At 72.3% G+C, this 55337-nt stretch carries 53 protein-coding genes, 2 tRNA genes and 1 riboswitch (1 of these 56 cut by a window edge); of the genes, 31 read left to right on the top strand and 24 right to left on the bottom strand.

Translation table 11 applies throughout. The features are described from left to right. Positions 1-55 precede the first annotated feature (55 nt). Together FHS22_RS09480 and FHS22_RS09475 are read left to right on the top strand one after the other, a co-directional pair. The gene (locus FHS22_RS09480) at positions 56-565 is read left to right on the top strand and encodes an ATP-binding protein (protein ID WP_260407773.1); all 510 of its coding nucleotides are present in this window, start codon (positions 56-58) and stop codon (positions 563-565) included. Between the two features lie 9 nt (positions 566-574). Continuing rightward, positions 575-1912, top strand: coding sequence for a serine hydroxymethyltransferase (locus FHS22_RS09475; RefSeq protein WP_184940193.1), 1338 nt, complete (start codon positions 575-577; stop codon positions 1910-1912). A gap of 106 nt (positions 1913-2018) precedes the next feature. Here FHS22_RS09475 and FHS22_RS09470 read toward each other — a convergent pair. After that, positions 2019-2092: transfer RNA gene (locus FHS22_RS09470), tRNA-Pro, on the bottom strand. Between the two features lie 89 nt (positions 2093-2181). Between FHS22_RS09470 and FHS22_RS09465 the strand changes: the two genes are divergently transcribed. The 3 genes from FHS22_RS09465 to FHS22_RS09455 all read left to right on the top strand — a co-directional run bounded on the left by FHS22_RS09465 (position 2182) and on the right by FHS22_RS09455 (position 6230). Beyond that, a tRNA-Gly gene (locus FHS22_RS09465) sits at positions 2182-2252 on the top strand. Positions 2253-2925: 673 nt separating this feature from the next. Then, entirely contained in the window at positions 2926-4512 is a 1587-nt protein-coding gene (locus FHS22_RS09460) for an FAD-dependent oxidoreductase (protein ID WP_184940191.1), read from the top strand. Next, positions 4509-6230 carry an ATP-binding SpoIIE family protein phosphatase gene (locus FHS22_RS09455; protein WP_184940190.1) on the top strand — a complete coding sequence of 574 codons (1722 nt, stop codon included), beginning with the start codon at positions 4509-4511 and terminating at the stop codon, positions 6228-6230. Before FHS22_RS09460 ends, FHS22_RS09455 begins: the two co-directional genes overlap by 4 nt. Before the next feature lie 47 nt (positions 6231-6277). On the opposite strand, the gene FHS22_RS09450 is transcribed toward FHS22_RS09455, so the two are convergent. Then, positions 6278-7834, bottom strand: coding sequence for a choice-of-anchor I family protein (locus tag FHS22_RS09450; protein ID WP_184940188.1), 1557 nt, complete (start codon positions 7832-7834; stop codon positions 6278-6280). Positions 7835-7999: 165 nt separating this feature from the next. On the opposite strand from FHS22_RS09450, the gene FHS22_RS09445 reads away from it, so the two are divergent. Further along, on the top strand, positions 8000-8569 hold the full coding sequence (locus tag FHS22_RS09445) for a TIGR03086 family metal-binding protein (protein ID WP_184940186.1): 570 nt from the start codon (positions 8000-8002) through the stop codon (positions 8567-8569). A gap of 28 nt (positions 8570-8597) precedes the next feature. Here the strand turns inward: FHS22_RS09445 and FHS22_RS39570 are convergent, their stop codons facing one another. Next, positions 8598-8675: a 50S ribosomal protein bL37 gene (locus tag FHS22_RS39570; RefSeq protein ID WP_373293985.1), complete on the bottom strand. Its 78-nt coding sequence runs from the start codon at positions 8673-8675 to the stop codon at positions 8598-8600. Between the two features lie 114 nt (positions 8676-8789). On the opposite strand from FHS22_RS39570, the gene FHS22_RS09440 reads away from it, so the two are divergent. The 5 genes from FHS22_RS09440 to FHS22_RS09420 all read left to right on the top strand — a co-directional run bounded on the left by FHS22_RS09440 (position 8790) and on the right by FHS22_RS09420 (position 13454). After that, positions 8790-9380 carry an HD domain-containing protein gene (locus tag FHS22_RS09440; RefSeq protein WP_260407817.1) on the top strand — a complete coding sequence of 197 codons (591 nt, stop codon included), beginning with the start codon at positions 8790-8792 and terminating at the stop codon, positions 9378-9380. 81 nt (positions 9381-9461) lie between these two features. Next, positions 9462-10262: a DeoR/GlpR family DNA-binding transcription regulator gene (locus FHS22_RS09435; protein ID WP_184940184.1), complete on the top strand. Its 801-nt coding sequence runs from the start codon at positions 9462-9464 to the stop codon at positions 10260-10262. Next, positions 10259-11338 carry a galactose-1-phosphate uridylyltransferase gene (galT, locus tag FHS22_RS09430; protein WP_184940182.1) on the top strand — a complete coding sequence of 360 codons (1080 nt, stop codon included), beginning with the start codon at positions 10259-10261 and terminating at the stop codon, positions 11336-11338. The genes FHS22_RS09435 and galT overlap by 4 nt, the downstream gene beginning before the upstream one ends. A gap of 72 nt (positions 11339-11410) precedes the next feature. Beyond that, a riboswitch (cyclic di-AMP (ydaO/yuaA leader) is annotated at positions 11411-11545 on the top strand. A gap of 3 nt (positions 11546-11548) precedes the next feature. Then, positions 11549-12526, top strand: coding sequence for a coiled-coil domain-containing protein (locus tag FHS22_RS09425; protein WP_184940180.1), 978 nt, complete (start codon positions 11549-11551; stop codon positions 12524-12526). Positions 12527-12713: 187 nt separating this feature from the next. Next, the gene (locus FHS22_RS09420; RefSeq protein ID WP_184940178.1) at positions 12714-13454 is read left to right on the top strand and encodes a CHAP domain-containing protein; all 741 of its coding nucleotides are present in this window, start codon (positions 12714-12716) and stop codon (positions 13452-13454) included. A 55-nt stretch (positions 13455-13509) separates the two neighbouring features. Here the strand turns inward: FHS22_RS09420 and FHS22_RS09415 are convergent, their stop codons facing one another. After that, positions 13510-14178 (bottom strand): hypothetical protein, encoded by a 669-nt coding sequence (locus FHS22_RS09415; protein ID WP_184940176.1) that lies wholly within the window; start codon positions 14176-14178, stop codon positions 13510-13512. Positions 14179-14265: 87 nt separating this feature from the next. Then, positions 14266-14622 carry an MmcQ/YjbR family DNA-binding protein gene (locus tag FHS22_RS09410; RefSeq protein ID WP_184940174.1) on the bottom strand — a complete coding sequence of 119 codons (357 nt, stop codon included), beginning with the start codon at positions 14620-14622 and terminating at the stop codon, positions 14266-14268. 48 nt (positions 14623-14670) lie between these two features. Here FHS22_RS09410 and FHS22_RS09405 point away from each other — a divergent pair, with 48 nt between their 5' ends. Continuing rightward, positions 14671-15177 carry a DinB family protein gene (locus FHS22_RS09405; RefSeq protein WP_184940172.1) on the top strand — a complete coding sequence of 169 codons (507 nt, stop codon included), beginning with the start codon at positions 14671-14673 and terminating at the stop codon, positions 15175-15177. Positions 15178-15251: 74 nt separating this feature from the next. On the opposite strand, the gene FHS22_RS09400 is transcribed toward FHS22_RS09405, so the two are convergent. Together FHS22_RS09400 and FHS22_RS09395 are read right to left on the bottom strand one after the other, a co-directional pair. Further along, entirely contained in the window at positions 15252-15815 is a 564-nt protein-coding gene (locus tag FHS22_RS09400; protein WP_338047680.1) for a MarR family winged helix-turn-helix transcriptional regulator, read from the bottom strand. A 50-nt stretch (positions 15816-15865) separates the two neighbouring features. Next, complete coding sequence (locus tag FHS22_RS09395) at positions 15866-17155, bottom strand: M50 family metallopeptidase (RefSeq protein WP_338047679.1); 1290 nt, start codon at positions 17153-17155, stop codon at positions 15866-15868. Positions 17156-17510: 355 nt separating this feature from the next. Here FHS22_RS09395 and FHS22_RS09390 point away from each other — a divergent pair, with 355 nt between their 5' ends. Then, on the top strand, positions 17511-18116 hold the full coding sequence (locus FHS22_RS09390) for a response regulator transcription factor (RefSeq protein WP_184940169.1): 606 nt from the start codon (positions 17511-17513) through the stop codon (positions 18114-18116). Between the two features lie 295 nt (positions 18117-18411). On the opposite strand, the gene FHS22_RS09385 is transcribed toward FHS22_RS09390, so the two are convergent. Both FHS22_RS09385 and FHS22_RS09380 read right to left on the bottom strand, forming a co-directional pair. Then, positions 18412-18597, bottom strand: coding sequence for a hypothetical protein (locus FHS22_RS09385; protein WP_184940167.1), 186 nt, complete (start codon positions 18595-18597; stop codon positions 18412-18414). A gap of 210 nt (positions 18598-18807) precedes the next feature. Further along, positions 18808-19923 carry a PP2C family protein-serine/threonine phosphatase gene (locus FHS22_RS09380; RefSeq protein WP_184940166.1) on the bottom strand — a complete coding sequence of 372 codons (1116 nt, stop codon included), beginning with the start codon at positions 19921-19923 and terminating at the stop codon, positions 18808-18810. Positions 19924-20040: 117 nt separating this feature from the next. On the opposite strand from FHS22_RS09380, the gene FHS22_RS09375 reads away from it, so the two are divergent. Next, positions 20041-21270 (top strand): GNAT family N-acetyltransferase, encoded by a 1230-nt coding sequence (locus FHS22_RS09375; RefSeq protein WP_184940164.1) that lies wholly within the window; start codon positions 20041-20043, stop codon positions 21268-21270. A 69-nt stretch (positions 21271-21339) separates the two neighbouring features. Beyond that, positions 21340-21495 carry a hypothetical protein gene (locus tag FHS22_RS09370; RefSeq protein WP_184940162.1) on the top strand — a complete coding sequence of 52 codons (156 nt, stop codon included), beginning with the start codon at positions 21340-21342 and terminating at the stop codon, positions 21493-21495. A 51-nt stretch (positions 21496-21546) separates the two neighbouring features. Here FHS22_RS09370 and FHS22_RS09365 read toward each other — a convergent pair whose 3' ends face one another. Continuing rightward, entirely contained in the window at positions 21547-22014 is a 468-nt protein-coding gene (locus FHS22_RS09365; protein WP_184940160.1) for a ribose-5-phosphate isomerase, read from the bottom strand. Between the two features lie 109 nt (positions 22015-22123). Between FHS22_RS09365 and def the strand changes: the two genes are divergently transcribed. After that, positions 22124-22612, top strand: a complete 489-nt coding sequence (def, locus tag FHS22_RS09360) for a peptide deformylase (protein ID WP_184940158.1) — start codon at positions 22124-22126, stop codon at positions 22610-22612. Between the two features lie 51 nt (positions 22613-22663). Here def and FHS22_RS09355 read toward each other — a convergent pair whose 3' ends face one another. Next, positions 22664-24073: an aldehyde dehydrogenase family protein gene (locus FHS22_RS09355; RefSeq protein WP_184940156.1), complete on the bottom strand. Its 1410-nt coding sequence runs from the start codon at positions 24071-24073 to the stop codon at positions 22664-22666. A gap of 238 nt (positions 24074-24311) precedes the next feature. Continuing rightward, positions 24312-24932, bottom strand: a complete 621-nt coding sequence (locus FHS22_RS09350) for a mycothiol-dependent nitroreductase Rv2466c family protein (protein WP_184940155.1) — start codon at positions 24930-24932, stop codon at positions 24312-24314. 232 nt (positions 24933-25164) lie between these two features. Here FHS22_RS09350 and pepN point away from each other — a divergent pair, with 232 nt between their 5' ends. Both pepN and FHS22_RS09340 read left to right on the top strand, forming a co-directional pair. Next, complete coding sequence (gene pepN / locus FHS22_RS09345; protein WP_184940153.1) at positions 25165-27747, top strand: aminopeptidase N; 2583 nt, start codon at positions 25165-25167, stop codon at positions 27745-27747. A gap of 132 nt (positions 27748-27879) precedes the next feature. Next, complete coding sequence (locus FHS22_RS09340; RefSeq protein WP_184940152.1) at positions 27880-28836, top strand: hypothetical protein; 957 nt, start codon at positions 27880-27882, stop codon at positions 28834-28836. 79 nt (positions 28837-28915) lie between these two features. On the opposite strand, the gene FHS22_RS09335 is transcribed toward FHS22_RS09340, so the two are convergent. Further along, positions 28916-30337 carry an amidase family protein gene (locus FHS22_RS09335; RefSeq protein WP_184940150.1) on the bottom strand — a complete coding sequence of 474 codons (1422 nt, stop codon included), beginning with the start codon at positions 30335-30337 and terminating at the stop codon, positions 28916-28918. 248 nt (positions 30338-30585) lie between these two features. On the opposite strand from FHS22_RS09335, the gene FHS22_RS09330 reads away from it, so the two are divergent. From FHS22_RS09330 to FHS22_RS09320, 3 genes are all read left to right on the top strand, one after another. Continuing rightward, the gene (locus tag FHS22_RS09330; RefSeq protein ID WP_338047678.1) at positions 30586-31383 is read left to right on the top strand and encodes a nuclease-related domain-containing protein; all 798 of its coding nucleotides are present in this window, start codon (positions 30586-30588) and stop codon (positions 31381-31383) included. 170 nt (positions 31384-31553) lie between these two features. Next, positions 31554-33392: a dihydroxy-acid dehydratase gene (gene ilvD / locus FHS22_RS09325; RefSeq protein WP_184940147.1), complete on the top strand. Its 1839-nt coding sequence runs from the start codon at positions 31554-31556 to the stop codon at positions 33390-33392. Positions 33393-33644: 252 nt separating this feature from the next. Beyond that, positions 33645-34130, top strand: coding sequence for a helix-turn-helix transcriptional regulator (locus tag FHS22_RS09320; protein WP_184940145.1), 486 nt, complete (start codon positions 33645-33647; stop codon positions 34128-34130). Positions 34131-34169: 39 nt separating this feature from the next. Here FHS22_RS09320 and FHS22_RS09315 read toward each other — a convergent pair whose 3' ends face one another. Both FHS22_RS09315 and FHS22_RS09310 read right to left on the bottom strand, forming a co-directional pair. Beyond that, the gene (locus tag FHS22_RS09315; RefSeq protein ID WP_184940143.1) at positions 34170-34376 is read right to left on the bottom strand and encodes an FmdB family zinc ribbon protein; all 207 of its coding nucleotides are present in this window, start codon (positions 34374-34376) and stop codon (positions 34170-34172) included. Between the two features lie 105 nt (positions 34377-34481). Further along, entirely contained in the window at positions 34482-34991 is a 510-nt protein-coding gene (locus tag FHS22_RS09310; protein ID WP_184940141.1) for an HNH endonuclease, read from the bottom strand. A gap of 319 nt (positions 34992-35310) precedes the next feature. On the opposite strand from FHS22_RS09310, the gene FHS22_RS09305 reads away from it, so the two are divergent. From FHS22_RS09305 to FHS22_RS09295, 3 genes are all read left to right on the top strand, one after another. Continuing rightward, positions 35311-37383, top strand: a complete 2073-nt coding sequence (locus tag FHS22_RS09305; RefSeq protein WP_184940140.1) for a prolyl oligopeptidase family serine peptidase — start codon at positions 35311-35313, stop codon at positions 37381-37383. Between the two features lie 152 nt (positions 37384-37535). Beyond that, positions 37536-38357, top strand: coding sequence for a helix-turn-helix domain-containing protein (locus FHS22_RS39200; RefSeq protein WP_184940138.1), 822 nt, complete (start codon positions 37536-37538; stop codon positions 38355-38357). A 133-nt stretch (positions 38358-38490) separates the two neighbouring features. Next, on the top strand, positions 38491-39849 hold the full coding sequence (locus FHS22_RS09295) for a methyltransferase (protein WP_184940137.1): 1359 nt from the start codon (positions 38491-38493) through the stop codon (positions 39847-39849). Between the two features lie 8 nt (positions 39850-39857). Here the strand turns inward: FHS22_RS09295 and FHS22_RS09290 are convergent, their stop codons facing one another. The 3 genes from FHS22_RS09290 to purU all read right to left on the bottom strand — a co-directional run bounded on the left by FHS22_RS09290 (position 39858) and on the right by purU (position 42468). Next, complete coding sequence (locus FHS22_RS09290) at positions 39858-40832, bottom strand: maleylpyruvate isomerase family mycothiol-dependent enzyme (RefSeq protein WP_184940135.1); 975 nt, start codon at positions 40830-40832, stop codon at positions 39858-39860. Further along, complete coding sequence (locus FHS22_RS09285) at positions 40829-41383, bottom strand: sigma-70 family RNA polymerase sigma factor (RefSeq protein ID WP_221473410.1); 555 nt, start codon at positions 41381-41383, stop codon at positions 40829-40831. The genes FHS22_RS09290 and FHS22_RS09285 overlap by 4 nt, the downstream gene beginning before the upstream one ends. A 227-nt stretch (positions 41384-41610) precedes the next feature. Continuing rightward, complete coding sequence (purU, locus tag FHS22_RS09280) at positions 41611-42468, bottom strand: formyltetrahydrofolate deformylase (protein WP_184940131.1); 858 nt, start codon at positions 42466-42468, stop codon at positions 41611-41613. Positions 42469-42760: 292 nt separating this feature from the next. Here purU and FHS22_RS09275 point away from each other — a divergent pair, with 292 nt between their 5' ends. From FHS22_RS09275 to FHS22_RS09265, 3 genes are read left to right on the top strand one after another with little or no spacing between them, the layout of a single operon-like run. After that, positions 42761-43699 carry an inorganic phosphate transporter gene (locus FHS22_RS09275; protein WP_184940129.1) on the top strand — a complete coding sequence of 313 codons (939 nt, stop codon included), beginning with the start codon at positions 42761-42763 and terminating at the stop codon, positions 43697-43699. After that, complete coding sequence (locus tag FHS22_RS09270) at positions 43696-44328, top strand: DUF47 domain-containing protein (RefSeq protein WP_184940127.1); 633 nt, start codon at positions 43696-43698, stop codon at positions 44326-44328. Before FHS22_RS09275 ends, FHS22_RS09270 begins: the two co-directional genes overlap by 4 nt. Before the next feature lie 46 nt (positions 44329-44374). Continuing rightward, entirely contained in the window at positions 44375-44863 is a 489-nt protein-coding gene (locus FHS22_RS09265; protein ID WP_338047677.1) for an NUDIX hydrolase, read from the top strand. Here the strand turns inward: FHS22_RS09265 and FHS22_RS09260 are convergent. The 4 genes from FHS22_RS09260 to FHS22_RS09245 all read right to left on the bottom strand — a co-directional run bounded on the left by FHS22_RS09260 (position 44847) and on the right by FHS22_RS09245 (position 49358). Then, positions 44847-46007, bottom strand: coding sequence for an FAD-dependent oxidoreductase (locus tag FHS22_RS09260; RefSeq protein WP_184940126.1), 1161 nt, complete (start codon positions 46005-46007; stop codon positions 44847-44849). The two genes, FHS22_RS09265 and FHS22_RS09260, sit on opposite strands and share 17 nt — an antisense overlap. Beyond that, complete coding sequence (locus FHS22_RS09255; RefSeq protein ID WP_184940124.1) at positions 46004-46624, bottom strand: TetR/AcrR family transcriptional regulator; 621 nt, start codon at positions 46622-46624, stop codon at positions 46004-46006. Before FHS22_RS09255 ends, FHS22_RS09260 begins: the two co-directional genes overlap by 4 nt. Before the next feature lie 674 nt (positions 46625-47298). Next, a complete protein-coding gene (locus tag FHS22_RS09250; protein WP_184940123.1) occupies positions 47299-47793 on the bottom strand; it encodes a GNAT family N-acetyltransferase in 495 nt (164 codons plus the stop codon). After that, positions 47790-49358 (bottom strand): NsdA family TPR-like regulatory protein, encoded by a 1569-nt coding sequence (locus tag FHS22_RS09245; RefSeq protein WP_184940121.1) that lies wholly within the window; start codon positions 49356-49358, stop codon positions 47790-47792. The genes FHS22_RS09250 and FHS22_RS09245 overlap by 4 nt, the downstream gene beginning before the upstream one ends. 373 nt (positions 49359-49731) lie before the next feature. Here FHS22_RS09245 and FHS22_RS09240 point away from each other — a divergent pair, with 373 nt between their 5' ends. The 4 genes from FHS22_RS09240 (at position 49732) to FHS22_RS09225 (ending at position 53405) form a co-directional block, all read left to right on the top strand. Continuing rightward, positions 49732-49983 (top strand): hypothetical protein, encoded by a 252-nt coding sequence (locus FHS22_RS09240; RefSeq protein WP_338047676.1) that lies wholly within the window; start codon positions 49732-49734, stop codon positions 49981-49983. A 486-nt stretch (positions 49984-50469) separates the two neighbouring features. Then, the gene (locus FHS22_RS09235) at positions 50470-51426 is read left to right on the top strand and encodes a mechanosensitive ion channel family protein (protein ID WP_184940118.1); all 957 of its coding nucleotides are present in this window, start codon (positions 50470-50472) and stop codon (positions 51424-51426) included. A gap of 20 nt (positions 51427-51446) precedes the next feature. Continuing rightward, positions 51447-51845, top strand: a complete 399-nt coding sequence (locus tag FHS22_RS09230; RefSeq protein WP_184940116.1) for a globin — start codon at positions 51447-51449, stop codon at positions 51843-51845. A 30-nt stretch (positions 51846-51875) separates the two neighbouring features. Next, positions 51876-53405, top strand: a complete 1530-nt coding sequence (locus tag FHS22_RS09225) for a glycoside hydrolase family 13 protein (protein WP_184940115.1) — start codon at positions 51876-51878, stop codon at positions 53403-53405. 81 nt (positions 53406-53486) lie between these two features. On the opposite strand, the gene ettA is transcribed toward FHS22_RS09225, so the two are convergent. Further along, positions 53487-55151 carry an energy-dependent translational throttle protein EttA gene (gene ettA / locus FHS22_RS09220; RefSeq protein WP_184940113.1) on the bottom strand — a complete coding sequence of 555 codons (1665 nt, stop codon included), beginning with the start codon at positions 55149-55151 and terminating at the stop codon, positions 53487-53489. Positions 55152-55218: 67 nt separating this feature from the next. Further along, positions 55219-55337, bottom strand: partial view of a GGDEF domain-containing protein gene (locus FHS22_RS09215; RefSeq protein WP_184940112.1) — the 3' end only. It continues 1180 nt past the right edge of the window; 119 of the gene's 1299 nt are visible here — the last part of the coding sequence; its start codon lies off the right edge, out of view; its stop codon occupies positions 55219-55221.

The raw sequence follows: 55337 nt of genomic DNA, 5'->3' as shown, positions 1-55337 counted from the left end.
TATTGGGCTAATGGTGCACAAGCTCTGAAAACTCTCAACCGCACGGAGACTCACCATGACAGCGGGAGGTACCGGCAGGATGGTGGAGGAGCCACGATCCGCCGCCGACTACCTGCAGGCGACCCGCCAGGTCGGCTTCGACGAGTTCCTGGCGGCCGACCACCCCCATGCCACCGCCTGTCCCCTCGCCCGGCAGGCGGACTCGGTCAAGACCGCCCGCGACGTCACCCGCTCCACCCTCCGCGAGTGGGGGCTGTCCGAGCTCAGTGACGACGCGGCGCTGGTGGTCTCGGAACTGGTGACGAACGCGGTCCGCTACGCGCTGTGCCCGCCCAGCAAGGTCGAGGCCAAGCCCATCACCCTCATGCTGCTCCGCCTCTCCCCCCACGTGCTGCTCGCCGTGGCCGACCCCAGCGACGAGGCGCCCACCCCCAAGGAACCGGACTTCATCTCCGAGAACGGCCGCGGCCTCTACATCGTGGAGACCTACAGCCGGTGCTGGGGCTGGGACCACCTCAACCGCGGCGGCAAGGCCGTCTGGGCCCTGTTCAGCGGTACCGACTGACCCGTTCCCATGGGTCCCGCGCTCACGCCCCGCCCCTGGGTGCCCGCTCCGTCCGAGGAGCGGGTGCGATCGGTCGCCGGGGCCGTGGCGGACCTGCCCGCCGCCTCCGTCCAGGAGGAGATCGAACGGCTCGCGGCCGAGAACCACCGCATCCACGACGTCGAGGCCGTCAACCTCAACCCGGCCGCGAACGTCATGAACCCCCGTGCCGAGGCGCTGCTCTCCTCCGGCCTCGGGTCGCGGCCCTCCCTGGGCTACCCCGGCGACAAGTACGAGACCGGGCTGGAGGCCATCGAGCAGATCGAGATCATCGCCGCCGAACTGGCCGCCCAGGTCTTCGGCGCGGGCCACGCCGAGGTGCGCGTCGGCTCGGGCGCCCTCGCCAACCTCTACGCGTTCATGGCCACCTGCGGCCCCGGCGACACGATCATCGCCCCGCCCGCGAGCGTCGGGGGCCACGTCACCCACCACGGCCAGGGCGCGGCGGGCCTGTACGGCCTCACCACGGTCCCCGCCCCCGTCGCCGCGGACGGCTACACGGTGGACGTCGACGCCCTGCGGTCCCTCGCCGAGGAGACGCGCCCCCGGCTGATCACCGTCGGCGGCAGCCTCAACCTCTTCCCCCACCCCGTCCCCCGGATCCGGGAGATCGCCGACTCCGTCGGCGCCCGCGTGCTCTTCGACGCCGCCCACCTGTGCGGCATGATCGCCGGCCGCACCTGGCCGGACCCGCTCCGCGAGGGCGCGCACCTGATCACCATGAGCACCTACAAGAGCCTCGGCGGCCCTCCGGGCGGGCTCGTCGTCACCGACGACGCCGAGCTCGCCGAACGCCTCGACGCGATCGCCTACCCGGGGCTGACCGCCAACTCCGACGCCGGCAGGATCGCGGCCCTCGCCATGACCCTGCTGGACTGGAAGGCCGCCGGACCGGCCTACGCGCGGGCGATGACCGCCGCCGCGCGGCGGCTCGCCACCGAGCTGCTCACGCTCGGCGTCCCGGTCTTCGCCGCCGGCCGCGGCTGCACCCGCTCCCACCAGTTCGCGGTCGAGGCCCACCGCTACGGCGGCGGCCAGCGCGCCGCCCGCAGGCTCCGCCGGGCGAACCTGCTCGCCTGCGGCATCGGCCTCCCCGCGGAGCCGGTGGCCGGAGACGTCAACGGCCTGCGCCTCGGCACCCCGGAGATCGTCCGGCTCGGCGCCACCGAGGAGGACATGCCCGCCCTCGCCGCGCTCGTCGCCCGCGCGCTGGACCCCGGCACCGACCCGGCCGCGGTCGCCCCGGAGGTCACCGAGTGGCGGAGCCGGCTCTCCGGCGTGCGCTTCACCGCCGACCGGCCCGCGTAGGCCGTACGGCACGGCGGGCCGGAGCCCGGAGGACGGCCGGGCGACCGGAGTGGAAAGAGAAACGGCGGCCTCTCGCTCCGCCGTGGCGGAACCGGGCCCGACAGTGTCGGGGTGACAGGATTTGAACCTGCGGCCCCCTGCTCCCAAAGCAGGTGCGCTACCAAACTGCGCCACACCCCGCGGCGCCGGGTGCGCGCACGCTCCGGAACTCCGGTACGATTACGCCCTGACGACCGGATGAAGTCTAGACCAGACCAACACCGGTTCGCGCGGACGTAGCTCAATGGTAGAGCCCCAGTCTTCCAAACTGGCTACGCGGGTTCGATTCCCGTCGTCCGCTCGCGTGGAGAAGGGCCAGGTCACCGGATGTCCGGAGGCCTGGCCCTCCGGCTTTCACCGATTCTTCGATCTTTCGCGGATCTTCCGTGCCGCTCGCGCGCCACCGGCCCTCCCCGCGCCTTTCGCGGGAGCCTTCCCCCCGAGCCCCACGCCCCGAGCTCCGAGCCCCACGCCCGGGCGGCCGCCCCGTCCCGGCCCCGACCCGCGTGCGGGCGGACCGGCGCCGCCCGCCGTACCGGACCGCCTCGCCGGCCGCCGGCACTGCGCGGATCACGATCAGGGGATGGACCACGCAGGGTGATGTGACGGAGACTGTCAGCACCTGCCCCCGGAGGTGACCGTGCCAGAGACGACCCCGACGCCGCTCCGCGGGCACCGCGCTCCCATCGCGACCGGCGGGCCCGGACGATCCGCTCCCGGCGCCGCCCCGGCCGGGCATGCGCCCGTCCGCCCGCGCGGCCGGAGGACTCGGCGGACCCCTCCGGACCGGCGCCGCCGACGGACGGCGCCTCCTCGATTGACAGCTTTTCAAGCACTGAGTCAAGACAGTCGTTAGACTTGAAAGTCCTAGGCCACAGGGGATTTCCGTGGCTTCTCGGGAGAACAGGAGACCCGACGTAGATCGTTCTTTACGCTTGCTGCAGAGCGGCGGTCAAGAGAACCCGGAGGGGATCGTGACGGAGTTCGACGGCGTCATCATCGGCGGAGGGCACAACGGGCTCACCTGCGCCGCCTACCTCGCCAAGGCCGGCCTGTCCGTGGCGGTCGTCGAGCGCAACGATACGGCCGGCGGCGGCTGCACCACCCAGGAGCTCACCCTCCCGGGCTTTCGGCACAACACCCACAGCAACTACCACTTCCTGGAGGAGGGGCCGGTCCCCGCCGACCTCGGGCTCCGGCGGTACGGCCTGCGCTACGTCTACCCCGAGGTCCAGCACGCCACCGTGTTCCGGGACGGCCGCGCGATCACGGTCTACACCGACCCCAAGCGCACCGCCGAGTCGTTCGCCCGGTTCTCCCGGGCGGACGCCGAGCGCTGGCTGGAGCTGTACGAGCGCTACGCCGAGACGGCGCGGGGGCTGATGAACGGCTTCCTCTACTCCAGGCCGCTCCCGCCGTCCGTCCTCGCCGAGCGGCTCGGCGGCGACCTCGGCCGCGACCTGCTCGGCTACCTGCCGCTCTCGCTCTACGAGGCCGTCGACAGGAACTTCGAGAGCGACCAGGTGAGAGTGCTCTTCAAGTCCTTCCTGCACGCCATCTCCATCGAGGACGTCCCCGGCACCGGCGGCTTCTTCCCCCGCCTGCTCTCCCGCATCGCCAGGCTCGGCCTGCCCGTCGGCGGGGCGGCGAACGTGGCGCACGCGCTGCGCCGCGTGATCGAGGAGCACGGCGGCACGGTCATCACCGGCAGGCACGCCGAGCGCATCCTGGTGGACGACGGCCGGGCCACCGGCGTCCGGCTCGCCGGCGGCGGCACCCTGGCCGCGCGGCGGTTCGTGGCCAGCGCCGTGGACGCCCCGCAGACGGTACGGCTGGCGGGCCCCGACAACTTCGGCGCCGAGATCGCCGCCAAGGTCGCCGCCTACAAGTGGGCCGCGCACAGCCTGGTCTCCCTACACCTGGCCCTGGACGAGGCGCCGCGCTACCGGGCCGCCGACTTCGAGCCGGACGTGGACCGGGCGTTCCTGTTCGTGCTCGGCGCCGACGACAGCGAGCAGCTGGGCCGTACGTTCGAGCGGATCCACCAGGGCGGCCTCCCGGACCGGATGGCGGGCAACGGCGCCTGCCCCACGCTCTTCGACCCCTCCTACGCCCCGCCCGGCAAGCACGTGGCGTTCTGGTGGCCGTGGGCCCCCTACGACCTCGGCGGCGACCCGGCCGCCTGGGACCTGCGGCACGAGGAGATAGGCGAGCGGCTGCTCGCCGAGTGGGCGGAGTACGCCCCCAACCTCACCGGCCGCACCGTCCTGGGCAAGCGGGTGTTCTCCCCGCTCGACATCGAACGGCACTGCATCAACATGGTCCGCGGCAGCCACCACGTCGGCGCTTACGAACCCTCCCAGCTGGGCGGCAACCGGCCGGTCCCCGAGCTGGGCCAGTACCGCACCCCCGTATCCGGCCTCTATCTCTGCGGCGCCAGCAGCCACCCCGGCGGCTCGGTCTCCGCGGCCCCCGGCTACAACGGCGCAGGCGCCATCGCCGAGGACCTCGGGATCACCCCGTGGTGGACGCCGGTCCCCGCCCCCCGGTGGAGCGCATGAACCGTCGTTTCGTCACCAGATCCCCGGGAGCGGGCGAGCCCCGGATGGGCAGCCCGGCCTCCCTGCACGAGCGGCTCTCGCTGCTGACCGCGGCGAGCAGGCGGATCGGCACCACCCTGGACCTGTTCGAGACGGGCCGGGAGCTGATGGAGGTCGCCGTACCGCAGTTCGCGGACGCGGCGGGCGTCCTGGTGCAGGACCGGCTGGTCCGCGAGGGCGAGTTCCCGCACCGCACCAACGACGGCTCGGCGCTGGTCCGGCGGATCGCGGTGGGCGTGGCGGCCCCGTCGCCGGGCGAGTACGCCACCGCGTTCCCGGTGGACGAGGTCGTCGTCTACGAGGCGTGGACGCCCTACGCCACCTCGATGGCGACCGGCACGCCGATCCTCCACCCCCGGCTGGACGCCCGCACGGCCGACAGGATCGGCCGGTTCTGGAAGCGCGGCTCGGTGTCCAAGGTGCTGGAGAACAGCTCCTTCCTGGTGGTGCCGCTGAAGGCGCGCGGCCGGGTGCTGGGCTTCGCCGTCTTCACCCGCGAGCCGTCGAGCGCGCCCTTCGACGAGCAGGACGTGACACTCGGCGAGGAACTGGCCGCCAGGACCGCGATCTGCCTGGACAACGCCCGGCTCTACGGCCACGAACGCCGCACCGCGCTGACGTTGCAGAGCAGCCTGCTCCCGGCGGACCTCCACCGGCCGCTGGGGCTGTCCATCGCCTCGCGCTACCTGCCGGCCAGCGACCTGGCGGGGGTGGGCGGCGACTGGTACGACGTGATCCCGCTTCCGGGCTGCCGGGCCGCGCTGGTGGTCGGCGACGTGATGGGGCACGGCATCAGGGCCGCCGCCACGATGGGTCAGCTCCGCACGGCCGCCCGTACCCTGGCCGGCCTGGACCTGCCCCCGGGAGAGGTGCTGTTCCGGCTCAACCGGATGAGCCAGGACCTGGACCCGACGCAGATCGCGACGTGCGTGTACGCCACCTACGATCCGGTCACCCGGCGCTGCGCGTTCGCCCGGGCCGGGCACGTGCCGCCGATCCTCATCCGCCCGGACGGCGAGACCGAGCTGGTCGAGATGCCCGCCGGGCTGCCGCTCGGCATCGGCGACGCCCCTGCGGAGACGGTCGAGCTGACCCTCCCGCACGGCTCCGTGCTGGCCTTCTACACCGACGGCCTGGTGGAGAGCCGGGACCGCGACATCGACGAGGGCATCGGCGCGCTCCGCGGCCTGCTCGCCGAGCGCAACGACGACCTGGAGGAGGTCTGCGACCTCACGATCGGCGCGCAGCGCCCGGGGCACGAGCGCGACGACATCGCGCTCCTGCTGGCGCGGGTGCGCGAGCTCTCCCCCGCGGAGGTCGCGCAGCTCACGCTCCCCGCGGAGACCGGGTCCGCGGTACGGGCCCGCCGCTTCGTCCGCGCCACGCTCACCGGCTGGGGGCTGGGCGCCCTCGCCGCCACCACCGAACTGCTGGTCAGCGAGGTGGTCACCAACGCGGTCCTGCACGGGGAGGGCCCGATCGGGCTGCGTCTGCTGCGCGGTCACCGGCTGGTGTGCGAGGTGGCCGACCGCTCTCCCGTGGCACCGGTCCTGCGCGAGGCGTCCGGCGCCGACGACAGCGGGCGCGGGCTCCGGCTGGTCAACCAGGTCGCCCGCCGCTGGGGCTCCCGCCCGGCGCCCGAGGGGAAGATCGTCTGGGTCGAGCAGAACCTGCCCTGATCCGCCTCCGGGCGCGCGCCCGGAGGCGGATCAGGCACGGCGCGGCCTCAGCGGATCTCGTAGATCGCGGTGGTGCCGCTGACCTCGTTGCCGACCACGAGCAGCGGGCGGCGGGTCGGGCTCTGCCCGGCGGAGATGAACAGCACCCCCTCGGGGCCGACGTCTCCGGCGGTGCCGTCCTCGACCGAGCCGGCGAAGTCGCGGGTGTTGACGTAGCCGGCCGGCCGCGGCGCGCGGGGGTCGCTCATGTCGTAGGCGACGATCCCGCCGACGCGCTCCAGCCCGGTGAAGGCGTAGGTACGGCCCCGCACCTCGCCGACCGTGACGCCCTCGGGCTCGGGACCCTTGTTGTCGCTGCGGCTGTCGGCGGAGCCGTTCTCCTCGTTGTCGGCGTTGAACTGCTCCGGCAGCCTCTCCGCGACCAGCCGCTCCAGTTCGTCGCCGGAGTCCCAGACCAGCTCGCCGGAGGCCGTACGAACCGAGATCGAGCGGGCGCCGAAGGCGTGCAGCTCGGTGTAGGCGCCGGCGGCGTCCCTGGGCGAGTCGGCGGCGACGTTCAGCCGGCCGAGCTCGGCGTCCTTCTGCAGGGCCGCGGCGTCGGGGAAGGCCGCGGCGGAGAGGGTGAGCGACTTCACCCGCACCTCGTCGGCGTGGCAGCCCCACTCCCGGCCGTCGCCCTCGTTGGCGGTGACGAGGTAGGTCCGTCCCCGGGCGTGGAGGTGCGCGACGGCGTCGGGCTGGTACATGCCCTTGACCGGGCGGGGCCGGATGCCGGTGCCGCCGTCCTTGTCGGAGGTGTCGAGACCGCTCTTCGACCAGTCCTTGAGGCCGAGGGGGACGATGTCGCGGACCTCGGCCCGGTCCAGGTCCACGATCGCGAGCGCGTTGTTCTCCTGGAGGGTGACGTAGGCGGTACCGCGCTCGGCGGTGACGTACTCGGGTTCCAGGTCCCGGGCGGCCGACGCGCCGGGGCCGGAGATCCGCACTCCCCGGGCGCGCAGCTCGTCGGCGCCGAACCGCCCGAAGCCCGCGGTCCGCACCGTCCAGCGGCGCAGGTCGATGATGCTGACGGAGCCCTCGGGGTCGTTCGCCCGGCCCTCGCAGTAGGACTCCGGCTCGCCCTCGTTGGCGACGACCGCGCGGCGGCCGTCCGGGGTGAAGGTCACCATGTCGGGCAGGGCGCCGACGGTGACCTCCCTGATCTTCCTGCCGGTCCTGGCGTCGAAGAAGGCCACGGTGCCCGGGTCGGTCTTGGCGGCGGCCTGCCGGGCGACGGCCACCAGCCCGCCGGAGACCGCGACGCTGTTGGCGCCCGGCGTGTCCAGGGTGGCGACCTTGCGCGGTCTGCGGGGGTCGCGGATGTCGAGCACGTCGACGGTGCCCGCCTGCGCGTTCACGACGAAGACCCGCCGGGTGGGCGCGTCGTAGGCGGTGATCTCCGAGGCGCCGGCGGCGACCGTCCCGGTGGTGTAGCGGCCGAGGAAGGCCAGTTCGATGCCCCGGGGTCGGGACTCGGCTCCGCCGGCGGCGTGGGCGGTGGCGGGCAGGAGTACCAGGCCGGCGGCCGCGGCCGCGGTGAGGCGGGTGAGGGTCGTGTTGCGCATGGGCGAATCATCACGAAATATCGTGACCGCTCACTTACACCGGGATGACCGTGGAATGAACCCGATCCATCGGGTACGGCATGCATTGTTCGGTCATGCCCAACAAGCCCCCTGACTCCTGGCCGACCAGAGGTTACGGTCGAACTGACGACTCGGGAGGGCACCATGATCATCGAAATTCGCGAGGCCTACCGCCGCGCGCTGGACGATTTCGGCGCTCTCGTGCACCGGATCGCACCGGAGCAGTGGGAGAACCCGACACCGTGCGTGGACTGGGACGTCCGCGCCCTCGTCAACCACATGGTGGGCGAGAGCCTCTGGGCCCCCGAGCTGCTCGCCGGGCGGACCGTCGCCGAACTCGGCGACGTCTTCGACGGCGACCTGCTCGGCGACGACCCGCCCAAGGCCTTCGACGCCGCGGCCGCGGCCGCCGTCCACGCGTCCTGCGCCGAGGAGTCCCTGACCCGCGTGACCCACCTGTCCTTCGGCGATGTGCCCGGCGCGGAGTACATCACCGAGCTGTTCGCCGACGCCCTCATCCACACCTGGGACCTGGCCCGCGCGATCGGCGCGGACGAGCGGCTCGACCCGGAACTGGTCGAGACCTGCGCGGCCTGGTTCGCCGGCGCCGAGGACGGCTACCGCCAGGCCGGCGTCATCGGGGAGCAGCAGCCGCTGCCCGCCGACCCCGACGCCCAGACCCGGCTGCTGGCCTCCTGGGGCCGCCGCGTCTGACCTCCCGGCACGTCACCGGGCCGCCGGGTCACCGGGCCGCCGGGCGCTTGCCGTGGTTGGCCTTGCGCTTCTTGCGGGCCCGGGCCTTGCGTGCTCTGCGCGCCATGCTCGACCGCCCCTTCTCGTCCGCCGGGTCAGGCCTTCACCGTCCTCCCGGATCGCCCGCCGTACAAGGCCCAAAAAGACGGGCCGCCCGCCCTCTAGGCTCCGGGGCATGGACATGGAGCTGATTGACCGCTGGCGGGAGCTGGCCGGCCCGCACGCCGAGGCCCTCGGCCGCGACCTGATCGCCCGGTACGCCGAGCCGCACCGCAAATACCACACGACCGCCCATCTGGAGGCGGTGCTCGCCCACGTCGACGCGCTGGCCCCGCACGCCGACAACCCCGACCTCGTACGGCTCGCCGCCTGGTTCCACGACGCCGTCTACGACCCCCGGCGCGGGGACAACGAGGAGCGCAGCGCCCGGCTGGCCGAGCGGGCGCTGCCCGAGATGGGCCTGCCGCCGGAGGAGGTGGCCGCGGTCGCCCGGCTGGTCAGGCTCACGGTCACCCATGCCCCCGAACCCTCGGACGCGGACGGGGCCGTGTTGTGCGACGCGGACCTGGCGATCCTGGCCGCCCCGCCGGACCTCTACGCGGCCTACGCGGCGGCGGTGCGCGAGGAGTACGCCTTCGTTCCCGACGACGCCTTCCGGGCGGGCCGGGCGGCGGTGCTGCGCTCACTGCTGGACCTGCCGGCGATCTTCCGGGTGTCCGGCGCCGAGGCGGCGGCACGGGCCAACATCCGGGAGGAGCTTGACCGGTTGTGAGGGATTAACCAGCAAAATCAAACACGAGTCAGCGGCAGTCTGTGGTAATTTGAAGGAAGATGTTTGATTAAGGAGTGATGGATGCTGGCCCAACAGCGGCAGCAGGCGATTCTGGAGCGGGTGCGCAGCTCCGGCGGGGCGCGGGTCGCCGATCTCGTCCGCGAGCTCGGCGTCTCCGACATGACGATCCGCCGGGATCTGGAGGTCCTCGCCGAACGCGGCCTGCTGGAGAAGGTCCACGGCGGTGCCACCGCCGCCGGCGCCGGCTCGACCGAGGAGCCCGGGTTCACCGCCAAGTCGGCCCGCCAGCAGGCGGAGAAGGAGGCGATCGCCCGGCAGGCGGCCCTGCTCGTCCGGCCCGGCACGGCCATCGCGCTCTCCGCCGGGACGACGACCTGGACTCTGGCCCACCTCGTCACCGACGTGCCGGAGCTGACGGTCATCACCAACTCGATCCGGATCGCCGACGTCTTCCACCGCTCCCCCCGCGCCGACCGCACGGTCGTGCTGACCGGCGGCGTGCGGACCCCCTCCGACGCGCTGGTCGGCCCGGTCGCCGTGGCGGCGGTCCGGGGGCTGCACGTGGACACCCTCTTCCTCGGCGTGCACGGGATGAGCGCCCGCGCCGGGTTCACCACTCCCAACCTGCTCGAGGCCGAGACCAACCGGGCGCTCGTCGCCTCCGCCCACCGCCTGGTCGTCCCCGCCGACCACAGCAAGTGGGACACCGTCGGGATCAGCACCATCGCCGCACTGTCGGAGGCCCACATCGTGATCAGCGACTCCGGCCTGCCCGAGGAGGCCCGCGAGGAGCTCTCCGGCCGGGTGGGCGAACTGCTCATCGCCGAGCCGCAGCCGGAGGGCCGGGTGGCGGAGCGATGAAGCGCACGGTCACCCGCCTGGCGGACGGCCGGGAGCTGATCTACTTCGACCGGCGCGACGACGCCGACCGCGACGTGCCCGACGCACGCGAGCTGCCGCCCCGCCCGGACGCCTCCGAGCTGCGCTACGACCCGCTCACCGAGGAGTGGATCGCGATCGCCGGGCACCGGCAGGGCCGGACCTTCCTGCCGTCCGCCGCGGAGTGCCCGCTCTGCCCCTCCGGGCCCGGCCGGCTCACCGAGATCCCCTCTCCCGACTACGACGTGGTCGTCTTCGAGAACCGGTTCCCGTCGTTCTCCGCCCGATCCGGGGAGTACGGGCAGGCGGGCGGGCTCAGCGAGGTCCGCCCGGGCGCGGGCCGCTGCGAGGTGGTCTGCTTCACCTCCGACCACGACTCCTCCTTCTCCTCCCTCTCTCCCGAGAGGGTCGAGCTGGTCATGGAGGCCTGGATCGACCGTACGGCGGAGCTGTCGGCGATCCCGGGCGTGGAGCAGGTGTTCTGCTTCGAGAACCGGGGCGCCGAGATCGGGATCACGCTGGCCCATCCGCACGGCCAGATCTACGCCTACCCGTACGTGACCCCGCGCACCCGGCTCACCCTCGCCGCAGCCGAGCGCCACCGGGAGCGGACCGGGGGCAACCTCTTCGCCGACGTGCTGGCCGCCGAACGGGAGGCGGGCGTGCGGGTGGTCGCCGCCAACGAGCACTGGACGGCCTTCGTTCCCGCCGCGGCCCGCTGGCCGTACGAGGTCCACCTCTACCCGCACCGCCGGGTGCCCGACCTGGGCGGGCTGGAGCCGGCCGAGCGGGCGGCCTTCGGCCCCCTCTACACCGACGTCCTGCGCCGGCTGGACGGGTTGTTCGGCGTGGCGATGCCGTACGTCGCGGCCTGGCACCAGGCCCCGGTCAGCACCGGCCGGGATCTGTCCTACGCGCACCTGGAGCTGTTCAGCATCCGGCGGGCCGCGGACAAGCTGAAGTACCTCGCCGGGTCGGAGTCGGCCATGGGTGCCTTCGTGAACGACGTCCTGCCGGAGGAGGCGGCGCGGCTTCTGCGCTCCGTCGTCACAAGCTGATCACTACTTTGTATCGGCTTGAAGTCGCATGACCATTGCTTTACCTCTACTATCCTTCACGCATCGGCTTCATCAGCAGATATGCCTAATCTCGGGCACCTTGCCCGAGAGTCGGGGAACCACCGCAATTGGGGTGAACCACTCCGGTGGAAGGGCTGCTCCGGCCCGAACCCGTCAGCTAACCCGGCCGGCAGAAGGAGAGGAGAGTTCGTGGCGGCTGCGTCCCCCACGTTCCGCCGGCATGCGGTCGTCAGCGCCTGCCTGGTCTCGGCACTCGGATTCACCCTCACCCTGCCCACCGCGGGCAGCGCGGCGCCCAAGCCCACCGAGGCCGAGCTCAGGAAGGAGCTGGCCGGGCTGAACAAGAAGGTCGACGCGCTCATCGAGGAGTACGCGGCCAAGCGCGAGTCCCTCAAGAAGGCGCAGAAGGCCGAGGACGTCGCCAAGGCGAACCTGCGCAAGGCCGAGAAGACCTACGACGAGGCCAAGAGCGAGGTCGACTCCATCGTCCAGCTCAGCTACCAGAGCAACTCCGGGGGCCTGCCCTCGGCGCTGCTGTTCTCCGGCGGCGACATGAGCGGCGCGGCCGTGATGGAGCAGCTGACCGCCCAGCAGAGCGCCTACCTGGAGGGCTTCGCCCAGAGCCGCAAGCGCCGGGAGCAGGCCGCGACCAGGGCCGCCGAGCTCATCGAGGAGATCCGCGAGGAGGCGGACGAGGTCGAGGACCGGCGCCGGGACGCCGAGGAGCTGATCAAGGACATCAAGAAGAAGCTCGACCAGCTCGTCCCCCTGGGCTCGGGCCGCCGCTCCGACGGCAGCTGGGTCCCGCAGCTGCCCAACGGCGTCGACAACATCACCGACCGCACCCGGAACATGCGCGAGACCATCAAGCGGCGCTTCGACCTGACCCACGTGGTCGGCTGCTACCGCTACGACACCTTCGGCGAGCATCCGCTCGGCCGCGCCTGCGACTTCATGATGAGCTCGGGCGGTGCGATGCCGTCCGCCACCGGAGTGCGGCTCGGCGACGAGATCGCCGCCTGGGCGATCAAGAACAGGAACAAACTGGGCGTCAAGTACGTGATCTGGCGGCAGCGCATCAACCACGGCTCGGGATGGCGCTTCATGTCAGACCGCGGCGGGGTCACCGCCAACCACTACGACCACGTGCACATCTCGATGCTCTGAACCATCCGGACGCCCCCGGGCGACCTGCCCCGCCCCCGCGCCTGCGCGGCGAGGAGGACGGCACCGGTTCATGATCTTTTCTCACCGCCGGATGTTAGACTGACCCACGGATATGGACATATAGCAAAAAAGAGGGACATATAGCCTGCCGGACGGCGCCCGCAGGAGACATGGAGGAGATCCTGCCATGACCGAGCACCGCGTTCCCCGCCCGCTTCTCCCCTCCCATCTGCTACGCGCCGCCGCCGGCGTGGTCTTCGCCACGTGCGCGCTCTCCCTCGGCGCCCCCGCCCTCCTGACCGCCGGTTCCGGGCAGGACGGTACCGCCGCCTCCGCCGCCCCGCCCGCGTCGGCCGGCAGGCCGGTCCGCACGGGGGTGATGACCGCGGCGGACGTGCTGAAGGTGGCCGAGGGCCAGATCGGCGTCGCGGAGAACGTCAGCGGCGGCGGCACCAAGTTCCACACCTGGTACATGGCCTCGGACCGGGCCCAGGAGACCCTGGCCCGCGACGGCGGGATCGTGGAGAAGTACACCAACGCCCCGTGGTGCGCGATGTTCGTCTCCTGGGTGGGCGAGCAGGTCGGGCTGGAGTCCACCTTCGGCTCCGACGCCTACGCCGTCGCCTGGGCCGGCTGGTTCCAGGACGACGAGCGCTGGGGCGGTGCCGCCAGGCCCGGGGCCGTCGCCTTCTTCGACCTCGACGCGGACGACGGCGACGGCATCTACAAGATCGACCATGTCGGCCTGGTCAAGCGGGACAACGGCGACGGCACGATCACCACGGTCGAGGGGAACACCGACAACGGCAGGGTCGAGCGGCGCGTGCGGCCCGGCTCCGACGTCGTCGGCTACGGCTACCCCGAGTACCCGGCCGCCGGGGCGCCCCGGCCCGCCGCCCCGGCCGCACGCGCGGCCCAGAGCCCCTGAAGGACCGGGGCCGTGAAGCGTCGGGGCCATGTGAAGCGTCGGGGCCGGTGGACGGTCAGCGCCGCCGCAGGCGGTAGACCAGCGCCCCCAGGGCGGCGGCCCCCAGGACCACGGCGACGGCCGTGTACGGCGGGCGCCACCCGGACTCCGGCTCCATGACCGCGACCGTGGTCGTCTCGCCCAGCGCCCCCGCGGCCGGGGCGGTCGTCGCGGCGGGAGCGGGGGTGAGGGCGGGATCGGCCGGGAGCGCGCCGGCGGGGATGCCCGGCGGGCGGATCTCCTTCCAGTGGTCCCTTCGGTCCGTCTGGCTCTCGATGGCCTGCTTGAGGTCGGCGGGGAGCGGAGCGATCTCCAGGTCCCCCGGCACCGTGAGGGTGCCGACCTCGTAGGGCGCGAACCAGCCCTGGATCGCCCTCACCTTCCAGGTCCCGGCCGGCAGGGAGATCGCCGCCGCGTAGTGGGCCGGCTCCTTCAGCTCCACGCCGGAGAAGCGCACGGTCGTCTTGCCGTCGCCGAACTCCAGGGCGACCTCGCCGAGATCGTCGCCCTCGTAGGGATGCGTGCCGTGCTGGAGCATCCAGAACCCGAGCGTGTAGGTCGTGTCCGGCCGCATCGCCGCCGGGGCGGGGTCCATGAGGGTGACGGCCCAGCCGCCCGCCCGCGCCGGCGCCGCCACGGCCAGCGCGGAAACGGCGATCGTAATGATCAGCAGGATTCTTCTCATGCCACGGGTACACCGTCCGGGCCCGCGGGGTTCCCGCCGGGCCGCTCCCGCGCGCACCGGCCGGCATCACGGCACGGCGGTGCGGGACTACTCCAGGCGGGCGACCAGGGTCTTGGGCGCGACCGCGCGGTAGGCGTCGGTGACGAGCTCGGCGATCTCGGCCCAGTCCACCGCGACGTCCAGGTAGACGCCGAGCCAGCCGCGGTGGCCGACGTACGGCGGGCGGAAGTAGTGCGCGGGATCCTGGGCGACCAGCGCCTCCTGGGTGCCCGGCGGGGCCGCGCACCAGAAGGCGAGCCGGTCGTCGTGGTGGTGGTCGGCGAACATCACGAAGGTCTTCCGGCCGCGGACGAACCAGGTCGGCTCGCCGTGGCTGAGGCGTTCCGTGGTCTCGGGGAGCGCCAGGCAGAGCCTCCGCAGCGTCCCGAGCGGGTCTTCGGTCACGGGAAAACGATATGACAGCGGTCGGGCACCGGGACAGGATGAGCTCCCATGACCGACAACCGGGTGAACCCCCCCTTCATCGCCGACGAAGCCTCCATGCTGAACAACTGGCTGGACTGGCACCGGGAGACCCTCGCCGTCAAGTGCGCGGGCCTGTCGGAGGAGCAGCTGCGCCTGCGCTCCGCCGCGCCGTCCACGCTCTCCCTGCTCGGCCTGGTCCGCCACCTGGCCGAGGTGGAGCGCCACTGGTTCCGCAACATCCTGAGCGGCGAGGACGCCTCCGGCATCTACTGGACCGAGCAGGACCCCGACGGCGACTTCGACAACGTCGACACCGCCTCGGCCGAGGAGGCGTTCGCCACCTGGCGGGCGCAGATCGAGTACGCCCGCGAGGTCGCCGCCGGGCTGCCGCTGGACACCGTCGGCAAGACCCGGCGCCGGGGCGAGGACGTCTCGCTCCGCTGGATCCTCGTCCACATGATCGAGGAGTACGCCCGGCACAACGGCCACGCCGACATCATCCGCCAGTTGGTCGACGGCGCCACCGGCGAGTAGAGGCCCGTCCCGGGAGGTCCGCCCCGGCTCTGCGCGGGACTCCGGAGCGCGCCGCCCGCCCCGCCGGCCGGGGCCTACCCGGTCTCCGCGAACCCGGCGCTCTCCGGCGGTTCCCCGCCCCGGCGCGGCCCTGCGCTCTCCAGCGCCTCCGCGATGAGGCCGTCGAGGACGGAGAGGTCCACCGGACGGGCCGTGGCCGCCTCCGCGAAGCGGGCGAGCAGCCGGGCGAAGACCTCCCGCTCGGCCCGGTCCCAGTCGGCCATCAGGCCGTCGAGGTAGGAGCGCCGGTAGCGGGCCACGACGTCCAGCACCCGGCCGCCCGGCTCGCTCAGCACCAGCCGGGCCCGCCTGGCGTCGACCTCGGAGGCCTCACGCTCGACGAGCCCGGCGGCGATCGCGTCGTTGACCAGCCTGCTCGCGGTCGAGGGGTCCACGTCGAGCTGCTCGGCGACGGCGCCCACGGTCACCTCGGGGACGTCCAGGCTCAGCTTGTGCACGGCGTGCACGACCATCACGTTCGACATCTGGACCGAGCGCGGCGACCGCTCGGTCCTGCGCGCGCGCAGAGGCCGCGACCAGATCCGGCGCAGCCGGAACAGCGCCACGTCGATCGCCGCCCCGGGCATCCCGTCGTCCACGGGCCAACCCTATCGGCGGGTGCGGTGTGCGCGCCGTACCCGCAGGCCGGTCAGCCGGCCAGGCGGACCGGGTTGACCAGGTCGGCGTACATCAGCAGGCCGGCCATGATGATCATCGTGAAGGCCAGGGCGTAGGTCAGCGGGAGGACCTTGGCGATGTCCACGTGGGCGGGCTCGGGCCTGCGGGTGACGCGGGCGAAGCCGCGCTTGACGCCCTCCCAGAGACCGCCCGCGATGTGGCCGCCGTCCAGCGGGAGCAGCGGGATCAGGTTGAACATGCCGATGGCCAGGTTGAAGCTGCCCAGCAGGCTGACGAAGATGCTGATCTTGTTCTCCAGCGGGGCGTCGGAGGCCGCGATCTCTCCGCCGATCCGGCTGACGCCGATGACTCCGATGGGACCGTCCTTGTCGCGCTCCTCGCCGGAGAAGGCCGCGTTCCAGACGCCGACCATCTTCTCGGGGAACCGGAGCAGCGCCGCGGCGGTCCTGGAGGTGAGGTCTCCCATGTGCGCGACCACGGCGCCGAGGCTCTGCTGCTCGATCACCTGGGTGGGGCTGACCCCGAGATAGCCGACCCGCTCCATCGTGCCCGGCTCGTCGAGCGACTCGCGCTCCTGGTCGATGAGGGTGGCGGTCACCGCCAGCCGCTGCCCGGCGCGCTCGATGCCGATCTCGACCGGTCCGGCGCCGCTGCCGCGGATGGCCCGCGTCGCCGCGTCCCAGGTGGCGGTGGGCCTGCCGTCCACCGCGACGATGACGTCGCCGGGGCGCAGGCCCGCCGCGGCGGCGGGACTGGCCTTGTCGGCGGAGGTGCACGTGGGGTTCTCGGCGTACTCGGCGGTCGTCTTCACGCATGCGGGGACCGCGGAGATCTGCGAGGTGAGCACCGGGATCCCGAAGCCCATCAGCACGATCGCGAACAGGACGAAGGCCAGCACGAAGTTCATCGCGGGGCCGCCGCTCATGACGATGACCTTCTGCCACCAGGGCTTGCGGTAGAAGACCCGGTCCTCGTCCCCGGGGCGGACCTCTTCGAGCGCGACCTCCCTGGCGCTCTCGATCAGGCCCTGCCACGGCCCGGTGGAGACCGAGCGCACCGTGCCGGGCGCGTCGGTGGGCCGGGGCGGGAGCATTCCGATCATCCGGATGTAGCCGCCGAGCGGGATCCACTTCACGCCGTACTCGGTCTCGCCCCTGCGCCGCGACCACATGGTCGGGCCGAATCCCACCATGTACTGCGTGACCCTGATGCCGAACCGCTTCGCCGGCACCAGGTGGCCGATCTCGTGCAACGCGATCGAGGCCATCAGCCCCACGAGGAAGACAACGACCCCGATCACGAAAGGCCAGTCCACAGGTTCCCCCCGGTCATGGATTCGTCGGCGATTCCCCATAAGAGACTAGCCGACGCCCCGACCTCCCGGCCTGCCCGCGGACGGGCGCCCGGACGGGGCACCCGTCCGCCCACCACCGCACCCACCACCGCACCGGTCGTCATGCCGGTCACCAGACCGACCACCGTGCCCGCGGCGGCCGATCGCGGAGTGATCGGCGGAGCGGCTTGCATCGGCTTTGCCGAATGGGGACACTTTGTTGACGGTCGGCGATCGTCCGGTCACTTTGCGGCGCAGTCGGACGGTCTCCGTGACGCGGCGGGATGACCGCTTCGCAGCGCATCAGGGCGGAGGGAGCGTTTTGATTGGGATTCTGGTTGCCGAGCACCTGCCCCTGGTCCGCCTCGGCCTCGTGACGTCACTGGGCGGCGAGGCCGACCTGAAGGTGGTGGCCGACCTCGGCGACGGCGAGGACGTCGTCTCCGCCGCACTGCGGCACGGGCCGGACGCGGCCATCATCGGCCTGGACCTTCCCGGCTCCGACGGGTTCTCCACGGCGCTCCGGCTGCACGAGAGGGCACCCGGCTGCAGGGTCCTCATCCTGTCGCGGCGGCCGACCCCCGGTCAGGTCCGCCGGGCCTTCGCCGTTCACGCGCTCGGATTCGTGAGCCTGGAGACGGGGCCGGAGGAGATCGCCGAGAGCGTCCGCCGGGTGGCCGCAGGCCACCGGGCGGTCGACTCCGACCTCGCGGTGGCGGCCCTGGAGTCGGTGGAGAACCCGCTGACCCGCAGGGAGCTGGACGTGCTCCGGCAGGCCGCGCAGGGTGCGAGGTCCGGCGAGATCGCCGAGGAGCTCTTCCTCTCCGTGGGCACGGTCCGCAACCACCTGTCCCGGATCATGTGCAAGACCGGGGCCCGGAACCGGCTCGACGCCGTACGCATCGCCTCCGACGCGGGCTGGTTGTGACCGCCCTGCCGTGACACCGGCCGCGGCGGGGACCGCGGGGGAACACAGCGCCCGAAAACTTCGATATCGACGAACGCACCGCCCGGGGCTCCGGGTCGTGCAAGAGTATGGCGAGAGGTGACACCGGCTGCGGTCGGTGCGAGTACTGAAGATTCCGGACCCCGGAACAACCGCGCCGTTCCCCGTGGCCCGGAATCTTCAGTGCTCGCACCATCCGCGGCACTCCCGCCTGCAACGTGCCCGCATCCGCCGTGACCGGGCCCGCTACGGGCACGGAGCCTGCCCCGGCCGGCCGCTAGGCGGAGGCGGGCAGGTCGGGCCGGCCCGCCCAGCCGTACGGCTCTGCGAGGCCCGCCCCTCCCGGCAGGGAGTCGATCAGGTCGATGCGCCTCTTCGTCTCACCGGGGACGCGCTTGGGCAGTTCGCCCGGGCGGAACTCTCCGCACTCCACCAGATGGCAGGGGTCATGGCGTTGATCCACGATATCGCGTTCCCTTTCACCCCGCTCCCAGGGGAATCCCGGATCTCACGCTGAGCCTCAGGGTCTTCCCACCGGGGTCTTCGGCACTCGCCTGGACAACTGCTACGAGAATCTCAGGCCGTCCCCACGCTCGCCAGTGACCAGATCCACGATCACACCCATGTGATTCGTCACGGTCCGCATGCGATCGCGCACCCTGTGCGACGCCCGTCAGGGACGCCAGATGAGGATCAGCGCGCAGTCGTCGTTGTGTCCTGACGACATGGAGGTGACCAGGTTGCGGGCCCCGCCCGAGAAACCGGAGGGCAGCAGCCGCTCGGCCTCGCCCAGCAGGCGGTCCAGGCCGGCGTCGATGTCGCGCCCGGGCTGCTCGATCAGCCCGTCGGTGTAGAGCATGAGCGCGTCGCCCTTGCGGAGCGTGCCCTGGTCGGGCTCGCAGTGCAGGTCCGGCACGACGCCCAGGACCACGCCCTTGGCCGGGGAGACCCGCCAGGTGCCCGTGCCCGCCTCGAACGCGACCACCGGCGGGTGCCCGGCCGAGGTGATCACGTACTCGCCCGTGACGAGGTTGAGCCGGACGTGGACGGCCGTGACGAAGCCCTCGGCCTCGCGCTGGCGGTGCAGGTAGGCGTTGCAGGCGGGCAGGAAGTCGCGCACCGAGCCGAGCAGGCCGCCGAAGGTCCCCGACAGCATCAGCGCGCGGGTGCCCGCGTCGACGCCCTTGCCGGAGACGTCGACCAGGGCGAGCTCCACCGTGTCGCCGTCGCGCGAGGAGACCAGGAAGTCGCCCCCGAAGGAGGAGCCCCCGGCCTGCTTGAGCACCACCTTGGAGCCCCAGTCCTTGGGCAGCGGCGGCAGCTCGCTCTGCTTCTTGAGCCGCTCGCGCAGCTCCAGCAGCATCACGTCGCCGCGGAGCCCCTGCACGCCGAGCTTGCCCCGGGTGCGGGCCATCACCGCGGCCAGCACGGAGGTGAAGCCGAAGGCGGCCAGCAGCCCCGGGCCGATGGTCCCGGCCCCTCCGGCGAGGCCCACGTAGCCGAGGGCGGCCGCGATCGCGCACAGCAGCTTGCCGAGGCTGCGCAGCCGGAGCTGGAGGCCGCCGACGAGGATGATCGGGATCATGAGCGCGGGCGAGAACCACTCGGCCGAGACCTTGGCGGCCAGGACGCCCAGCACCAGGCTCAGCACGATCAGCGTGATGAGCAGGTTGCGGTCCCGGGCCAGCGGCCCGCGGCGGAGGAACCGCACCGCGGGCACCAGGAAGGGGACCCGCACCAGGAACGCGCGGAGCCCTGGAGGGATCAACGGCACCGGACGGGAACTCATGATGCGCCGACTGTAGCGGTAGGCCACCGCTTTGGGCAGCCCACTTGACCAACACCTAGATCATTAAGGACGGATATTGGATGGCCGGGCCGGTTTGCCGCGCCTACTGTAGGAAAAATGAGTCTCACCCTGCGCCCGATGACCGAGGGCGACTGGTCCGACTGGATCGCGGTCGACGAAGAGGCGTTCGGCGCTCCCATCCCGCCGCACCGCGAGGAGCGGTTCAAGGAGAACACCGAGTTCGAGCGCTCCCTGGGCGCGTACGACGGCGACCTGCTGGTGGGCGCCACCGCGGTGTTCAGCTTCACCATGACGGTGCCCGGCGGCCCGATCCCGGTCGGCGGCGTCACGGCGGTCGGCGTGCTCCCCTCCCACCGCCGCCGGGGCGTGCTCACCGCCCTGATGACCCGTCAGCTGGCCGACCTGCACGAGCGGGGCGAGGCGGTCGCCGCGCTCTACGCCTCCGAAGCCGTGATCTACGGGCGGTTCGGGTACGGCAGGGCCGCCGACACCATGACCTTCGACATTCCCAGGAGCGGCGGGGCCTTCGTGCCGCACGCCCCGGCCGACCCCTCCCTGCGCCTGCGGATCGTCAGGCCCGCCGAGGCCCGGGAGGTCTTCGAGAAGGTCTTCGACGCCGCGCTCGGCAGCCGCCCCGGCCTCTACGCCCGCACGCCCGCGCGCTGGGACGGGGTGCTCGGCGACCACGAGGCCGACCAGGGCGGCGCCGGGCCGCTGCGCGCCGTCGTCGCCGAGGACGACGGCGGCCCGCGCGGCTACGCGCTGTTCCGGATCAAGGCGGACTGGACCGGGAACAACCTCCCCGACGGGGAGCTGCGGCTGAAGGAGGTCTTCGGCCTCGACCCCGCCGCCTACGCCCTGCTCTGGCGGCACCTGCTCGACCGCGACCTGGTCTCGCGGATCAAGGCCTGGAACCGTCCCGCCGACGATCCCCTGATCCATCTGCTGGCCGACGCCAGGCAGCTCAACGCGGGCTGGCTGGACGACCTGTGGGTCCGCGTGGTGGACGTCGAGCGCGCCCTCCCCGCGCGCCGCTACTCGGCGCCGGTCGACGTGGTGATCGAGGTCGAGGACGCGGTCTGCCCGTGGAACGCCCGCCGCTGGCGGCTCTCGGCCGACGTTTCGGGTGCCCGGTGCACGCCGGTCGACGACGCCGCCGACCTCGTGCTCCCGGTGAGCGTGCTGGGCGCGGCCTATCTCGGCGGCCGCCCGCTCGCGGCCCTCCAGGCCGCCGGCGTGGTGCGCGAGGCCCGGGCGGGAGCCGTACGGGAGCTGTCGGCCGCGATGGCGTGGGACCCGGCCCCCTGCGCGGGCCTGATCTTCTGAGCGGACCTGATCCTCTGACCGCCCCCGCCGGTCCCGCGCGGGGGCGGTCCCGCGGGTTATCGTGGCGCCATGGCACTGCAGAGTTTGCAGATCACCGCGCTCACCGCGATGCGGGCCCGGGACGTGTCCCGGCCCTCGCGCGAGCAGCAGGAGGCCGCGGACCGGCGGCCTCTGCGCGACGAGACGCCGCGCAGGGACCAGCCGCACCGCGGCCGCGACAGGTAGGCCCCGGGCCCCGCCGCCGGACGGGGCGCGGGGCCCGGACGGGCCGGGTTCCTACGGAAGCGGCGGGAGCTCGCCCGTGGTCTCGTACGCGCCGAGCTGGGCGATGCGGCGGCTGTGCCGGTCGGCTCCCGAGTACGCCGTGGCGAGGAAGAGCTCGACGAACCTGGTCGCCTCCTCCTGCGGGTGCATCCGCGCGCCCACGCTGATCACGTTGGCGTCGTTGTGCTCGCGGGCGAGCTTGGCGGTGTCCTCGCTCCAGGCGAGCGCCGCGCGGACGCCGCGCACCTTGTTGGCCGCGATCTGCTCGCCGTTGCCCGAGCCGCCGATGACGACCCCGAGGCTGCCCGGGTCGTTCGCGACGCCCTCCGCCGCGCGCAGCACGAACGGCGGGTAGTCGTCCTCGGCGTCGTAGACGAACGGACCGCAGTCCGTCACCTCGTGGCCGTGCTCCTTCAGCCAGGAGACGAGGTGGTTCTTGAACTCATAGCCGGCATGGTCGGCACCGATGTAGACACGCACCCGCCCAGTTTCGCAGGTGCGGGTGGGCGGCCCGACGCCCGCCCCCGGCTAGAGTAATAACCGCTCTGCCATCTGAGCCCTTACCCCCCTTACCTGAGGGAGCCCCCACATGCGTGACATCCGAGTGATCGGGGATCCGGTCCTGCGCACGCCCGCCGAGCCGGTCACGGAGTTCGACCGCGACCTGCGCCGCCTGATCGACGAGATGTTCGCCGCGATGTACGCCGCGGAGGGCGTGGGCCTGGCCGGCCCGCAGATCGGAGTCTCCAAGCGGTTGTTCGTCTACGACTGCAGCAACCGCAAGGGGCACGTGATCAACCCCGAGCTGACCGTCGACGACGCCGCCGAGGTCCTCGACGAGGAGGGCTGCCTGTCGGTCCCCGGCCGCGAGACCGGCAAGCCGCTCTACGCGAGGACCCCCCGGGCCGCCGGGGTGACGGTCAGCGGCCTCGACCGGCTGGGCCGCCCGGTGCGGGTCAGGGCCCGCGGTCTGCTCGCCCGCTGCTTCCAGCACGAGGCCGACCACCTGGACGGCATGCTCTACGTCGACCGGCTGGCCAAGGACGCCGCGCGCAAGGTCCTGCTGCAGGCGCCCTGAGCACCTCCCGGCCCGCTTGCGGGCCGGGACCGGGCCGCCCGCCGGGACCGGTCACAGCTGGAGCGACTTGGTCTCCAGATACTCCTCCAGGCCGAACTCGCCCATCTCCCGCCCGATGCCCGACTGCTTGTACCCGCCGAAGGGCGCCAGCGGATTGAACTGGCCGCCGTTGATCGCCACCTGGCCGGTGTGCAGGCGCCGGGCGACGGAGACCGCCCGGTTCTCGCTGCCGGCCCACACCGCGCCCGCCAGGCCGTACGGCGTGCCGTTGGCGATGGAGACGGCCTCGTCGTCGCCCCGGGTGTAGGGGATGATCGCCAGGACCGGGCCGAAGATCTCCTCCTGCTCGATCACCATGCCCGGCTCGACCCCCGCGAAGACCGTGGGCTCCACGTAGAAGCCCCGCTCCAGCGGGCGGTCGGTCCCGCCTGCGACGAGCCGGGCGCCCTCCTCCTGGCCCCGGTTGATGTAGCGCACGACCCGGTCGCGCTGGGCGGCGGAGACCAGCGGGCCGAGCCTGGTGCCCTCGTCGAAGGGGTCGCCGACGGTGTACTTCCGCGCGGCCTGGACGGCGAGGGCGACGGCGTCGTCGTACTGGTCCCGGTGGACGATCATGCGGGTCCAGGCGGAGCAGGTCTGGCCGGAGTTGAGGAAGGCGTTGGCCACGGTCACCTTGACCGCCGCCGTCAGGTCGGCGTCGGGGAGGACCACGCTGGCCGACTTGCCGCCGAGCTCCAGCGCCACCCGCTTGACCGTCTCGGCGGCGAGCGAGGCGACCCGGCGGCCCGCCCGGGTGGAGCCGGTGAAGGAGACCATGTCCACGCCGGGGTGGGTGGCGACGGCCTCGCCGATCACCGGTCCGGTGCCGCTCACCATGTTGAACACGCCGGGGGGCAGGCCGACCTCGTCGAAGACGCCGGCCAGCGCGAAGGCCGCCAGCGGCGCCACCTCGCTGGGCTTGAGCACGACCGTGCAGCCCGCGGCGAGCGCCGGCCCGACCTTGCACACGATCTGGTGGAGCGGGTAGTTCCACGGCGTGATGGCGCCGACCACGCCGACCGGCTCCCGCAGGATCCAGGAGTTCCCGATCCGCCTGGTGTCGAAGTCGTAGGACTCGGCCAGGCTCGCGTAGGAGGCCAGCACCCCGGCCGGCATCAGCGTCTGCACCTTCAGCGCCAGGCCGTACGGCGCGCCCATGTCGGTGGCGATGATCCTGGCGATCTGGTCGGAGCGCTCCCTGATCAGTTCGGCCGCGGCGGCCAGGAGCTTGCCCCGCTCGGCGGGGGCCGTACCGGACCACAGGGGAAGAGCGGCCCGGGCCGCCGCCACGGCGGCCTCGACGTCGGCGGGCGAGCCCGCGGGCACCCGGTCGATCAGCTCCTCGGTCGCAGGGTTCACCACGTCGATGGTCTCGCCCGACGCCGACGCCTGCCAGGCTCCGTTCAGGTAAAGGTGACGCATGCCCTCATCCTTGCGCGCGAAGCGTGAGAAGGCGAGAGTCTTGGAGATTACCCCGAGTGTTCGTTTCGTCACGCAGGGTGAATGGAGCCCCTCGCCCCGGCGGGCGTTCGGCCGCCTTCACCGGAAGGGTACGACGAAGCACCCCAGAAGGGAGGCCAAGCTTGGGATCCTTAAAAACTCGTAATATCCGGATCGGCCCCGTGGCGGGGGGCGACATCCCGCCACGGGGCCGCACCGCTCAGTCGAAGATCGGCGGCCGGGTGCGGGAGCGCTTGAGCTCGAAGAAGCCGTCGATCCCGGCGACCAGCCGCACGCCGTCCCAGAGCCGGCCGGCCTCCTCGCCCTTGGGCGCCGGCGAGATGACGGGGCCGAAGAAGGCGACGCCGTCCACGGCGATCACCGGGGTGCCGACCTCCTGGCCGACCCGGTTGATGCCGTCCTCGTGCGAGGCGCGCAGCACCCCGTCGTACTCCTCCGAGTCCATCGCGTCGGCGAACACGCGGTCCAGCCCGGCCGCCTCCAGCGCCTCCTCGACGGTCTCCCGGAGCGTGTCGAGCCGCTTGACCCTGCCCTGGTTGTGGAAGCGGAGGCCGAGCTCGGTGTAGAGGCGGCCGACCGTCTCGGAGTCGTACTTCTCCTGGACGGCGGCGACCACGCGGACCGGGCCGATGGCCTTGGCGATCATCTCGCGGTAGGACTCGGGAACGTCCTTGTCCTCGTTGAGGATGTTCAGGCTCATGATGTGCCAGCGCGGCTCGATCGGCCGGACCTTCTCCACCTCCAGCAGCCAGCGGGAGGTCATCCAGGCGAACGGGCAGAAGGGGTCGAACCAGAGATCGACGGGTGTGCGGTCGCTCATCGCTCGGCTTCCTCATCACTTCTTCGACGGCAGATATTCCGCATAGCAACAACCCGGCGGGGAAGGCTCCCTATTCCAGGAGAGGGATTATTGCCTTGACAGTCGACTTCATCCTCCTATGTGGTGATCGTCAGGCCACCGGTTCTCCCGGGCGGCGATCTCCTGTCACACGTGGCAGGATTCAGGCAGCCCTTCGCAACGGAGCGGAGGAAGTCGTGACGAGGGAGCGGTAGTGGCAGGCAATCTGACCCGTGACGAGGCCCGCGAGCGCGCACGGCTGCTCAGCGTGCAGTCGTATGCGGTGGAGCTCGATCTGACCGAGGGTGAAGAGCGCTTCGAGAGCATCACCACGGTCCGCTTCACCAGCACCCGGGCGGGCGCGGAGACGTTCATCGACCTGGCCGGCGCCAAGGTGCGCAAGGCCGTCCTGAACGGCGCCGAGCTGGATGTGACCGCCTACGACCCGGAGACCGGGCGGCTCCCGCTGCCCGGTCTGGCCGAGGACAACGAGCTGCGGATCGACGCCGACTGCTCCTACATGCGCACCGGCGAGGGCCTGCACCGCTTCGTCGACCCGGTCGACAAGAGCGTCTACCTGCACAGCCAGTTCGAGACGGCCGACGCCCACCGGATGTACGCCTGCTTCGACCAGCCCGACCTGAAGGCGACCTTCGAGCTGACCGTGCTCGCGCCCTCCTACTGGGAGGTCGTCTCCAACGCGGCCCCCGACGGGGTCGAGGAGCTGGAAGGGCACCGCGGCAAGCACGGGGCGCTGCAGGACGCCAAGCGCTGGCACTTCCCGCCGACGCCGGTGATGTCGACCTACATCACCGCCCTGTGCGCCGGGCCGTACCACAAGGTGACCTCCGAGCACGACGGCATCCCGCTGGGGATCTACTGCCGCGCCTCGCTCGCCGAGCACCTCGACCCGGACAACATCTTCGAGGTCACCCGGCAGGGCTTCGACTTCTTCCACGAGGTCTTCGGCGTCCGCTACCCGTTCGGCAAGTACGACCAGCTGTTCGTGCCGGAGTTCAACGCCGGCGCGATGGAGAACGCCGGCTGCGTGACCTTCCTGGAGGACTACGTCTTCCGCTCCCGCGTCACCGACGCCGTCATCGAGCGCCGCGCCGAGACGATCCTGCACGAGATGGCGCACATGTGGTTCGGCGACCTGGTCACCATGCGCTGGTGGGACGACCTGTGGCTGAACGAGTCGTTCGCGACCTACGCCTCGGTGCTCTGCCAGGCCGAGGCCACCCGCTGGGGCCAGGGCGCCTGGACGACCTTCGCCAACGTGGAGAAGGCCTGGGCCTACCGCCAGGACCAGCTGCCCTCCACCCACCCGATCGCCGCCGACATCGTCGACATGCACGCGGTCGAGGTCAACTTCGACGGCATCACCTACGCCAAGGGCGCCTCGGTCCTCAAGCAGCTCGTCGCCTACGTGGGCCTGGACAACTTCCTGGCGGGCGTGCGCGCCTACTTCACCGAGCACGCCTGGGGCAACACCGAGCTGAAGGACCTGCTGGAGGCGCTGGAGCGGACCAGCGGCCGCGACCTGTCGTCCTGGTCGAAGGAGTGGCTGGAGACCTCCTGGGTCAACACCCTGCGCCCGGCCTTCGAGGTCGACGCCGAGGGCCGCTTCACCCGCTTCGAGGTGCTGCAGGAGGCCCCGGCCGACTACCCGACGCTGCGCTCGCACCGCGTCGCCATCGGCCTCTACTCGCTCTCCGGCGACGCCCTCGTCCGGGTCAGGCGGGTCGAGCTCGACGTGGTCGGCGCCCGTACGGCCGTGGCCGAGCTGGTCGGCGAGGTCCAGCCCGACCTGGTCCTGATCAACGACGACGACCTGACCTACGCCAAGATCCGGCTCGACGAGCGCTCGCTGCGGACCCTGGTCGAGGGCGGCATCGCGAAGTTCGCCGACTCCCCGGGGGCCCCGGCGTCGCTGCCGCGCGCGCTGTGCTGGTCCGCCGCCTGGGACATGACCCGCGACGCCGAGATGGCCACCCGCGACTACGTGGCGCTGGTCACCTCCGGCATCGCGTCGGTCACCGACATCACGGTCGCCCAGACCGTGCTGCGCCAGGCCCGCCTGGCCGTGCAGCAGTACGCCGACCCCGCCTGGCGCGCCGAGGGCCTGGCCCTGCTGGCCGCCTCGCTGCGCTCGCTCGCCGAGGCCGCCGAGCCCGGCTCGGACCACCAGCTCGCCTACGTCAACGCCCTGACCGCGGTGGCCTCCTCCAGCGAGGACCTGGCGCTCCTGAAGGGCCTGCTGGACGGTACGGCGGTGCTCGACGGGCTGACCGTCGACGCCGACCTCCGCTGGACGCTGACCCAGGCGCTGGTCGCAGGCGGCGTGCTCGGCGAGGAGGACATCGCCGCCGAGTTGCTGCGCGACCCCACCGCCACCGGCGAGCGCTCGGCCGCTACGGCCCGGGCCGCGATCCCCACCGCCGAGGGCAAGGCGGCCGCCTGGGCCACGATGACCGAGGGCAAGCTGAGCGGCGCGCTGCTCCGCTCGACGATCCCCGGCTTCATGGACCCCCGCCACCCGGAGCTGCTGGAGCCCTACGCCGAGCGGTACCACGCCGAGATCGGCCGCATCTGGGAGTCCTGGACCTTCGACAGCGCCCAGAACTTCGCGATCGGCTGCTACCCGGCCCTGGCCGTCTCCCCCGAGACCGTCGCCCGGACCGAGCGGCTCATCGAGGAGGGCGAGCCGCCGCAGGCGCTCAGGCGCCTGCTCCTGGAAGGCGCCGACGGCGTGCGCCGCGCGCTGCGCGCCCGGGCCAAGGACGCCGCCGCCTGAGCGTCCTGGCCCTCTGAGGAAACCGGGCGCCCGCCCCGGCCCCGTCCACGCGCCGCCCCCGCCGTACACGACGGCGGGGGCGCCGCCCTATCGCCGGGCGATCGCCCGCGGGAAACGTGAGGTCGTCCGCTGATGCACTCGGTACAGGACGTGCTCGTCACACTCGCCAGACGGCACGCCTTCGCCGACCTGGAGGCACTCGCCGACGACCCCGAGATCGAGGCGGTCTGCGAGTTCGGCCAGCGGCTGCTCTCCCTCGACGCCGAGGACTTCGCGGTCGAGGCCCGCCAGGTGCCGCCCGCGCTGCGGCGGCGCGCCCGCGCGTGCACCATGCCCCAGACCCCCAGGGAGCAGCCCCGCGGCGCGCTGGAGTCGCTGCGCCCCGCCTACGGGCTGCTGCTGGAGGTGATCGAGGTCCGCTGGCACCGGCGCGAGCTCAGCCCCATGGTCGCCGCCCTGCACATCGCCAGCGAGTACCTCCCGCTGCTCGCCTTCGAGCCCGCGCTCGGCCACGCGGGCGACCCGGCCCGCTGGCCCGCCGGGCTCACCGCTCCGGGCAGCAGGTTCGGCGTGATCGGCGACCGCGAGTGCGACCACACCAAACCCGAGCAGTCCGCCGCCAACCGGACCCTCAGGGTCGCCGGGGAACCGGCCGAGGGCTGGCGGGCCTACTTCGACCGGCAGCACAGCCAGGTCGCCGGGGCGCTCGCCACCTGCGTCGCCGACTGCCGCAACCCGTGCGCCGCGATGGACTGGGTGGCCCCGGACCGCCGCGACGACCTGGCGCTGCGCTCCCGGGTGGCGCTGGCCTTCGCCGACACCCCGCTGGTACGGCTGCGCCACGCGGCCCCGGTGGGACACGGCTTCGGCGTGCCCTCCCCCGAGGAGGTCCTCGACGCCTGGCAGCGCAGCCGGCTCGTCCTGGGCAAGACCGAGGTGGGCAGGGCCGCCACCGAGGAGGACGGCTTCCCGCTGCCGGGCCTGCCCAGCCTGTTCTCCGCGGTCTCCGCCGCCCCGGTGGCCCCCTCGACCCTGCTGGCCGACATCGCCGCCCATCTGGAGACGCTCCTGCGCGCCCGGACGGGCTGAAGGCCGCCGCGGCCCTGCCCGCAGGGACCGCGGCGGGAGGCGCTCCCGCGCTCCCGGACGGGCCGGGACCGGCGCCCGATCACCAGACCGACGGCCGCAGGTCCCCCCAGAAACCGCCCCTGGCCGCCTCGAGCTGCGCGGAGACCGCGATCAGCGTGGCCTCGTCGCCGAACCGCCCGGCCAGCATGACCCCGACCGGCAGTCCCTCGGCCGTCCAGTGCAGCGGGAGGTTGACCGCCGGCTGGCCGCTGACGTTGTAGATGGCGGGGAAGGCGGCGAACCGCTTCATCCGCTCGAAGGTCTCCTCCGGGTCCCCGCCCTCCTCGAACCAGCCCACCGGCCGGGGCGGGGCGGTGACGGTCGGGGTGAGCACCGCGTCGTACTCGTCGGTGACCATCAGGCCGAACCGGGTGGCGAGCTGGAGCGCCGACTGCGCCTGGAGGAAGTCGGGCGCCGGGGTGGCGTAGCCGCGCTCGCGCAGCCAGGCCGTCAGCGGGCGGAGCCGGTCCTGCTTGGTGAGGTCCACCGGGTGCATGCAGGAGAAGGCGTACCAGAGCGTGACGAACTGCGGTACCAGGTCGGCCGAGAACGGCGGCGCGATGTCGACCACCTCGTGGCCGAGGGCGGCCAGCTCCGCCGAGGCGTGCTCGTAGGCGGCCAGCACCTCGGGGTCCACCACCGCGCCGGGGACCGGCGGCTCGGCGTAGCGGGCGATCCGCAGCCGGCCCGGGTCCCGGCCGACGTGGGCGGCGAACGAGCCCAGCTCCGGCGGCGGCGCGTGGTAGAGGTCGCCCGGATTGCCGTGGGCCATCGCGTCCAGCAGCGCGGCGGCGTCGGCGACGGTCCTGGCCAGCGGACCGTTGGTCGACAGGCCCGCCAGGTCGGGGATGATCGGGGCGAAGCTGATCCGGCCCCGGGTGGGCTTGATGCCGTACAGCCCGCAGACCGAGGCGGGGATGCGGATCGAACCCGCCCCGTCGCTGCCCTGCGCGGCGGGCGCCAGCCCCGCGGCGACCGCGGCGGCGGCCCCGCCGCTGGACCCGCCGGCCGAGCGGGACAGGTCCCACGGCGTCCGGGTGGGCGGGGAGACGGAGGTCTCGGTGTAGCAGGGCATCCCGAACTCGGGCGTGGCCGTCTTGCCGAGCATGACCGTCCCGGCCTCCCTGAGCCGCTCCACCACGCTGTCGTCCACCGGGGCGACGAAGTCGTCGTAGACCGCCGAGCCGAAGTGGATCGGCACGTCCTTGACCAGGTTGAGGTCCTTGATCGGGACGGGCACCCCGAGGAGCGGCGGGGTGTCCTCCCCCGCGAGCACCCTGGCCTCGGCCTTGTGCGCCTGCTCCAGGGCCAGCTCGGGGGTGACGGTCACGTAGGCGCCGACCCGGGGGTCGAGCCGCGCGATGCGGTCGAGGTAGTGCTCGGCGATCTCGACCGGCGAGATCTCCCTGCGGCGTACGGCCGCCGCCTGCTCGAGAGCGGTAAGATCATGTATGTGGGCCACGTCCCGCACAGTAGGCGGAGTCGGCAGGGTTATCTAGAGAGATATGTATAGATACCCGCTTCCCCGCGCTGCCATGCGGACGACGGCGGTCACAAAAGTGTGAGTTGTGGAGTACTAGGCACCCCGTTTGAAGGTCAGCTACGGTGAGTCACGTGGATTCCGGTCAGGTGCCAGAAGACGGTAACACTACGTCACCGATTTGGGCCGGCGAGGGCCCGACCGACAAGAGGCCGGCGGCTCGTCCGGCCGTGCCCGCGTCTACGTACGCGCCCGTCGAGCGGGTCTCCCTGCTGAGCCTGCTCAGGCATCCCCGTTACCGCCCGCTGGTGCGCCGCGCGCTGATCGCGGTCGTCGTGGGGGTGGCCGCGGGCTTCCTGCTGCTCAGCTGGCGTGCGGGCGTCACCGCCGCGGTCGCCGCCGCCATCGCCGACACGGTGCTGCGCGCCCGCTCGCACTCGACGGTGCCCGCCTGGCGGCGCGCCTCGGTCGCGGAACGGCGCACGGAGGCCCAGCTGAAGGGCCTGGAGCGCAGGGGCTACCGCACCCTGCACGCGCGGGCGATCCCGGACAGCGAGGCCCAGATCGACCACCTGGTCATCGGCCCCACCGGGGTCTACGCCGTCGACTCCGAGAAGTGGGACCGGCGGCTCCCGGTGCGCGCCATGTCGCACCGCAAGTTGTTCCACGGCCCGTTCTCGCAGAAGGTCCGGCTCGACGAGGCCCAGTGGGAGGCCGACCGGGCCGCCGAGCTGATCGGCCAGGCGCTCGGCCGCGAGATCGTCATCATCCCGTCCCTGGCGATCTACGGGCCGCCCGTCCCGTGGAAGGTCCTCAACGTCCGGGGGGTCGACGTCTTCGACGGCGGCCACGTCCGCAGATGGATCACCAAGCGGGAGCGGTCGCTCACCGACGCCGAGATCGGCCGGATCTACGAGATCGCCGAGCGGGTCCTGCCCGCGCGTTATCCCGAGCCCGCCGCGCAGGACGCGCCCTCGCGCCCCTCCCGGCCCTCCCGCAGGGCCCAGCAGGTCCCGTCCAAGCACTGACCCCCTCCCCGCGCCCCCTCCCCGCGCCCGGTGGCTCCGCCGCCGGGCGTCCTCATGCCCGGGATCTCCGCGCCCGCCGGACCGGCGTCCGCCGAGTGGACGCCGGGTCTCACCAGCCGGGCGCTGGACGTACCATTTGAAGACTCAGTGTCGATGATGGGAGAAGCGTCATGCCCGCCCTCAGGTCTCGTACGGTCACTCACGGCAGGAACATGGCCGGAGCCCGGGCCCTGCTCCGGGCGACGGGCGTAGCCGGCGGTGACTTCGGCAAACCGATCATCGCGGTGGCCAACAGCTTCACCCAGTTCGTCCCCGGCCACGTCCACCTGCGCGAGGTCGGCGACGTCGTCGCCGGGGCGATCCGCGAGGCGGGCGCGATCCCGCGCGAGTTCAACACGATCGCGGTGGACGACGGCATCGCGATGGGCCACGGCGGCATGCTCTACTCCCTGCCGAGCCGCGAGCTGATCGCCGACGCGGTCGAGTACATGGTGAACGCCCACTGCGCCGACGCGCTGATCTGCGTCTCCAACTGCGACAAGATCACTCCCGGCATGCTCCTGGCGGCCTTCCGGCTCAACATCCCCACGGTCTTCGTCTCCGGCGGGCCGATGGAGGCCGGCAAGACGCCCGGCAGGAAGCTCGACCTGATCGACCCGATGATCGCCTCCGCCGACGACAGCGTCTCCGACGAGGAGCTGCTGGAGCTGGAGGAGAACGCCTGCCCGACCTGCGGCTCGTGCAGCGGCATGTTCACCGCCAACTCCATGAACTGCCTGGCCGAGGCCATCGGCCTGGCACTGCCCGGAAACGGCACGATCCTCGCCGCCCACAAGGCCCGCAAGAAGTTGTTCCAGGACGCCGGGCGGCAGCTGGTGGAGATCACCCGCCGCTACTACGAGCAGGACGACTCCAGCGTGCTGCCGCGCGCCATCGCCACCAAGGAGGCGTTCGAGAACGCCATGGCGCTGGACGTGGCGATGGGCGGCTCGACCAACACGATCCTGCACATCCTCGCCGCGGCCCGCGAGGCCGGGGTCGACTTCGGCCTCAAGGAGATCAACGAGATCTCGCTCCGGGTGCCGTGCCTGAGCAAGGTCGCCCCCGCCACCGACAAGTACCACGTCGAGGACGTGCACCGCGCGGGCGGCATCCCGGCCATCCTCGGCGAGCTCGACCGGGGCGGCCTGCTCCACCGGGACGTCAACACCGTCAACGGCGGCACGCTGGGCGACTACCTCGACGCCTGGGACGTGCGCTCGCCGAAGGCGCTGCCCGAGGCGGTCGAGCTGTGGCACGCCGCCCCCGGCAACGTCCGCACCGTCAAGCCCTACTCCCAGGACGCCCGCTGGGACTCCCTCGACCTCGACCGCGAGGGCGGCTGCATCCGCGACATGGAGCACGCCTACACCCGTGACGGCGGCCTGGCCGTGCTCTACGGCAACATCGCCGTGGAGGGGTGCATCGTCAAGACCGCCGGGGTGGACGAGTCGATCTGGCGGTTCTCCGGGCCGGCCGTGGTCTTCGAGTCCCAGGAGGACGCCGTCGAGGGCATCCTGAACAACCGGGTCAAGGAGGGCGACGTCGTCGTCATCCGCTACGAGGGGCCCAAGGGCGGGCCGGGCATGCAGGAGATGCTCTACCCGACCTCGTTCCTGAAGGGCAAGGGCCTGGGCAAGGCCTGCGCCCTGATCACCGACGGCCGCTTCTCCGGCGGCACGAGCGGCCTGTCCATCGGCCACGCCTCCCCGGAGGCGGCCGAGGGCGGCACCATCGCCCTGGTCGAGGACGGCGACCTCATCGAGATCGACATCCCGGGCCGCTCGATCGAGCTGAGGGTGGCGGAGGCCGAGCTGGCCGCCCGCAGGGAGAGGGTCCTGGCCGACCTGGGCGGCTACCGTCCGCGCGACCGCCACCGTCCGGTGACCGCCGCGCTCCAGGCCTACGCCGCGCTGACCACCTCCGCCTCCACCGGCGCCTCCCGCGACCTGTCCCAGCTCTCCCGGTAGGCCTCCGGGGCGGCCCCGCATCGCCTCTCGCCCGTGCCGGGTGTCCCCGGCACGGGCGACCCGTCCCCGGGCATGACCGCTCGTCCGCCGCGGCGGCCCCTGCACCCGGCGGCGCCGGTACGGCGGGCGGCCGGAGGTGCCCGTTCCGGCTTTTCGTACGCAAATGTCGTGGTATGTCGCCAGGAGGCTACAGTCCAGAGAACCCGGCATCTCTGTTCGAAAAATGTCGGTGCCGGGACCTATTCTTGAAGCATGGCAAACGTCGTGAAGTCCCCCACCAGCCCCCTGACGACCGCCGAGATCGCCGCCCTCGCCCTCTCCCTCGCCCATCTGGGTTCGGGCCCCCAGGCCGACGCCGCCCGGCACGGTCTCCGCCACGCCTTCGAGCACCTGGAGCTCGGAGACGACGTCGTGGCCGCCACCCTCGCCACCCTGACCGCCCCGCTGCCCGCCCCGGTCGCCGACCGGGCAAGGACCATCGCGAGCGCCATCACCTCCCGGCTCGTGATCCGCCTGCACTACCGCGACGTCTCCGGCCGGGTCACCGTCCGCGACGTCGACCCGGTGACCTGCATGGTCCACCGCGAGCACTGGTATCTCGTCGGCATGTGCCGCATGCGCGGCGCGATCCGCGCCTTCCGGTTCGACCGGATCATCGCCACCGAACCCACGTTCGTCCCCGCCCGCCCGCACCGGCCCGAGGGCTTCCTGCCCTTCCAGGGCAAGCGCGCGGCATAACGCACCGGGCCGCCGGAGCCGGCGGCGTCCGATGCGGGGTCAGCCGCAGCAGCCTCCCCCGCAGCAGCCCCCGCCGCCGGCGGGGCGGGGGGCTGCGGCGCCTCCCGTCACGGCGACCGTGGACAGCAGCCGGACGGTGTCGTCGTGTCCGGCGGGGCATGCCGCCGGCTCGTCGGACCGCGCCATCGGGCGCGACAGCTCGAAGGTGGAGCCGCAGGCGCGGCAGCGGAAGTCGTAGCGAGGCATGGCCACAGAGTACCCACTCGGGCCGGCGCCGTACGAACGCCCGCATGGCGCCGCGAGAACGCGGGCGGCCGGGCACCCGAGCGGGTGCCCGGCCGCCCCGCGGCGTCAGGCCGCGTTCTCCGCCAGGTAGGGCGCCCACTGGGGGTCGCCGACGATGTGCGCGCCGATCAGCCGCCAGTGCACGCCCCGCGGCACCACCGGGGCCACGTTCAGCGTCCACCCCAGCTCCTCCAGGAGCCGGTCGGCCTTGCGGTGGTTGCACGTGGTGCACGAGGCCACGCAGTTCTCCCACGTGTGGGCTCCGCCGCGCGAACGGGGGATCACGTGGTCGATGGTCTCGGCCCGCTGGCCGCAGTAGGCGCACCGGTAGTCGTCCCGGCGCATCAGGGCGGTCCTGGTCAGCGGGATCCGCGACCGGTAGGGGATACGGACATAGCGGCGAAGCCTGATCACCGACGGCACGTCGAGCGTGCGGCTGGCCGAGCGGAGCACGGCGCCCCGCCCGTCGCGGTGGACGACGTCGGCCTTCTCCCTGAGCACGAGCACGACGGCCCGGTGCAGGGAGAGGGTGGTCAGGGGTTCGTAGGTGGCGTTGAGCAGCAGGACTTGACGCATCAGCGTGCCTTTCCCGGCACACGGCGCGTCCGGACAGGGGGCACGGTCTTGCGTGCCCCGATTTGCGGCCCCTCCTGGGACCCGGTCGATTCCGTCACGATGACCTCCGCCGGACGGCCCAGCGGATGGTTCACCACGGCACCGTCCTGGACCAAGTTTGGCTGCTGTGTCGGCGTGCCCGCCACCCATAAATGACTGGTGGGACTCCTGGTGTGCTTTATTCCCCCATTACCGGTTCTTCACTCCTGGCAGGGCCTGCGCGTACGCCGGTTCCCGTAGGGGCGCCCCGGCACCGGCCGGAGGTCGTAGGGTTCCAGCCATGACGCGACAGCCGTACCCGCCCGCCCGCCGTGACGACGTCGTCGACGATCTCCACGGCGTCCCCGTCCCCGACCCCTACCGCTGGCTGGAGGATCCCGACGACCCCGCGGCCAAGGAGTGGCTGGCCGCCCAGGAGGCCCTGTTCGCGTCGGAGACGGGCGGACTCGCCGGACGCGAGAGGTTCCGGGCCCGCGTCGCGGAGCTGCTGCGCTCCGGTTCGGTCGGAGCCCCGGTCTGGCGGGGCGAGCGGCGGCTGTTCATGCGGCGCACCCCGGAGCAGGAACACGCCGTGCTCTACACCGTCGACCCCGGCGGCGCCGAGCGGGCGCTGCTGGACCCGATGGGGCTCGACCCGACCGGCCTGACCACGCTCGACGCCTGGCAGCCCGACAAGGAGGGCCGCCTGCTGGCCTACCAGATCTCGGTCGGCGGCGACGAGGAGTCCAACCTCTACCTGATGGACATCGCGACCGGGACCCGGATCGAGGGGCCGATCGACCGGTGCCGCTACTCCCCCGTCGCCTGGCTCCCCGGCGGCGAGGCGTTCTACTACGTGCGCAGGCTGCCCGCCCTGGAGGTGCCCGAGGGCGAGGAGCAGTTCCACCGCCGGGTCTACCTGCACCGGGTCGGCTCCTCCACCGAGGACGACGTCCTGATCTTCGGTGACGGCATGGAGAAGACCAACTACTACGGCGTCTCGGTCTCCCGCGACGGCCGGTGGCTGCAGATCTCCGCCTCCCGGGGCACCGCGCCCCGCAACGACCTGTGGGTCGCGGACCTGCACGCCTCCTCCCCCGAGGCGCCGGAGCTGGTCGTCGTCCAGGAGGGGGTGGACGCCCAGACCGGCCTGGTCTTCGGCCGCGACGGGCTGTTCTACGTCTTCACCGACCGCGACGCCCCCCGCGCCCGGATCTGCGTGACCGACCCCGCCGCCCCGCAGGCCGAGCACTGGCGCGACCTGGTCCCGCAGGACCCCGAGGCCGTGCTCTCGGACTTCGCGATCCTCGACGACCTCGAGCGGCCGGTCATGCTGGTCGGCTGGACCCGCCACGCGATCAGCGAGATCACCGTGCACGACCTGCGCACCGGCGAGCGGATCGGCGCGGTGCCGACCCCGGGGCTGGGCACGATCGGCGGCATCAGCGAGCGTCCCGAGGGCGGCCACGAGGCCTGGTTCGGCTACACCGACAACACCACCCCGCCGACCGTCCAGCGCTACGACGCCCGCACCGGGGAGACCACCCTCTGGGCCGCCTCGCCCGGCGCGGTCGAGGTGCCCGCCGTCACCACCGAGCAGGTCGTCTACCGATCGGCCGACGGCACCGAGGTGCACATGCTGGTCATCTCCAAGCCCGGGACGCAGGGCCCCCGCCCGACGATCCTGTACGGCTACGGCGGCTTCGGCCTCGCGATGACCCCGGGCTACTCCGCCTCGATCCTGACCTGGGTGGAGGCGGGCGGCGCCTACGCCATCGCCCAGCTGCGCGGCGGCGGCGAGCAGGGGGAGGACTGGCACCGGGCGGGCATGCTCGCCAACAAGCAGAACGTCTTCGACGACCTGCACGCGGCGGCCGAGCACCTGATCGCCGCCGGCGTCACCGACCCGTCCATGCTGGCGATCTCCGGCGGCTCCAACGGAGGCCTGCTGGTCGGCGCCGCCCTCACCCAGCGCCCCGACCTGTACGCCGCGGTGGTCTGCTCGGCGCCGCTGCTCGACATGGTCCGCTACGAGCTCTTCGGTCTCGGCGCGACCTGGAACGTCGAGTACGGCACCGCCGCCGAGCCCGAGGAGTTCGGCTGGCTCTGGTCCTACTCCCCGTACCACCGCGTCCGGGAGGGCGTCTCCTACCCGGCGACGCTGTTCACCGTCTTCCAGTCCGACACGCGGGTGCACCCGCTGCACGCCTGGAAGATGTGCGCCGCGCTCCAGCACGCCCAGGCGGCCGACCGGCCGATCCTGCTGCGCAACGAGGCCGAGACCGGCCACGGCGCCCGTGCGGTCAGCAAGAGCGTCGAGCTCGCCGCCGACCAGCTCGCCTTCCTCGCCCACCACACCGGCCTGATCGCGTAGGTCCGTCCCGCTCCGTCCCGGACCTCCCGCACCGCCGGGGAGGCCGGGACGGACCGGCCCGGCGGGATGCCTTCCGGCGCCGGGCCGGCAGGAAGAGCCGGGGCGTCCGGGCGCGGCGGGAGAATGTCGGTGGCGGCGGCTACCGTCGGACCGTGGGCGACGCCGGCGTGATCGGTGGCCTGACCTTCGCCGAGGGCAGGCCGGGCGCCTTCCTGCGCCCCTACGTGACGGAGTTCACGGCCTACACCGAGCGCTACGAGGAGCCGCTGGCACGGCGGCAGCCGCCGTTCGCCGGGATGGTCGTGATCTTCGGGTTCGGCGAGCCGCTGGGACTCAGCGGGCCGGGCGGGCGGGAGCGGCTGGCCTCCTTCACCGCGGGGCTGCACGACACCTACGTCGACACCACCACGGCCGGAGTCGCCGAGGGGCTGCAGGTCAACCTGACGCCGCTCGGCGCACGGCGGCTGTTCGGGATGCCGATGGGCGAGCTGGCCAACCGGGTGGTCCCGCTGGAGGACGCGCTCGGCCCGTGGGCGGGCGCCGCCGTCGAGCGGCTGGCCGAGGCCACCGGCCGGAGTGCCCGGCTGGCCCTCCTGGACGCCCTGCTCACCCGGCGGATCCAGGCGGCCCCCGCGCCCGACCCCCGCATCGTCCGGGCCTGGGAGCGGCTCTCCGCCACCCGGGGGAGGGTCCCGATCGCGGCGCTCGCCGGTGAGCTGGGATGGAGCCACCGCCATCTGGCCGCCCGCTTCCGCGACCAGATCGGGATGACGCCCAAGTCCGTCGCCCGGGTGCTGCGCTTCGAGCACGCCGTCGCCCGCCTGCGGGCCGGGAGGCCCCCGGCCGACACCGCCGCCGCCTGCGGCTACTACGACCAGGCGCACATGAACCGCGACTTCCGGGCCATGGCCGGGGTCACGCCCCGCGGGCTGGTGGCCCCGTGGCCGGAGTGCCCGATCGCCGTCGCCGGTTGAGCGGCCGTCCTCCGCAGGTCACCGGCTCGCCGCCGGACGCCGCCGGCCTCCCCGGAGCGACCGGGTCAGATTTTTCCAAGCCCGCACGCCCCTCCCCGGGAGACCGTGGTCTCACCACACGGAGGAGGCGACCATGCAGGCGGTTTATCCACTGGTCCGCTACCGGGAACCCGGTGCGGCGATCGAGTGGCTCGTCGAGGCGTTCGGATTCGAGGTCCACCGGGTCTCCACGGGGGACGACGGCGCGATCAAGCATGCCGAGCTGTCCGCCGGCACCGGCATGATCATGCTGGGTGCCGGGGAGCCCGGCGGGCAGGGGGTCTACATCGCCGTGGACGACCCGGACGCCCACCACGACCGGGCGCGGGCGGCGGGGGCCGCGGTCACCGCGGGGCCCGCCGACCAGCCGTACGGCTCGCGCGACTACATGTGCGAGGACCCCGAGGGCAACCCCTGGCACTTCGGGACGTACCGCCCGGCCGTGACGGCCCCGGTGAGCCCGCAACGAGAGCTGGTCTTCGGCTTCATGCCCGCCCAGGTCATCTACGTGGCCGCCGAGCTCGACCTGGCGGGGCACCTGACCGGCGGCCCCCTCAGCGCCGCCGAGCTCGCCGCCGCGACCGGCACGCACGCCCCCTCGCTGCACCGGCTGCTGCGGGCACTGGCCTGCTTCGGCCTGGTCGCCGAGACCGCCCCCGGCCGCTTCGTGCTCACCGAGGCGGGCGACCGGCTCAGGGACGGCACCCCGGACTCCTTCCGCGCGCTGGCCCGGCTGTTCTGCGGGCCCGGCGTGTGGGCGGCCTGGGGGCTGCTGGCCGAGAGCGTCCGGACCGGGGAGCCGATGTGGGAGCGGGTCACCGGCTACCCGCCGTTCGAGTGGACGGCCCGCAACCCGGAGGAGTCCGCGGTCTTCAACCGGGCCATGTCCGACTACACCCGCAGGATCGCGCCCGGGGTCGTCCAGGGTTTCGACTTCACCCGGTTCGGCACCCTGGTGGACCTCGGCGGCGGGGACGGCACCCTGCTCTCGGCGATCCTGCGGGCCGTACCGGAGCTGAGGGGGGTGCTCTTCGACCTGCCCGGCGGGCTCGCCGAGGCGGAGCGGAACCTGGCCGGCCTCCGCGACCGATGCGAGATCGTCAGCGGGGACTTCTTCGAGAAGGTGCCGCAGGGGGCCGACGCCTACCTGTTCAAGAGCGTCATCCACAACTGGGACGACGAGCGTGCCGGCGCGATCCTGCGGACCTGCCGCGCGGCCATGGGCCCGGAGGCCGTGCTGCTGGTCCTGGAGCCGGTGCTGCCGGAGCGGATCGACTCCCCCGCCGCCACCGGGACCGTGATGAGCGACCTCAACATGCTGGTGGCCACCGGCGGCCGGGAGCGTACGGAGGCGGAGTTCCGCGCGCTGCTGACCGGCGCGGGCTTCCGGTCGGTGTCGGTCACCGGGACGTTCCCGGACGGCGAGCTGCGGATGATCTCCGCACGCCCCTGAGCGGACCGTCAGGGGCCGGACAGGGCGGGGGCGGCGTGCAGCAGGTCGCGGGCGAGGCCGGCGTCCCCCTCCACCCCGGCCGCGAACCGCGCGGGCTCCCCCCTGCCGCCCACCAGGAAGCAGAACTCGATCACGTCGCAGGTGACCGTCGCGTCGGCCGGGCCGCCGCCCCGCGTGTCCCGGCCGGTCGCGGCGGCACCGGCCGGGCCTCCCTCCCGTACGGCCCGCCCGCCCGGGTGCAGCGGCACGTGCCAGCTCCCGCCTCCGTGGCCGGTCAGCACGAGCCGTACGGCCCTGCCCTCGGCCACCGCGTGCCCGCGCATCAGCATGGTCAGGGGCATGAGCCGTACGCACAGGTCGGCGGTGGGCTCGATGTGCCCGGGGACGGGGTCGGGCAGCCGGACCCCCGCCGCTCCCGCGGCGTCCGCGGTGTGGATCCAGGTCTCCAGCATCCTGGCCAGCAGGTGGTCGGCGACCGGCATCGTGAACCCGCTCACCGTCATCGGGGTCTCCGGCGGCAGGGGGGCCAGGTGCCGGCAGAGCGCGTCGGCCTGGGCCCGCCAGTCGCGGCGGGTCTGCTCGGGCACCCTGCGGCGCTCGTACTCCTGCAGCTCCGCGGTCCGGGCGAGCGCCTCGTCCGCGATCACCGGCGGGCCGAGGACGGGCGCGCCCGCCGAGAGCGCGACCAGCCCGTCCTTGGCCGCGAGGTGGGCCAGCAGTTCCTGGAGCGTCCACCCCTCGACGGTCTCCCGCCCCCAGTCGTCCTCGCCCGCCTCGCCCAGCAGGGCGTCCATGGCCGCGATCCGGCCGGCGAAGGGCGCCGTCCAGCCGGAGACCGAGGCGGCGGGGCGGCGCCGGGCGCGGGCCGCGGTGAGCGTCAGCGGGCGCAGCGGGGCCTGCGGCGGCGCGTCCCCCGCCGCCGTCTCCGCCAGTGCCTCCTCCAGTGCGTCGAGATACAGGCGATGGGTCGGATCGTCGTTCATGCGCCCTCCTCGGTCAGCGCGTCGGCGAGCCTGCGCAGCCCCGTCCTGATCCTCGACTTGGCGGTCCCCTCCGGCAGCCCGAGCTCCTCGGCGACCTGCCGGTAGGTGCGTCCCCGGTAGTAGGCCAGCTCGATGACCTCGCGGAGGTCGTCGGGCAGCTTGCCGACCGCCAGCCGTACTCCGTCGGCCTCCTGCCGGGACAGCACCGCGTCCTCCAGCCGCTCCGGCTCGGGTTCCACCAGCCGCGGGCCGAGCACCGACGCCTTGCGGCGCTCCTGCGCGCGGACGTGGTCCACCGCCCGCCGGTGGGCGATGGTGGCCAGCCAGGCACGGAGCGTCCCGCGGCCGGGGTCGAAGGCGAGGGGGCGCTCCCAGAAGGAGATGAAGACCTCCTGGGTGATGTCCTCCGCCGCCGAGCGGTCCCGGGTGATCCGTGCGCTGAGGCCGAAGACCAGCGGCGCGAAGCGGTCGTAGAGCTCTCCCAGCGCCGCCTCCTCCCCGCCCGCGATCCGCTGGTGCAGCAGGCGGTCGTCCGTGACAGGCGCCTCCATGCCACCACACTCCCGATAAGTCATCTGGAATCAGAGCTTGTCACCATCAGACGGGAATGTGGAGGGCATGGACGGATCCGTGCCGTACGGCGCGGCGCGAGCCCTCAAGGGGAGCCTTCGCATCGGGTTCCTCCGGTGCCGGGGACGAGGGAAGGGATGTGCGGCCACCCGTCATTCGCCCCGGGCGCCGCTCCGGATGCCCGCGGCCCGGGAGAAAAAGCTCCGCGTCAGCGGGGGAAGACGATGGTCTTGTGCCCGTCGAGCACCACGCGCTGCTCGGCGTGCCACTTCACGGCCCGGGCCAGGGCGACGCACTCCATGTCCCTGCCGATGGCGGCCAGGTCCTCCGGGGAGTGGCTGTGGTCGACCCGCGCGACCTCCTGCTCGATGATCGGTCCCTCGTCCAGGACGGAGGTGACGTAGTGGGCGGTGGCGCCGATCAGCTTCACGCCCCGGGCGTGCGCCTGGTGGTACGGCTTGGCTCCCTTGAACGACGGCAGGAACGAGTGGTGGATGTTGATCGCCCGCCCGGCGAGCTTCTCGCAGAGGTCCTCCGAGAGCACCTGCATGTAGCGGGCGAGCACCACCAGGTCGGCCCGGTAGTGCTCGACCAGCGCCAGGACCTCCGCCTCCTGCCGGGGCTTGCTCTCCGGGGTGACCGGCAGGTGGTGGTAGTCGATGCCGTAGGACTGGGTGAGCGGGCGCAGGTCGGGGTGGTTGGAGACGACCGCGACGATCTCGATGTCCAGCAGCCCGGAGCGGACCCGGTAGAGCAGGTCGTTCAGGCAGTGGCCGTACTTGCTGACCATGATGAGCACCCGCGGCTTGACCGCCGTGTCGCGCAGCGCGATGTCCATGCCGAACTCGGGGGCCAGCGCGGCGAAGCCGGCGCGCAGCTCGTCCGCGGGGACGGAGGCGGGGGCGGAGAACTGCACGCGCATGAAGAACCGCCCGGCGGCGCGGTCGCCGAACTGCTGGCTCTCGATGATGTTGCAACCTCGCCCGGCGAGCAGCCCGGACACGGCGGCGACCACACCCGGGCGGTCGGGGCAGGACAGGGTCAGAACATACTCGGCGGAACTCATGACTTCACCTTGGGAGGTCGGATCGACGGTGCCGTGAGGCCGGTCTGGGCAGGGTACAGCGTTCCGGCCGCGGCCACCGCCGCAGTCCGCCCGCGGGGTCGCCGGGCCCCCGGCCGGGGCGGGCAAGCAAGAACTTTTACCCATCATTCGCTTGATCTTGGGTATGTAGTCGCATATCAGTGCGGCCGGACCGGTACCGCCGACCGTTTCCGACGACAGCCGCCGCCCACCTGAGGAGCCCCTGCCGGACCGGCCCTGCCGGGCGCCCGGCGTGCAGCCGGGACGGAGGACCGTGAGCTCGATCGCCCTGACGGCACTCGCCGGGCTGTTCGCGGTCATCAGCGGGATCAACGACGGCGGCGCACTGCTCGCGACCGGGCTGAAGGTCCCCAGCATCCGGCCGGTGACCGGCGTGCTCATGATGATGGCCGCGATCGCGCTGGTCCCCTCGGTGGCCCACCGGGTCGCGCTGACCTTCACCACCCGGCTGGCCACCATGGAGGGCCCGGACGGCCAGGTCGCCATGGCCGTCGCGGTGCTCAGCGCGCTGGCCGTCGTCATGTTCCTGAGCAACCGGGGGCGGCCCACCAGTCTGACCCTCGCCATCGTGGGCGCTCTCACCGGCGCCGACCTGGGCTGGGGCGTGCCGGTCTCCTACGGGAACGTGCTGTTCGTGCTCGGGGTCGCGCTGGCGGCGCCGTTCGTCGGAGCGCTGCTGGCGGTCCCGGTGAGCCTGCTGCTGGCCAGGCTGGCGTACGGCCGCACGCTGCGGCAGTGGCACCGTGCCGGGTTCGTCCTGCAGTGCCTGGCCTACGCGGCCAACGACGGCCAGAAGATGCTGGCCGTCTTCATGCTCTCGCTGGGTCTGTCGGGAGCCCCCCTGTCCACCTGCGTGGCGATGGCCGGGCTGTTCGGGGCCGGTGCGGTGTACGGCCTGCCGCGCGCCGGCCGCCTGCTCAGCCGCGAGATCATCGCCTCCCGCCCGCTGCACGGGGTGACCGCGGAGCTGGCGACCGGCACCGCCGTTCTCGGGTGCGCCGCGATCGGCGCGCCGGTGAGCATGACCCAGACCATCGCCGGGGCCCTGATCGGCGCGGGCATGGCCGGCAGTTCCGGGCGGGTGCGCTGGCACGCCGCCATGAAGATCGTTCTAGCCTGGATGCTGACGCTGCCGGTGAGCGGGGCGCTCGCGGCGGCGGCGGCGCTCGTCGTCAGAGGGGTGATCGCGTGAAACGGTTGCGCAGGGTCCGGGACCTGATGACCGGCCACATGGACAGCGCGCTCGCCGAGGCGCTGATCGGCCAGCTGAAGGCGACCAAGGAGGGCGCCTGGCTGGCCGTCGCGATGATCGGCGGCGACACCCGGAGGACCGACGCGCACGAGGAGATGCGGGAGATCGAGCACCGGGGCGACACCCAGCGCGCCCGGCTGGTGGAGGAGCTGTCCGGCTCGCTCATCACCCCGATCGACCGCGAGGACATCTTCCGCCTCTCCCGCTCGATCGACGACATCCTGGACTCGCTGCGCGACTTCGTCCGCGAGTCGCACCTGTACCGGGTCCGCGAGCAGCAGCGCTTCGCCCCCATGCTGGACCAGGTGATCGTCGGCATCGAGGCGCTGGAGACCGCCGTGCGCGACCTGGCCTCCGGCCCCTCGGTGGTCAGCCACGACGCCCTGGAGGTCAAGAAGGTCAGCGGCACCCTCCAGCGCATGTACCAGTACGAGATCGCCCGCATCTTCTCCGGTGAGATCACCTCCGAGGCCATGAAGGAGCGCGAGCTGGTCCGCCGCCTGGAGGTCGTCGGCATCGCGATCGGCGAGGCCGCCGACGCCATCGCCGACGGCGCGATGAAGCGCTGAGGCGGCCGGGTCGCCGGCGCCGCCGTGGTGGTAGCGTCCCGGGTCTGTGAGCGAGCGCAGCGGGCGAACCGGTGGAGAAGGTCCTGCGGGCGGCTCCCCGGTGGACGACCGGCCCGCGGCGCGGGTGGTGTGCGTGGACGGCCGGGGCCGGGTGCTGCTGATGCACTGGCGCGACACGGTGAGCGGGCAGACCGTGTGGGAGCCGCCGGGCGGCGGGATCGACCCGGGCGAGACGCCGCTGGCGGCCGCCCGGCGGGAGCTCGCCGAGGAGACCGGGCTGCCGGGCGGGGCGGTGCTGGACCGGTGGGTTCCGGTGCGGCGGGAGTTCACCTGGCTCGGCGTGCGCTACGCCAAGACCGAGCGGTTCTACCTGGCCAGGTTCGGCGGCACACCCGAGACGGATCCCGGCGCGTTCACCGCCGAGGAGGACGAGACCTATCTGGGGTCCGGCTGGTTCTCCCCGGAGGAACTGCCCGGTCCGCTGGAGCCGCCGGACCTGCTCTCGGTCGTCTCCCGGCTCACGCTGCTGGGATGACGCTCTCGCTCAGCCGCCTGAAGGCGCGGCCCATGACCGCCCTGCCGCCGGGCAGCCCGGCGAGGCCGGCCAGGCGGTTGCGCACGGCGATCCTCCAGGCCTGGTGCGGGACCATCCACTCGGCGGCGGTGCGGCCGCTGTCCTGCTTGCCGAGGACGAAGGGGCGCATCCGCCGCTCGTAGCGCTCCAGCGCCGCCCCTGCGTCCGCGCCGAGCAGTTCGACCGCCAGGGTGTAGGCGCCGCCCATCGCCATCGATGCGCCCTGCCCGGCCATGAGCGAGACGGCGTGGGCGGCGTCGCCGATCAGGACGGTCCGTCCCCGGCTCCAGCGGGGCATCCGGATCTGGGCGACGCAGTCGTAGTAGGGGTCCGGCGGGCAGTGGGCCAGGATCCGGTCCGTCAGCGCGCCCATGCCCCGGTAGCGGGTGGTGATCTCGGAGCGGGGGTCGGCGGGCAGGGCGGTGTCCGTGCAGGCGTGCACCAGGAAGGCCGCCAGAGCGCCGTCCCGCGTCGGGTAGATCCCGGCCTGCCGGTCCGGCACGCTCACCAGCACCGCCCGCCCGCCGGTCCTCTCCGCCAGTCCGGCGTCCCGGAGCAGGTAGGAGGCGGTGTGGTAGCCCAGGGGGCGCAGGTAGTGCTCCTCGGGGCCGAAGACCAGCCGGCGGACGACGGAGTGGATGCCGTCGGCGCCTGCCAGCAGGTCGGCCCGGCTCACCGTCCCGTCGGTCAGCTCGGCCTCCACCCCGCCGGGGACGTCCCGGACGGCGGCGACGCTGGTGCCGTACCGGACCTCCACGCCGGGGTCCAGCGACGAGCGCAGCACCGACTCCAGTCCGCCGCGCATGAGGCTGAGCACCCGGCCGCCGAGTATCGCCGCGGCGGAGGCGTAGCGGACGCCTCCGGTCCGCCTGCCGCGCGGGTCGGTGTAGGCCAGCTCGGAGATGTCGGCGGCGATCTCGCGCAGGTCTCCGAGGACGCCCATCCGCTCGGCCACGTCGTAGCCCGAGCCGAAGAAGTCGATCATGTATCCGTCGCTGCGCGGCCCGGGCGCCCTCTCGACGATCGTCACCTCGGCGCCGCCGCGCCGCAGCCACCAGGCCAGGGTGAGGCCGGCGATCCCGGCTCCGCAGATCAGGACCTTCATGACGCTGATTCCCCTTCCGTGCCGAACAGTCCGTTGCGATAGATGTCCAGCACCTCTTCGGCCCATCGGACCGCGCCCTCCGGGCCGAGGGGGTCGATGCCCACCACCTCGGCGAGCTGGTCCCTCAGGAGCAGCAGGACCAGGTCGTTGACCATGAGGAAGGCCGTGCGGACCTCCGGGTCGCGCCCCGGTCCGAGCAGGCCGCGGGCCACGAGCGCCTCGGTCATCGTCCGTCCGGCGGTGAACCAGCGGCGGAAGATCCCGGTCCCGGCGGCGTCGCCGGTCAGCAGCAGGCGGCGCAGATAGCCGGGGACCGGCGAGCCGGGCGGGAGCTGCCGCAGGAACGCCTCCGCGAGGGAGGCCCCGTCGGTCATGTCGAGCCCGCCCGTCGCGGCCCGGGTGAACAGGTCGTCGAACACCCCCGCCACGTGCTCGTCGACCGCGGCGCGCAGCCTCTCCTTGGAGCCGAAGTGGTGGATGACGAGGCCGGGCGAGACTCCCGCGGCCGCGGCGATCCGCCGCACGGTCACCGCGTCGGGGCCCTGGGCCGCGAACAGTTCCAGGGCGCGGTCCCGGATGACGGCCCGGGCGGTGAGGTCATCATGCGCTGAACACATGTTCAATAGATTAAACGCTTGTTCAATCCGCGTCAACGGCGGGACCGCATGCCCGCACACCTCCTGCCACAGAAGAAGACTTCTCCCACTCGGAGTGGATTACCTCCGCCCGGGAGGAGGATCCTCATCCCGGGACGGGGAGAAGAAAACACTCCCGAGGAGGGAGAAAAATCCACTCCCGGGAGACTCGGGGCGGAAATCTTCCCCCGAGAGGGGCAGCCCTACCTCCAGGAGGAGGTTCTTTCCACCGCAGGGCACCGCCCTTCCGGAGGAACGCCGCACCCGTGAACGAGACCCCGAAGCGAAGAGGCCGGCCGGGACCGGGGGCGCCCCGGGGGTTCCGTCATCCGCCGGCGGGCGGGGAGGCACGCACCGGGGACCGGTTCGGCGTCTCCCGGCCCTCGGATCTTCGATCTCCTGCCGCACACACCGGTGCCCGTCCACCATGCGGCGAGGCGGACGGGCACCGGGGACACACTCAGTCGGAGGCTGCCCTCCACCCCGTGTGGATGACGCTGGAAGCACCGCTGAGCCTGACGGTGCCGGGCTTGTGAACAATGATCTTCTTCATTGCGACCTCTGACCGAGCGGGGAACCGGGTACGAAGAACAAGTTCTCCGGCCTCTCGCCGGATGGCAATGCCCGATAAAGGAACAGTCTGGAAGTCCAGGCCGTCACGTCGAGGTCGACATCGCCTCGACCAGCTCCTTCTCCCCGTACAGCACGACGCATCCGCCGCACTCCTCCCGGCGGATCTCGCGCCAGCCGTACTTGCGGTAGAGCTCGATGGCGGCCGGCTGGTTCAGCGTCGTGTCCCCCCTGAGCCGCAGGTAGCCCAGCTCGATCGCCCGCGCTTCCAGGGCCGATACCATCCGCGCGCCGTACCCGCGCCGCTGGAACTCCGGATGGACGCGCAGGCGGCACATCTCCGCGGTCTCGCCGTCGATCCGGCGGATCCCGCCCATCGCCACGACACGCCCCCCGGGGACCTCCCCGACGAGGAACTCCCCCCGATCGGCCAGGTAGATCTCGTTGATCCGGGGGAAGTCGTCGTCGTACCAGATGCCGTCGCCCGGGGAGAGCCCGACCTGGGCGAGGCAGATCTGGTGCAGCGCCCAGACGGATTCGAGGTCAGACCAGCGATAACGCCTGATCTCGACGTCGTTCATACGGAATCGACCCTCGACCCCAGCGGCTCGGTCACCGAAGCGGCCTGCAGCGCCTCCCGGTACTCCTTGAGATCGGGGTGGGCGGGGTCCTTGAGCTCGACGAGCTTGGCCACCTCCATGGCCCGCTGCACCACGATGTCGGGACGGCACCCCTCGTCCAGCCCGGCGATCGCCTCCTTCGCCATCGTCAGCGCCTCGGCGAGGTCGCCCTCGATCACCTTGCACTTGGCCCGGTCGAACCTGATGAGAGCCGGGTCGAGCCAGTCGGACGGGCTGTACTTGGTGAGCGCCTGCTCCAGGATGAGGTCGGCCTCCATGGCCTGCCCCAGCCTGACCAGGGCGTCGCCCTGGTGGAAGTAGAGCTGGCGCTCGGTGTAGCCGAAGGCCAGGTCCTCCTGGTCGACGACGGGCATCTGGGAGAACGCCGCCCTGGCCCGGGAGAGTGCCCGCTTGGCCTGGTCGACGGCGTCCTTCTTGCCCGCGCCCGAGATCATCGCGATCGCCCGGGCCTCCACCACCGGCGCCATGGCCTGGGCGGCGCAGGGGGTCTGACCCGCCATGTCGCGGCTCTTCTTGGCGAGGTTGAGGGCCTCGCGCGGGTCGCCGTAGTAGAGCGGGACCAGCGCCTCCCTCGCCGTGACCCAGGCGCGCAGCGCGCGGTCCCCGGTCTCGTCCGCCGCCGTCCTGCCGGTCCGGAAGAAGGACCTGGCCATCCGGTGGTCGCCCAGGTTCACCATGATCATTCCACTCAGGCCGGCGAGCTGGGCCGCCATCCGGCACAACCGCTCCTGCAGGTCGACCGGTTGACGCCGCTCCATGGCCTTGCGCACGGAGCTGAACTCCAGCAGCACGTCGCAGAGCAGCCGGAGCGGCGGCGTGTTCATGTACTGGCGGCCGAAGCCGACGGTGGCCTCTTCCCACTGGTCGAGCATGGCGGGCGAGACGGTCGCCGACACCAGGGTGTCGTCCATCCTCCTGCGTATGCTCTCCACCGATCCGAGCACCTGGCCGTCCAGCGTGGCGGCGCCGCCGGCCAAAAGTCCCAAAAGCGTTCTCCGTAGCACGTTCTCGTCCTCCTCGCCCCCGTCCGCAGAGGAATCGCTGTTGATCTGCTTCATCCACAGCTCACGCGGATCGGGGGAAGTGTCGGGTTTTCCCTCCTGGAGATCGCCTCGGACGACACCGGGCATCTTGTGGCCGTGGCCGCAGATGCACGGACCCTCGTATCCGAGGGCGACCGGTTCCACCCGGTAGACGGTGCACAGATAGTGCAGATATTCGGGTCCGGGTCGCTTCAGCCCGCTCTCGTAGGCGGACAGAAGCGTCTCCCCGATGCCCGGCGCCGGCTTCGCGTCGCGTTCGAACAGTGCCCTTACCTGTTCGATCACGTCCGCGAGAGCGATGCCGTGCGCGAGACGGTGACCCTTGATGCGCGTCGTCCCGAACTGCGGACCGCACTTCTCATGGATCTCCTCGGCGATCTGGGCCGAGGTGCGTCCCGCGGCCAGGCCTCGCGCCCGGATCCGCCGCGCCAACTCTGTTTCCCTGTGCTGCCTGCCGGACATACCGGCCCCTCTCTCGTGACCAGCTGGGCGGGCTGGCACACTGTGTCCCGACCGGTCCTCTCCCGCTGACTCAGCGTGACTCCTGTGTCGCGCTGCGCCTACCGAGAATGATGGACCACCTTTGGCTCAACCGGAACCCGCGAATAGCGCCTTCGGCTAAGGATCGTCTCCCCCCGGACTGCTTCTTTCAACCTACTTGGGAGAACGCCCACCCTGACCCCCCTTTCCTCGCCGTTGACCCCTGGGCCACGGTGAGTCATCTTTGGCCAACCAGCACTGATTCGCAGCATGGAAAAGGGACGAATCAGCGCCGGATCGGACCAGAGGAGGGAAAGAGGTGCAGGAAGACGACTTCGGGCACCTGGAGCGCTTGGTGTCAGAACTTGACGCTCGCGGGCTGCACGCCCGGGTGGTGCGGACCCGGACGGGTCGCGTTTTCGTCCGCGTGATCAACCCGAACGCGACCAGCCTGGCGGAGAACGTCACCTGCCGAGCCCAGGCCGCCATGCCCAGCCATCCGGATTGGTACTACTGGTGGTCCTGGGGCGAGCGGATGCACACGGCGGAGGACCCCGCCGGTGCCGCGACCAAGGTCGCACGCGTGCTCGCCGCGGTGGGAGAGTGAGACAGCGGTGATCCGGGACGGAGCGCAGCCGTCCGGGTTCACCGCGCCCACCGCGGCTCGGCGGAGCCGGCGGGGTGACCGGTGCGGAGCGTCCCCGGACGCTGGCACCCCGCCGGCTCCGAAACTCAGACTGCCGTCCGAGCTCGTCGGGCGGCGATCGGGGGAGACTCCCCCGCGGAAAGGGCACGGGGCACACTTCCGGGTGTGTGTCCCGCGCCATGCCGGACGTCACCGGAGCATCAGGACCCGCCCCCCGCGGCCCCGGGTCCCGATGTCCCCGTCTTCCCCGGCGTGATGTGACGACGGCCGGTTCGGTCGGCAATATGGGTCCTGTCGATGACGTGATCCCGCTGCCGACCGAACCGATCCGGGAGGATCCTCTCCGTGTTCCCGCTGTCTCCCAGCCCCACCCCTGTGCCCTCATCGAGTCCGGTCCCCTCGCCGTCGCCGACGTCGACCCCGTCGATCCTGGACTTCACCACGCACATGAGCGAGGGACTGAGCAACGCGTGCAAGGCCGGCGGCGGTGAGAGTGACGTACTCTGCGGCATCGTGTACTCCTTCCTGCCCGCGACCTGGGCGCCCGTGATCGCGGGTCTGCTCTCCATCGCGCTCATCCTGGTGATCGCGTTCGTCCTGCGGAAGGTGGCCCACCGTCTGATCACCCGGGTGGTACGGCGCGCGGCCTCCTCCACCGGGAGCTCGATCGCCGGGCGGCTGCGCGGCAGGCAGACCGTGCAGCCCGAGGGGCTCGACGCCGTCGCCGCCGAACGGCGCAGGCAGCGCGCCGAGACCATCGGCTCGGTGCTGCGGCCCGTCGCCTCGATCGTCATCGTCGGCACCGCGGTCCTGACCGTGCTGGAGCGCCTCTCCGTCCCCATCGCCCCCCTGCTGACCAGCGTCGGCATCGTGGGCGTGGCCGTCGGCTTCGGCGCCCAGGAACTCGTCAAGGACTTCATCGCCGGCATGTTCATGCTCCTGGAGGACCAGTACGGCGTGGGCGACGTGATCGACGTGGGCGCCGCGGTCGGCGCCGCCACCACCGGCACCGTCGAGGCCGTCACCCTGCGGATCACCCGGGTGCGCGACGCCGACGGCCGGGTCTGGTACATCCGCAACGGCACCATCACCCGCGTCGGCAACGAGTCCCAGGGCTGGTCCCGCGCGACCGTGGACGTCCCGGTCGCCTACACCGCCGACGTCCCCCAGGTCCGCGAGCTGCTCGGCCAGGTGACCGGCGAGATCTGGGACGACCCCGAGTACCGCGACGTCGTCATCGTCGAGGAGCCGCAGGTCTGGGGGATCGAGCAGATCTCCGACACCGCCCTCGTCTTCCGGATCAGCGTCAAGACGATCCCGTCCTGCCAGGCCCAGGTCGCCCGGGAGATCCGGCTGCGGGTCAAGGCCGCCCTGGACCGGGCGTCCATCACGATCGCCGGCTGACGTCGCCTAGGCTGGAAGGCGTGTCAGGTACCACCGAGGAACCCCAGTCCTTCTACGACGCCGTGGGCGGCGAGGAGACCTTCCGCCGCCTCGTGCACCGCTTCTACCAGGGAGTCGTGGACGACCCGCTGCTCCTGCCGCTCTACCCCGAGGAGGACCTCGCCGGGGCCGAGGACCGGCTCAGCCTCTTCCTGATCCAGTACTGGGGCGGACCCGGCACCTACAGCCAGCAGCGCGGCCACCCCCGGCTGCGGATGCGGCACAACCCGTTCGTCATCGGTGGCGCCGAGCGCGACGCCTGGCTGAAGCACATGCACGACGCGGTGCTCTCCCTGGAGCTCCCGGCCGAGCTGGAGAAGCGCCTGTGGGACTACATGGTCTACGCCGCGCACAGCATGGTCAACGCGCCCGAGGCATGAACCTCACCTCCCGGGGGCAACTCATGACACATGGAGACCCCCTGGTGGCGTGAGGCCGTCGTCTACGAGATCTACGTCCGCAGTTTCGCCGACGCCTCAGGAGACGGCGTCGGCGATCTGGCGGGCGTCCGGCGGCGCCTGCCGTACCTCGCCGAGCTCGGGGTCGACGCGATCTGGCTGACCCCGTTCTACCGCTCGCCCATGGCCGACGGCGGTTACGACGTGGCCGACTACCGCGACGTGGACCCCCTCTTCGGCACCCTGGCCGACTTCGACGCGATGGTGGCCGACGCGCACGCCCTCGGGCTGCGCGTGATCGTGGACATCGTGCCCAACCACAGCTCCTCGGAGCACCCCTGGTTCCAGGCCGCCCTGCGCGGCGAGGGGCGCGAGCGCTACGTGTTCCGGGACGGCGGGGAGCTCCCGCCCAACAACTGGCAGTCGGTCTTCAGCGGTCCCGCCTGGACCAGGCTCCCCGACGGCCAGTGGTACCTCCACCTGTTCGACTCCGCCCAGCCCGACCTCAACTGGCGCAACCCCGAGGTGCACGCCGAGTTCATCGACGTGCTGCGGTTCTGGCTGGACCGGGGGGTGGACGGGTTCAGGATCGACGTGGCGATGGGCCTGTACAAGGCCGAGGACCTGCCCGACGCCACGGCCGAGACGCAGTCCTTCACGGCGGACTCCCCCATCTGGGGCCGTCCCGAGGTGCACGAGGTCTACCGGGAGTGGCGCAAGGTGCTCGACTCCTACCCCGGGGACCGGATGGCGGTCGGGGAGGTGTGGACCGACTCCGTCGAGGACCTCGCCCGCTACCTCCGCCCGGACGAGCTGCACCAGAGCTTCAACTTCGCCTGGCTGGAGGCGCCCTGGTCGCCCACCGCGTTCCGGACCGTCATCGACGACACCCTGGCCACCGGGGCCTCCCCCACCTGGGTGCTCTCCAACCACGACGTGGTGCGCCACGTGACCCGCTACGGCGAGGGCCTGACGAGCTCCACCACCGGCCTCGCCAGGGCCCGGGCGGCGCTGCTGACCATGCTCGCCCTGCCCGGCTCGGCATACCTCTACCAGGGGGAGGAACTCGGCCTCCCCGAGGTGAAGGACATCCCCCCGCAGGCCCGGCAGGATCCCATCTTCACCCGCTCGAAGGGGAGGCTCCCCGGCCGGGACGGCTGCCGGGTGCCCATCCCCTGGTCCGGCACCGAGGAGCCGTACGGCTTCGCGCCCCCGGGGGTCGCCCCGTGGCTCCCCCAGCCGGTCGAGTGGGCCGCGCTGACCGCGGAACGGCAGGCGGGCGACCCGGACTCGACGCTCTCCTTCTACCGGGAGGCCCTGCGCGCCCGGCGGGAGCTGCACGGCTCGCTGCCCGCCCGCGTCACCTGGCTGGACTCTCCCGAGGGTGCGCTCTTCTTCACCCGCGCCCCGCTGACCTGCGCGGTCAACTGCGGTCCCGAGCCCGTACGGCTCCCGCCGCACGACCGCGTCCTGATCGCCAGCGCCCCGGTGGAAGACGGCCTGCTCCCGCCGGACACGGCCGCCTGGCTGCACACCCCGTGAGCGCCGCGCCTCCGTGAGAGCACGGAGGCTCCGGGCTCCCCTCACCGGTGAGGGGAGCCCGGAGCCTCCGGGTGCTCCGCGTCAGTCGCGGGTGAGCTTGCGGTAGGTCACGCGGTGCGGGCGGGCCGCGTCGGCGCCCAGACGATCGATCTTGTTCTTCTCGTAGTCGGCGAAGTTGCCCTCGAACCAGAACCAGTTCGAGCCCTCTTCCCAGGCGAGGATGTGGGTCGCGATGCGGTCGAGGAACCACCGGTCGTGCGAGGTGATGACCGCGCAGCCGGGGAAGTCGAGCAGCGCGTTCTCCAGGCTGGAGAGCGTCTCGGTGTCGAGGTCGTTGGTGGGCTCGTCGAGCAGGAGCACGTTGCCGCCCTGCTTGAGGGTGAGCGCCAGGTTGAGGCGGTTGCGCTCGCCGCCGGACAGGACCGCGGCCTTCTTCTGCTGGTCCGGGCCCTTGAAGCCGAACGCGGCGATGTAGGCGCGGGACGGCATCTCGACGTTGCCGACCTTGATGAAGTCGAGCCCGTCGGAGACGACCTCCCAGACGTTCTTGGCCGGGTCGATGCCGCCGCGGCTCTGGTCGGCGTAGGAGATCTTGACGGTCTCACCGACGACGATGGCGCCGTCGTCCGGGGTCTCGCCCCCAGTGATCATGCGGAAGAGCGTGGTCTTGCCGACGCCGTTCGGGCCGATGACGCCGACGATGCCGTTGCGCGGCAGGTCGAAGCTGAGGCCGTCCATCAGGACCCGGTCCTCGAAGCCCTTGGTGAGCTTCTCGGCGCGGATGACCGTGGTGCCCAGCCGCGGGCCCGGCGGGATCTGGATCTCCTCGAAGTCCAGCTTGCGGTGCCGGTCCGCCTCGGCGGCCATCTCCTCGTAGCGCTGCAGACGGGCCTTGCTCTTGGTCTGGCGCGCCTTGGGGTTGGAGCGCACCCACTCCAGCTCCTCCTCCAGGCGCTTCTTGCGCTTGGCGTCCTTCTGCCCCTCCAGCTTGAGCCGGGAGGCCTTGGCCTCCAGGTAGGTGGAGTAGTTGCCCTCGTAGGGGTGGCAGCGGCCGCGGTCGAGCTCCAGGATCCAGGTCGCCACGTTGTCCAGGAAGTAGCGGTCGTGGGTGACGGCCAGGACGGTCCCGGGGTACTTCTCCAGGTGGGACTCGAGCCACTGCACGCTCTCGGCGTCGAGGTGGTTGGTGGGCTCGTCGAGCAGGAGCAGGTCGGGCTGCTCCAGCAGCAGCTTGCAGAGGGCGACCCGGCGGCGCTCGCCACCGGAGAGCTGGGTCACCTCGGCGTCCGGCGGCGGGCAGCGCAGGGCGTCCATCGCCTGCTCCAGCTGGCTCTCGAGGTCCCACCCGTTGCGGTGGTCGAGGGCGTCCTGGAGCTTGCCCATCTCCGCCAGCAGCTCGTCGCTGTAGTCGGTGGCCATCAGCTCGGCGATCTCGTTGAACCGGTCGAGCATGGCCTTGGTCTCGGCGACGCCCTCCTCGACGTTGCCGAGCACGGTCTTGGACTCGTTGAGGGGCGGCTCCTGCTGGAGCATGCCGACGGTGAAGCCGGGCATGAGCCGGGCGTCACCGTTGGACGGCTGCTCCAGGCCCGCCATCATCTTCAGCAGCGTCGACTTCCCGGTGCCGTTCGGGCCCAGGACACCGATCTTGGCACCAGGCAGGAACGACAGCGTCACATCGTCGAGGACAACCTTGTCGCCGTGCGCCTTGCGCACGCGCTGCAGCGTGTAGATGTACTCCGGCATGCCCTCTAGCTTAGGGCCTGTCGCCGGGCCGCCGCCCGCCACGAGCCGCGCCCCGGCCGGACTCCGTTCAGTCGGACGCGTTCCCGGGGCTCGGCGGGCTCGCCGGAGGCACGACCACGGCGGGCAGGCAGACGCGGTCCCGGCCGAGCTCCTTGGCGCGGTAGAGGGCCAGGTCGGCCGCGGCGA

It is taken from the genome of Thiemannella venezuelensis (assembly GCF_014203605.1).
Lineage (GTDB): Bacteria > Actinomycetota > Actinomycetes > Streptosporangiales > Streptosporangiaceae > Planomonospora_A > Planomonospora_A venezuelensis.
This window is presented reverse-complemented; position numbering and strand designations above follow the sequence as displayed.

Excerpts from the sequence above, each read along its gene's own strand:
- purU (WP_184940131.1), bottom strand. The coding sequence starts at position 42,468 with ATGAGTTCCGCCGAGTATGTTCTGACCCTGTCCTGCCCCGACCGCCCG.
- ettA (WP_184940113.1), bottom strand. The coding sequence starts at position 55,151 with ATGCCGGAGTACATCTACACGCTGCAGCGCGTGCGCAAGGCGCACGGC.
- ilvD (WP_184940147.1), top strand. The coding sequence starts at position 31,554 with ATGCCCGCCCTCAGGTCTCGTACGGTCACTCACGGCAGGAACATGGCC.
- FHS22_RS09380 (WP_184940166.1), bottom strand. The coding sequence starts at position 19,923 with ATGAGTTCCCGTCCGGTGCCGTTGATCCCTCCAGGGCTCCGCGCGTTC.
- FHS22_RS09305 (WP_184940140.1), top strand. The coding sequence starts at position 35,311 with ATGACGCGACAGCCGTACCCGCCCGCCCGCCGTGACGACGTCGTCGAC.
- FHS22_RS09420 (WP_184940178.1), top strand. The coding sequence starts at position 12,714 with ATGACCGAGCACCGCGTTCCCCGCCCGCTTCTCCCCTCCCATCTGCTA.
- FHS22_RS09355 (WP_184940156.1), bottom strand. The coding sequence starts at position 24,073 with ATGCGTCACCTTTACCTGAACGGAGCCTGGCAGGCGTCGGCGTCGGGC.
- FHS22_RS09440 (WP_260407817.1), top strand. The coding sequence starts at position 8,790 with ATGGAGCTGATTGACCGCTGGCGGGAGCTGGCCGGCCCGCACGCCGAG.
- FHS22_RS09340 (WP_184940152.1), top strand. The coding sequence starts at position 27,880 with ATGCACTCGGTACAGGACGTGCTCGTCACACTCGCCAGACGGCACGCC.
- FHS22_RS09475 (WP_184940193.1), top strand. The coding sequence starts at position 575 with ATGGGTCCCGCGCTCACGCCCCGCCCCTGGGTGCCCGCTCCGTCCGAG.
- def (WP_184940158.1), top strand. The coding sequence starts at position 22,124 with ATGCGTGACATCCGAGTGATCGGGGATCCGGTCCTGCGCACGCCCGCC.
- FHS22_RS09250 (WP_184940123.1), bottom strand. The coding sequence starts at position 47,793 with ATGAACGACGTCGAGATCAGGCGTTATCGCTGGTCTGACCTCGAATCC.
- FHS22_RS09295 (WP_184940137.1), top strand. The coding sequence starts at position 38,491 with ATGCAGGCGGTTTATCCACTGGTCCGCTACCGGGAACCCGGTGCGGCG.
- FHS22_RS09480 (WP_260407773.1), top strand. The coding sequence starts at position 56 with ATGACAGCGGGAGGTACCGGCAGGATGGTGGAGGAGCCACGATCCGCC.
- FHS22_RS09235 (WP_184940118.1), top strand. The coding sequence starts at position 50,470 with ATGAGCGAGGGACTGAGCAACGCGTGCAAGGCCGGCGGCGGTGAGAGT.
- FHS22_RS09225 (WP_184940115.1), top strand. The coding sequence starts at position 51,876 with ATGGAGACCCCCTGGTGGCGTGAGGCCGTCGTCTACGAGATCTACGTC.
- FHS22_RS09310 (WP_184940141.1), bottom strand. The coding sequence starts at position 34,991 with ATGCGTCAAGTCCTGCTGCTCAACGCCACCTACGAACCCCTGACCACC.
- FHS22_RS09415 (WP_184940176.1), bottom strand. The coding sequence starts at position 14,178 with ATGAGAAGAATCCTGCTGATCATTACGATCGCCGTTTCCGCGCTGGCC.
- FHS22_RS09290 (WP_184940135.1), bottom strand. The coding sequence starts at position 40,832 with ATGAACGACGATCCGACCCATCGCCTGTATCTCGACGCACTGGAGGAG.
- FHS22_RS09450 (WP_184940188.1), bottom strand. The coding sequence starts at position 7,834 with ATGCGCAACACGACCCTCACCCGCCTCACCGCGGCCGCGGCCGCCGGC.
- FHS22_RS09285 (WP_221473410.1), bottom strand. The coding sequence starts at position 41,383 with ATGGAGGCGCCTGTCACGGACGACCGCCTGCTGCACCAGCGGATCGCG.
- FHS22_RS09245 (WP_184940121.1), bottom strand. The coding sequence starts at position 49,358 with ATGTCCGGCAGGCAGCACAGGGAAACAGAGTTGGCGCGGCGGATCCGG.
- FHS22_RS09255 (WP_184940124.1), bottom strand. The coding sequence starts at position 46,624 with ATGTGTTCAGCGCATGATGACCTCACCGCCCGGGCCGTCATCCGGGAC.
- FHS22_RS09405 (WP_184940172.1), top strand. The coding sequence starts at position 14,671 with ATGACCGACAACCGGGTGAACCCCCCCTTCATCGCCGACGAAGCCTCC.
- galT (WP_184940182.1), top strand. The coding sequence starts at position 10,259 with ATGAAGCGCACGGTCACCCGCCTGGCGGACGGCCGGGAGCTGATCTAC.
- FHS22_RS09455 (WP_184940190.1), top strand. The coding sequence starts at position 4,509 with ATGAACCGTCGTTTCGTCACCAGATCCCCGGGAGCGGGCGAGCCCCGG.
- FHS22_RS09260 (WP_184940126.1), bottom strand. The coding sequence starts at position 46,007 with ATGAAGGTCCTGATCTGCGGAGCCGGGATCGCCGGCCTCACCCTGGCC.
- FHS22_RS09315 (WP_184940143.1), bottom strand. The coding sequence starts at position 34,376 with ATGCCTCGCTACGACTTCCGCTGCCGCGCCTGCGGCTCCACCTTCGAG.
- FHS22_RS09320 (WP_184940145.1), top strand. The coding sequence starts at position 33,645 with ATGGCAAACGTCGTGAAGTCCCCCACCAGCCCCCTGACGACCGCCGAG.
- FHS22_RS39570 (WP_373293985.1), bottom strand. The coding sequence starts at position 8,675 with ATGGCGCGCAGAGCACGCAAGGCCCGGGCCCGCAAGAAGCGCAAGGCC.
- FHS22_RS09350 (WP_184940155.1), bottom strand. The coding sequence starts at position 24,932 with ATGAGCGACCGCACACCCGTCGATCTCTGGTTCGACCCCTTCTGCCCG.
- FHS22_RS09445 (WP_184940186.1), top strand. The coding sequence starts at position 8,000 with ATGATCATCGAAATTCGCGAGGCCTACCGCCGCGCGCTGGACGATTTC.
- FHS22_RS09375 (WP_184940164.1), top strand. The coding sequence starts at position 20,041 with ATGAGTCTCACCCTGCGCCCGATGACCGAGGGCGACTGGTCCGACTGG.
- FHS22_RS09435 (WP_184940184.1), top strand. The coding sequence starts at position 9,462 with ATGCTGGCCCAACAGCGGCAGCAGGCGATTCTGGAGCGGGTGCGCAGC.
- FHS22_RS09370 (WP_184940162.1), top strand. The coding sequence starts at position 21,340 with ATGGCACTGCAGAGTTTGCAGATCACCGCGCTCACCGCGATGCGGGCC.